Genomic DNA, 57,671 nt, shown 5'->3' with positions numbered 1-57,671 from the left:
GTCCGACTGGCTCGCCGATCCGCGGCTTTACGGGATTCCGCAATATGTGGCCGACATGGTGACGCTGATCGCGCGGCTCGACGTCGAATCGGTCGACTGGTTCGGCACGTCGATGGGCGGCCTCATCGGCATGGCACTCGCCGGGCTGCCCGGTTCGCCGCTGCGCCGGATGATCGTCAACGACGTCGGCCCGCGCATCGAACCCGATTCGCTCACGCGCATCGGCGAATACCTCGGCGTGCAGCCGCGCTTTGCGACCGAGCAGGAAGGCGTCGACTATCTGACGTCGCTGTCGCTGCCGTTCGGCGCGCTGAGCGGCGACGAATGGCGCGAGATCAACGGGCCGCTGCTGCGCGAACTGCCCGAAGGCGGCTGGACGATGCGCTACGATCCGCGCATCGCCGAACCGTTCAAGGCGACGACGCCCGAACTGGCCGCACTCGGCGAGGCTGCGCTGTGGCGCGCGATCGAGGCGACGGATGCGTCGCTGCTCGTCGTGCGCGGCGAGCATTCCGACCTGCTGTCGCGCGATACGGCGGCCGAGATGGTGCGCCGCGGCCGGCACGTGTCGCAGGCCGAGATCCCCGGCACGGGCCACGCGCCGGCGTTCATCGCCGCCGACCAGATTGCGCTTGCGCGCCGGTATTTCATCGAAGGCGGCGCATAAACGCGTCATAATATGCGGTTCGGCGGCATGCGGGTCGCGTGTCGCCGATTCTTCACCCATTCAACCGACCGGAACCATCCATGGCAGTCATTCGTCACCACGTCGGAGCCCGTCTCTCCGAAACCGCGATCCACAACGGTACCGTGTATCTGGCCGGCCAGATCGCCGAAGACACCACCCAGGACATCAGGGGCCAGACGCGCGAAGTGCTCGGCCACATCGACCGCCTGCTCGCCGAAGCGAACAGCGACAAGGCGCATCTGCTGTCGGTGCAGATCTACATTTCCGATCTCGCGAACTTCGAAGGCATGAACGCGGAGTGGGACGCATGGGTCGCGCAGGGCAACACGCCGCCGCGCGCAACCGTCGAGGCGAAGCTCGCGGATCCGGCGCTGCTCGTCGAGATCGTCGTCGTCGCCGCGCAACGGAGCTGAGCGAAGCGTCACGATGACCGCATTACGCCAGACCGTGCGATGACCGAGTCCGTTTCCGCTTCCTCCGTCGCGGCGCCATCGTTCGACGACGTGCTCGCGTTCGTGCGCGAGCGGGCCGGCGACGTGCGCCTGTCGTCGGGCGAACTGCTGGCCGATCACTCGGCGGGCACGGCGTCGATCATGCGCACGCTGAACGTCGATCCGCCCGCGATGCAGGCGGCCGCGCTGTTCGTGCTGACGCCGCACCTGAACGACCCCGAGCGCGAACTCGCCGAACGCTTCGGCGAAGAGGTGGCGCGTCTCGTGGCCGACGTGCGCAAGCTGTTGCGGCTTGGCACCGTCAGCCTGCGCGCGGCGCACAACGCGGTGCCCGACGTCGGGCGCGACGCGGCCGAAGAGCGGCGTACGCAGATCGAGGCGCTGCGCAAGATGCTGCTTGCGTTCGCGCAGGACATCCGCGTGGTGCTGATCCGGCTTGCGTCGCGCCTGCAGTCGCTGCGCTACTATGCGGCCGCGAAGATCGACCCGCCGCCCGACGTCGCGCGCGAGACGCTCGAGATCTACGCGCCGCTCGCGAACCGTCTCGGCATCTGGCAACTGAAGTGGGAGCTCGAGGATCTCGCGTTCCGCTTCGAGGATCCCGTCACCTACAAACGGATCGCGAAGCTGCTCGACGAGAAACGCATCGAGCGCGAAGCGTACGTCAAGCAGGCGATCGACCGGTTGCAGCAGGAGCTGGCGGACGCGCACATCCAGGCTGACGTGAGCGGCCGGCCGAAGCACATCTACAGCATCTGGCGCAAGATGCGCGGCAAGGAGCTCGACTTCTCCGAGCTGTACGACGTGCGCGCGTTTCGCGTGATCGTGCCGGACATCAAGGATTGCTACACGGTGCTCGGTATCGTGCATCACCTGTGGCAGCCGGTGCCGAAGGAATTCGACGACTACATCTCGCGGCCGAAGCCGAACGGCTACAAGTCGCTGCACACGGTCGTGATCGGCGACGACGGCCGCGCGTTCGAAGTGCAGATCCGCACGCAGGAGATGCACCGTTTCGCCGAGTACGGCGTCGCCGCGCACTGGCGCTACAAGGAGGCCGGTGCGCGCGGCTACGGCGGCCAGTTTTCGGCGAGCGACAAGTACGACGAGAAGATCGCGTGGCTGCGCCAGCTGCTCGCGTGGAAGGACGACGTCGAGGACGGCGCGGAAAAGTCGGGCGACAAGGCGTGGGCACAACTGCGCGAAACGTCGCTCGACGACGACCACATCTACGTGCTGACGCCGCAGGCGCGCGTGATCGCGCTGCCGCAGGGCGCGACGCCGGTCGATTTCGCGTACCACCTGCACAGCGAACTCGGCCATCGCTGCCGGGGCGCACGCGTCGACGGCGCGATGGTGCCGCTCAACACACCGCTTTCGAATGGCCAGACGGTCGAGATCATCGCGGTGAAGGAGGGCGGGCCGTCGCGCGACTGGCTGAACCTGCAGTTGGGCTACATGAAGAGCCCGCGCGCGCGTCAGAAGGTGCGTGCGTGGTTCAACTCGATCGAGCAGGAAGAAAATGTCGCGCATGGCCGCGCACTCGTCGAAAAGACGCTGCAACGCGAGGGCAAGACGTCGGTCAACCTCGACAACCTCGCCGCGAAGCTCGGCTTCAAGTCGCCCGAGGAGCTGTTCTCGGTCGTCGGCAAGGAAGAGTTCAGCCTGCGCAACGTCGAGCACGCGCTGTCCGATGCGCCGCCGCCCGAACCGGCGCCCGAAGCGCCTGCCGATTTCGAGAAGCGCGGCAGCGGCGCAAGCGTCGCGCACGGCGCGTCGACCGGTGTGCTGGTCGTGGGCGTCGACGCGCTGCTGACCCAGCTCGCGCGCTGCTGCCGTCCGGCGCCGCCCGACCCGATCAGCGGCTTCGTCACGCGCGGCAAGGGGATGTCGATCCACCGCACCGATTGCCCGACGTTTCGCCGGATGGTCGAGCGCGCGCCGGAGCGCGTGCTCCAGACGACCTGGTCGGCCGACGTGCTCGGCGGCCGCGGGGCGTCCGTCTATCCGGTCGACCTGATGATCGAGGCGAGCGACCGGCAAGGGTTGCTGCGCGACATCTCCGAAGTGTTCGCGCGCGAGAAGATGAACGTGGTGGGCGTGAAGACGCAGAGCCGCCGCAACGCGGCATTCATGCAGTTCACGGTCGAGGTGTCGAACTCGGCGCAGGTGCAGCGCGCATGCACGCTGCTCGGCGAGGTGCAGGGCGTCGTGCGGGCGGGGCGGAAGGCCTGATGTGGGGTTGGAACACCGTTATTTTGCTGCAACTGCATAAAACTCTTGCCAAGCGGGTAGCGGCTCCATATAATCTTAGCTTCACTAGGCTCGTAGCTCAGCTGGTTAGAGCACCACCTTGACATGGTGGGGGTCGTTGGTTCGAGTCCAATCGAGCCTACCAACGAATTGAGAATGTCCGGTCTCCGGGCGTTCGATGCAGTAAATAATTCAACGCGAACAAGGCGAATACGGTTATGACACCGCGAACGTTGACCGAAACCTTTTCGGAGCGACGCTAGTCGAGGAACCCTTTCGCCCTTTCAGTTTGAGTGAAGTATCGAATGCGGCCCCTCGAAAGCGGGGCCGCATTTTTTTTGTCGCGAAATTTTCCCGCGTGATTTTTTGATCGCGTACCTGGTCTGCCGCCCACTGTCGGCATCACGGAGATTGCTATGGTTTCGATACGCTTGCCTGACGGCTCAGTTCGACAATACGAGCATCCGGTGACAGTTGCCGAGGTTGCAGCCTCGATCGGTCCCGGTCTTGCGAAAGCTGCGCTTGGCGGCAAGCTCGACGGCGAGCTCGTCGATACGTCGACTGTGATCGACCGCGACGCGTCGCTTGCGATCGTGACCGACAAGGACGCCGACGGCCTCGACATCATCCGTCACTCGACCGCGCACTTGCTTGCGTACGCGGTGAAGGAGCTGTATCCGGACGCGCAGGTGACGATCGGCCCGGTGATCGACAACGGCTTCTATTACGACTTCTCGTATAACCGGCCGTTCACGCCCGAAGATCTGGAGAAGATCGAAAAGCGCATGCAGGAGCTCGTGAAGAAGGACGAGCCGGTGACGCGTCGTGTCGTGTCGCGCGACGAAGCGGCGGGCTATTTCCGCAGCATCGGCGAGAAGTACAAGGCCGAGATCATCGAATCGATTCCGCAAAGCGACGAAATCAAGCTGTATTCGCACGGCGGCTTCACCGATCTGTGCCGCGGCCCGCACGTGCCGTCCACCGGCAAGCTGAAGGTCTTCAAGCTGATGAAGGTCGCGGGCGCGTACTGGCGCGGCGATTCGAAGAACGAGCAGCTGCAGCGCATCTACGGCACGGCCTGGACCAGGAAGGAAGACCAGGACCAGTACCTGCACATGCTCGAAGAAGCGGAAAAGCGCGATCACCGCAAGCTCGGCAAGCAGCTCGACCTGTTCCACATGCAGGAAGAGTCGCCGGGCATGGTGTTCTGGCATCCGAAGGGCTGGGCGCTGTGGCAGCAGGTCGAGCAGTACATGCGCCGCCGCGTGAACGAAGGCGGCTACCTCGAGATCAAGACGCCGATGATCATGGACCGCTCGCTGTGGGAAGCGTCGGGCCACTGGCAGAACTACCGCGAGAACATGTTCACGACGGAGTCGGAGAAGCGCGACTACGCGATCAAGCCGATGAACTGCCCGGGCCACGTCCAGGTGTTCAAGCACGGGCTGCGTTCGTACCGCGATCTGCCGCTGCGTTACGCGGAATTCGGTTCGTGCCACCGCAACGAGGCGTCGGGCGCGCTGCACGGCCTGATGCGCGTGCGCGGCTTCGTGCAGGACGATGCGCACATCTTCTGTACGGAAGAGCAGTTCATCTCGGAATCGATCGCGTTCAACACGCTGGCCATGAGCGTGTACAAGGACTTCGGCTTCGAGCACATCGACATCAAGCTGTCGCTGCGCCCGGATCAGCGCGCGGGTACGGACGAGACGTGGGATCGTGCCGAGCAGGGCCTGCGCGACGCGTTGACGGCCTGCGGCCTCACCTGGGAGGAATTGCCGGGTGAGGGCGCGTTCTACGGCCCGAAGATTGAGTACCACATCAAGGACGCACTCGGCCGCTCGTGGCAGTGCGGCACGCTGCAGCTCGACATGGTGCTGCCGGAGCGCCTCGGCGCCGAGTACGTGGCGGAGGACAACAGCCGCCGCCGGCCGGTGATGCTGCACCGTGCAATCGTCGGTTCGATGGAGCGTTTCCTCGGCATTTTGATCGAGCACCACGCCGGTGCGATGCCGGCCTGGCTCGCGCCGTTCCAGGCAGTTGTGCTCAATATCGCCGAAAGTCAGGCCGAATATGCGCAATCTCTGGCCCAAACGTTGCAAAAACAAGGGGTTAGAGTGACGGCCGATTTGCGCAACGAGAAGATTAGCTATAAAATACGCGAGCACACGCTGGAAAAGGTGCCTTATCTCCTCGTCGTGGGCGATAAGGAGCGTGATGCGCAAACGGTAGCCGTGCGTGCCCGTGGCGGCGTCGATCTTGGCGTGATGCCGGTCGAAGCCTTCGTTGAGCGTCTGCAGGAAGACCTGCGCTCGTTCAAGTAACCGCCCTGGCAGCGCGGCTCGTTTTTTTAATTTTTAGAGGAAACGTAACATCGCTACTGATAAGTCGTCGCACCGCATCAACGGTGAAATCACTGCGCCGGAAGTGCGCCTGGTCGGGATCGAGAACGAACCGCTCGGTATCGTAAAACTCGCTGATGCTTTCCGTAAATCGGAAGAACTGGATGTTGACCTGGTGGAAATCGCGCCGCAAGCGGTGCCGCCGGTTTGCCGTCTGATGGATTACGGCAAGTTCAAGTACCAGGAATCGAAGAAGCAGCACGAAGCGAAGCTGAAGCAGAAGGTCATCCAGGTCAAGGAAGTCAAGTTCCGCCCGGGTACCGATGACGGTGATTACAACGTCAAGCTGCGCAACCTCGTCCGCTTCCTCGAAGAAGGCGACAAGACGAAGATCACGTTGCGTTTCCGTGGCCGCGAAATGGCTCACCAGGAAATCGGTATGCGGATGCTCGAGCGTCTGCGCACGGATCTCGAGGAAGTCGGCCAGGTCGAGCAGATGCCGAAGATGGAAGGGCGCCAGATGATCATGGTGCTCTCGCCGAAGAAAAAGAAGTAACGGGCCCGCGCGCTTGGCGCGCAGGTTCGCAGTGGTTCGGCGCGTTGCCCGGTCAGGGCGGCGCGCCAACAATGACGGCGGCTGCGCAAGCGGCCCGCCGTACACAAGTGGACTGGGTTTCGAAGGGCGGGTCAAGGGCGCAAGCCAACCGCACACCCATCGCCATCTAATAAACTGGAGTTGTTCGTCATGCCTAAGATGAAGACCAAGAAGAGCGCTGCAAAGCGCTTCGTGGTGCGTCCGGGCGGTACCGTCAAGCGCGGTCAAGCCTTCAAGCGCCACATCCTGACCAAGAAAACCACGAAGAACAAGCGCCATCTGCGCGGCGCCACGGCAGTTCATGATTCCGATCTGAACTCCGTCCGCGCGATGCTCCCGTTCGCGTAACCCCTCAACTGATACTCCAAGGAGAGAAACATGCCTCGAGTCAAACGTGGGGTAACCGCACGGGCCCGCCACAAGAAGATCATCAACCTGGCCAAGGGTTATCGCGGCCGCCGCAATAACGTCTACCGCATCGCCAAGCAGGCGGTGATGCGCGCTGGTCAGTACGCGTACCGCGATCGCCGCAACAAGAAGCGTGTGTTCCGCGCACTGTGGATCACGCGTATCAACGCGGCAGTTCGCCAGCACGACATGACCTACAGCGTGTTCATCAACGGCCTGAAGAAGGCGTCGATCGAACTCGACCGTAAGGTGCTGGCCGACATGGCGGTGTTCGACAAGGCTGCTTTTGCTGCGATCGTCAAGCAGGTGAAAGCCGCCGTTGCAGCCTAATTGCGAAATTAGCACTGCGTGGTTAGTTGCAGCGATGTTCCGGTAATCTCGGCCGCTGCAGCGAAAACGGGGCTCTTCCGAGCCCCTTTTTTGTTTGGTGTGCGATTTCGCTCGCCAAGACCGAATGACGTTGGAAATGATGGGATCTATGGATCTGGACCAGATTGTCGCCGACGCGCAGCAGTCCTTCGAACAGGCTGCCGACATCACCACGCTCGAAAACGAGAAAGCACGATTTCTCGGCAAGTCGGGTGCGCTGACCGAGTTGCTGAAGGGCCTCGGCAAGCTCGATCCCGAAGCACGCAAGACCGAAGGTGCACGCATCAACGTCGCGAAACAGCAGGTTGAAGCCGCGCTGACCGCACGCCGTCAGGCACTGGCCGACGCGCTGCTGAACCAGCGCCTCGCCGCAGAATCGATCGACGTGACGTTGCCGGGCCGCGGCGCCGGTGCAGGCAGCCTGCACCCCGTGATGCGCACGTGGGAGCGTGTCGAACAGATTTTCGGCTCGATCGGTTTCGATGTGGCCGACGGCCCCGAAATCGAGACCGACTGGTACAACTTCACGTCGCTGAACAGCCCGGAGAACCATCCGGCGCGTTCGATGCAGGACACCTTCTACGTCGAAGGCAAGGATGCCGACGGCCGCCAGCTGCTGCTGCGCACGCACACGAGCCCGATGCAGGTGCGTTACGCGCGCATGAACCGTCCGCCGATCAAGGTGATCGCGCCGGGCCGCACGTATCGCGTCGACAGCGATGCGACCCACTCGCCGATGTTCAATCAGGTCGAGGGGCTGTGGATCGACGAAAACATCAGCTTCGCCGATCTCAAGGGCGTCTATACCGACTTCCTGAAAAAATTCTTCGAGCGCGACGACATCCTCGTGCGCTTCCGTCCGTCGTACTTCCCGTTCACGGAACCGTCGGCCGAGATCGACATGATGTTCGAGCAAGGCAAGAACGCCGGCAAGTGGCTCGAGATCTCCGGCTCGGGGCAGGTGCATCCGACCGTGATTCGCAACATGGGCCTCGATCCCGAGCGCTACATCGGCTTCGCGTTCGGCAGCGGCCTCGAGCGCCTGACGATGCTGCGCTACGGCGTCCAGGATCTCCGGCTGTTCTTCGAGAACGACCTGCGTTTCCTGCGCCAGTTCGCGTAACGCCGCGCGCCGACCTGTGCCCGCGCATGCCCCGACGAACGATCCGACGGGGCCCGGGCGTCGATCTAACCTGTTTCGAACGTAGACATCCATGCAATTCCCTGAATCCTGGTTGAGAACCTTTGTCGACCCGCAGCTGACGACGGACGAACTGTCGCACGCGCTGACGATGGCGGGGCTCGAAGTCGAATCGCTGAGCAAGGCTGCGCCGCCGACGTCGAAGATCGTCGTCGGCCGCGTGCTCGAAGTCGTCAAGCATCCGGATGCGGACAAGCTCAATGTCTGTCAGGTCGACGCCGGCACCGGCACGACGCTGAACATCGTCTGCGGCGCGCCGAACGTGGCGCCCGGCATCAAGGTGCCGGTCGCGCTGGTCGGCGCGGAACTCCCGCCGGCGGAAGAGGGCGGCAAGCCGTTCGCGATCAAACTGTCGAAGCTGCGCGGCGTGGAGAGCCAGGGGATGCTGTGCTCGGCGCGCGAGCTGAAGCTGTCGGACGATCACAGCGGCCTGCTGATCCTGCCGGAAGACACGCCGATCGGCCAGGACATCCGCGACACGCTCAATCTCGACGACACGATCTTCGAAATCAAGCTGACGCCGAACAAGGCCGACTGCCTGTCCGTGTTCGGCATCGCACGCGAGACGGCCGCGATCACCGGTGCGTCGTTGACGCCGGTCGACATCCGGCCGGTGCGCGTCGAACTCGACGAAACGCTGCCGGTGCGCATCGCCGCGCCCGATCTGTGCGGCCGCTTCTCGGGTCGCGTGATCCGCGGCGTGAACGCGCATGCAAAGACGCCGCAGTGGATGGTCGAGCGCCTCGAGCGTTCGGGCCAGCGCAGCGTGTCGGCGCTCGTCGACATCTCGAACTACGTGATGTTCGAGCTCGGCCGCCCGTCGCACGTGTTCGATCTGGACAAGATCCACGGCGGCATCGAGGTGCGCTGGGGCAAGCGCGGCGAAACGCTGAAGCTGCTCAACGGCAACACGGTCGAACTCGACGAAACGGTCGGCGTGATTGCGGACGATCGTCAGGTGGAAAGCCTGGCCGGCATCATGGGCGGCGACAGCACGGCCGTCACGCTCGATACGACCAACATCTACCTGGAAGCCGCGTTCTGGTGGCCGGACAGCATCCGCGGCCGTGCACGCAAGTACAACTTCTCGACCGACGCGGCCCATCGCTTCGAGCGCGGCGTCGACTACGCGACGACCGTCGAGCACGTCGAGCGCATCACGCAACTGATTCTCGAGATCTGCGGCGGCAAGGCCGGCCCGGTCGACGATCAGGCCGTGAACCTGCCGCGGCGCGCGCCGGTGAAGATGCGTGTGTCGCGCGCGAACCGCATCATCGGCGTGCAGATCGGCGCCGACGAGATCGCCAGCATCTTCACGCGCCTCGGCCTGCCGTTCGAGCGTGAAGACGACGCATTCCTCGTCACGCCGCCGTCGCATCGCTTCGACATCGAGATCGAGGAAGATCTGATCGAGGAAGTGGCGCGCATCTACGGGTTCGAGAAGATCCCGGCGCGTCCGCCGGTCGCGACGAGCGAAATGCGCGCGACCCACGAGACGCGGCGCTCGATCCACGACATCCGTCACGCGCTCGCCGCGCGCGACTATGCGGAAACCGTCAACTTCAGCTTCGTCGATGCGGAGTGGGAACAGGATTTCGCGGGCAACGACCAGCCGATCCGCCTGCTGAATCCGATCGCGAGCCAGCTGTCGGTGATGCGCACGACGCTGTTCGGCAGCCTGATTTCGGTGCTGCGCCACAACCTGAACCGTCGCGCCGATCGCGTGCGCGTGTTCGAGGCCGGTCGTGTGTTCCTCGCCGATGCGTCGGCGAAGGCCGGCGAGCTGACGGTCGAAGGCTACGTGCAGCCGAAGCGTGTCGGTGCGCTCGCCTATGGTCCGGCGCTCGACGAGCAGTGGGGTGTGGCGACCCGTGCGGTCGATTTCTTCGACGTGAAGGGCGATCTCGAAGCGCTGCTCGCGCCTGCCGCCGCACGCTTCGTGAAGGCGGAGCATCCGGCCCTTCATCCGGGCCGCAGCGCACGCATCGAAGTCGATGGCCGTACGGTCGGCTGGATCGGCGAGCTGCACCCGCGCCTGATGCAAAAGTACGAGCTGCCGCACGCGCCGGTGATGTTCGAAGTCGACGCGGACGCGCTGATCGCGCGTGCGCTGCCGGCGCCGACCGACGTGTCGAAATTCCCGCCGGTCCGTCGCGATATCGCCGTTGTCGTCGATCAGGCGGTCGAGGTTCAGGCACTTTTCGACGAAATGAAGAAGGCGCTTGCCGAAGAGGCCTGCCGATTCGTTCAGAAGGTTGTACTCTTCGACGAATTTCGTGCAAAATCAAATACTTCCGGTGGTCTTGCCGCGCACGAGAAGAGCCTTGCCTTCCGCGTGACGCTGCAGGACGCGGCTGGCACGCTGCAGGACGAGGTCGTCGATCAGGCGATCCAGACGCTGGTCGGACGGATGGCTCGTGCCGGTGCGCGTCTGCGCGGCTAAGGAGAGGGTCCGCCCGTTCGCGGGCGGCTTTTTCCCATCGAAAGTTTTGATTCAACGCGCTGTATGGCAGATATGAACGACATGACCTCGAGTGAATTCGAAGCCCTCCTGACGGCGCAACGCAGCGCCATGAACCGCGACGCTTCGGCGCCGGCGTCCACCGAGGCGCCCACGCTGACGAAGGCGGAACTGGCGGAGCTGCTGTTCGACAGCGTCGGGCTGAACAAGCGTGAAGCGAAGGACATGGTCGAGGCGTTTTTCGAAGTGATCCGCGACGCGCTCGAAAACGGCGAAAGCGTCAAGCTGTCGGGGTTCGGCAATTTCCAGTTGCGCGACAAGCCGCAGCGTCCGGGCCGCAATCCGAAGACGGGCGAGGCGATTCCGATCGCGGCCCGCCGGGTGGTAACCTTCCACGCGAGCCAGAAGCTGAAGGCGCTGGTCGAAAACGGCGCGGAGTAAGCCCCGCGCGCTGACGCCCCCGCGCGGCCGCCGCGCACCCTTACCGACGGTTAACCGACGATGACCACCACGGTTGAGAAAGTCGTTTTGCCTCCGATTCCCGCGAAGCGCTACTTCACGATCGGTGAAGTCAGCGAGCTGTGCGGGGTCAAGCCGCATGTGCTGCGTTATTGGGAACAGGAATTTACTCAACTGCGGCCGGTGAAGCGGCGCGGCAATCGTCGGTACTACCAGCACCACGAAGTGCTGCTGATCCGGCGGATTCGCGAGTTGTTGTACGAGCAGGGGTTCACGATCAACGGCGCGCGCAACCGGCTGGATTCACCGGGTGGCGAGCGCGGTGCTGCGGCGCACGCACTCGTCGAGCATGAGGCGCAGGCCGCCGATGCACGCGCGCCGGGCAAGTCGGGCGCTGCCGTCGACGTCACGGCGTTGCGGCAGGCGCTGCTCGACGTGATCGACGGACTGAAGCGCGACTGAGCGCGACGCGCGAAGGATGAAATGAAAGCCCGGTTGGCGATCCGCCACCGGGCTTTTTTCATGCCTGTCACGCATGCGCGTCAACGCGACGCGAGCGGATTCTTTTGCCCCATGTCGACGACCAGCGTGCCGTCCGGCAGCATCCGCACCGAACCTTGCGCGACCTGGCTGCGGTAGCCGTACAGGTCGAAACGCATCGGGCCGGCCTCGGCCGAATTCTGGATCAACGCACGCACGTTCAGTTCGAGTACGTTGAACATCTTCATGTCGCCGCCTTCCATCCACATGTAGCTCGGCGCATTGATCTGCGGCCGTTGCGGCGCGGGCGTACCGGCCTGACGCCTGAACGTGAGACGCAGCCCGTCGCGTTCGACCGTTGCCTGCCCGAGCTTGCCGTTCAGCACGGGCGGCGGGAACACCGTGTACTGGTCGAGCACGAGCGTATCGCCGCGCAGTTCCGCGCCGCGACGCTGCAACGGCGTCAGCGACGCGAGTTCGATGCCGAGCGAACGCAGCAGCTTCGCCTGCGGAATCCCGAGCACCGACACCTGGGACGGTTTGAACGCGAGATGGCGGTCGTCGAGCACCGACAGCGTGCCCTTCATGTCGGTCGGCAGCCAGACGCCCGGCGGCACGTGGTTCCACAGCTTGATGCCGCCCTGGACGCGCAGGTTCGTGCCGTCCGCGCTCAGTTGCAAGTCGTTGAGCGAACGCGGCGAGTAATCGAGCAGATAGTTGTTGAAGAGCGCGGACATCGCTTTCCACGACTCGACGACCGTGCCGCCGAGTATGCGGATGTCGTACTGGTTCGGGTCGTCGAGATCGACGGGTTCGCCGGGCCGCTTCGATACGAGTTCCACATCGAGATCCTCGACGTGAAAGCCGATATCCCCGGACAGGTTGAAGTCGACGTTGCGCAGATGGATCGTCGGGTTCCGGTTCGACACATGCCGTTCGTTGAACGGTGTAGCCGACGTGCGCCGGATCGCGACCTTCTGCATGCCGGGGTGAGCGGCATTCGCCGCGAGCGCGGCGGCTTCCCAGTGCTGGCGCATGTCGTGCAGCGCGTTCTGCTGCGCGGCAAGGAAGCTGTCGTTCAGGCGCGCGGTTGCGTTGCCGAGCGGCGTGCCGCCGGCGGGGCCCGCGTACGAAGGCATCCGGATCGCCATCGCGCCGCTGTCGTCGAAATTGAAGTAGCCGGCCGATACCTGGTCGCGATAGTGATACAGGTCGAACACGAAAGTCTGGTCGCGCTTCGCGGGATCGACCGGGCCGATCAGGATGTCCGCGTTCATCGGCATCGAGCGCATGAACTTCACGTCGCCGCCGCGAATGTACATGGCCTGCTGCGGCGCATTCGCGGGCATCGCGAAGCCGGCATGCGTACCGTCGTCGAGCGTCAGGTCGAGGCCGCCCGGGCTCACGTGCAGCGCGGTGATCGTGAGTTTCAGGCGCGGCGGCGGCATCAGCTTGTCGACCGACATCACGAGATCGTCGCCGACGAGATGCGCGATCGGCGTCTGGACTTTCAGCAGGTCGGCCATTTTCACGTTGGCCGCGCGCATCACCGGCTGCGCGTTGATGCCCGATACGCGCACGCCGGTCGGATGGAATACCAGTTGGCTGCCGTCGCGGATCGTGAGCGTGCCGGTCAGCGAGAACGGCACCCAGCCGTCGCGCTGCATCTCGCCTTGCAGGTGAATCACGCCGTCGCCGGCCGACACGGCGAGCTTGCGCAGCGGCGCGTTGCGGTAGCCGAAGATGTAGGTGTTGAAGAGGGCGGTCAGCTTCGCGTTGTCGAGCGTGACCGTGCCTTCGTGCACGTCGATCTCGAAACTCGTCGGGTCGTCGAACACGATCGGCGCGCCGGCCTGCGTCGGCACGAGCGTGGCCGACAGCTGATGGATGAAGAAGCCGAGGTTGTTGACGATGCGGAAATCGACGTCGCGCAGGAACGTCATCGCGCCGTTCTGGCCGGAGTCGCGCAGCGTGAACGGGCGCGGTTGCGTGAGGCTGATCGATGCGAGCGACGGCACGGTGCGGGCGAGCTGCTGCTCGCGGGCGAGGCGTTCGGCCTTGGTGCGTTCGATCTTCGTCGACGCGATCGACGTGTTGCCGTCGCGCTGCGCGGACGATTCCGCGCAACCGGCACACAGCAGCGCGAGCGCCAGCGCGCTGCAGCCGAACACGCGGGATGTCCGGCGCGAGAGGGGGCGGCCCGCGCGTGGCAGGCCGAAAATCCAGTAGAAAATTGCCAAAGGCGAGCGATGGCCGCGCCGGACCGCATTCCGCATCGTCTGTCTCCATGTCTTGTCGTGATCGACGGCGGCGCGCGCCACTGCACGGCGCGAGCGTCGATGCCGTGCAGTGTGGCATAGCGCGCTAGAGCGGCGTTACCAAACAACGGGCGCCCGGGCGGGGCGGCCCGACGTGCTGCGGGACAATGGATTCGGGGTGGTCGGGCGGCCGGATCAAACGGTCGTTTGGTTTGCGCGGGCGGTCGTTGGCAGCTTCCGTCGACGCAGGGGAAATCCGCGCGTGCCTTGACCGGCAAGGGTTTCGCCGGATGAGAGGGGCGGCGGCCGCCGCGATCGAAGTGCGGATGCGATCCGGCCCCGCCGCGGCGGCCCAGGGCTCGTCACACCAGCATGTGCTGCCGGATTGCGTCGAGCGCCGCGTGGTCGAGTTGCAGGCCGTTCGCGATATACGACGTCATCGAGCCGTACGACGCGGTGACCTGATCGAATGCCGCCAGCAGATAGTCGGCGTGCGCACCTTGCAGCGCGGTCATCATGGCTGCCGCATTTTGCCCGCCGGCTGTTTGCGCTTGCGCGACCGAGGCGGCGATTTCCGATGCGCTGTAGACGTTGGTCAGCAGGTAGTCGGCGAGTATCGTCTGTTCGGAAACACCCAGGATCGTGTGCAGAACGACTGTCGCCCAGCCGGTACGGTCCTTGCCGGCCGTGCAGTGGAAAACCAGGTTGTCGCCGGAGGCGGCGAAGCCGGTGAAGAGCGTGTGATAGCTGGCATGCGCGGTGTCCGACGTGACGAACGCGCGATACATGCTCGACATGAATGCCGTCGCGGTTGCGCCGGTGGTCGGGATCGGATCGATGCTGGCGGCTCCGAGCACGTTGAGGTTTTGCCAGGTGGCGCCGGTCAGCGGCACATCCGGTTGCGTCTTGATCTCGGCGGGCGTGCGCAGGTCGCAGACCTGCCTGATGCCGAGTGTGTCGACGGCGGCGACGTCTGCGGAGGACAACGCGAGCGCCGATGAGCGATAGATCACGCCTTTCTTCATCTTCGCGCCGCTCGTCGTCACGTAGCCGGTTCCGTCCGGACCGGCCGTGTCGCGAAAATTCGATGCGGAACTCAGCCGCGGCGTCGTGACCGGTGCGACCGACATCGAGTCGCCTCCGCATGCCGACAGCAGCGACGCGCTTCCCAGCGCCACGCCTATCGTGCCGGCGCCCAGCCGGAGAAAATGTCGACGGGAAATTTCGTTTTTCTGATGCATTCAATGCCCTTAGACGGAGACGGTTACGAGACGTCGCGACCGCGGCGGTGACCGGGCCGCCCGCCGTATGACGCGCGACGCGGCAAAGCCGGGCGGGCCGGATCGATCGGCATGCAGTCGGACGGTTCGCCCGCGCGCATCGATTTCGCGCGGGGTAACCGCACGGTAGCGATTCGCGGCGCAGCGGCCATCGTCCTTTTCGACTAGGGGGGAATGCGGGTGGCCGGTGTAGGAGGGGCGGCAGCGGCGAGGCAAGATCGGCGGCAACGGCTGTATCGACCCAAAGCACAGTCGCCATCACGGGGAAGCGTCGTGGCTCTCAAGGGAAGTCGACGTACTGGGTGCGAGCGTGGGCGGCGATCACCCGTCACGCTAAAAAACTTCACAAGAATAGTCACAAAATGCATGCGACCCGTTCTAAATCGGAAAACTGTCTGTTATAATTTTTTTCTTTCGGGGCGTAGCGCAGCCTGGTAGCGTACCTGCATGGGGTGCAGGTGGTCGGAGGTTCAAATCCTCTCGCCCCGACCAGGAATCAAGGCCTGGAAAGCTTGTCAGTAAAGGGTTCCCTTATCTGGCGTAGCTTTCCGGGCCTTTCCTTTTTCCGGGTGTGTCAGTTTGGTGTGTCAATTCCGCCGTGCAACAATGCGGAGATGACTGACTTGGCAACCCTTCCCACTGGCGTCTATTTGCGCCCCGGCTCGTCCGTGTTCCATCTCCGGATCGGCGTGCCCAAAGACCTGCAACAACACTTCCGCAATCCAAAGACGGGCAAACCGAGGGCCGACGCCTATCGGGCGAGCTTGCGTACATCGAACCGCGACGAGGCAATCACCAAGGCCCTCAAGCTGATAGCAGAGTACCGGGATCGATTCGACGCGTTGCGGGCCAAAGCCGCCCCTGCGCCATTTGTTACGCTCACGTCAGCGTTGGTGCGCCAGATTGCAGACGTGCTACGCCACCAGATTTTGCAAGCTGACGACAATGTGACGTTCCTCACACCTGAGCCGGAACTGAAGGCGTTAGGAATGAAGGGCCTGAGACGGTCATACTCTGCAGACTTGGCGGCAATGAAACGCGGCGACCTTCAGTCAGCACGCGCCTACGCCGAGCGTACCGTCGAGGCTTGGGGTATCCGGGTCGATTGGTCATCCCCGGAGGGGATGCGCGGGCTACTCCAGATCGCGCGAGCGTCAATGGCGGCCTGGCAGGACGTGATGGAGCGGAAGGATGGTGCACCTATCGATACCCCGCCTGCACCGGAGCCGCCCGCATTGCACGCGGACGCGCATGAGGCCGCCGAGTCGCAGGAGTCGCCTAAGACGCTCAGGGATGTCGTACCGGCGTGGATCGCTCGAAATGCCCCGAAGGCCAACGCTATAGGGCGCACCAATAAGGCGCTGGCCCTGTTCGAGCAGGCCGTGGGCCGCGTACCACTCACCAAGCTGATCAAGGCAACGGGGGCCACATTTGTCGACTTCTTGCTAGACCCGGCTCGCGGATGGTCTCGGAAGACTGCTGGAAATCATGCTACCTGCATTACGTCTCTAGCAAACGTAGCCGTAAAGATCGACCTACTTGAGCGCAATCCGCTCGACCTTACGTTCGACAAGACAATCGGGGCGAAGTCCCGTGAGCCTTGGACCGACGATGAACTACGGCGCATGTACGGACATCCGCTGTTTTCCGACCGTATGGCCGAAGTGCCCCATTGGCAGGACGTAGCGCCGTCTGATGGTCGCGCCTTACTGCTGTTGCTCCTGCACACTGGGGCTCGCATTGGCGAGATCGCGCAGCTACGGAAGGAGGATTTCCAAACCCGTAGCGGGGTTACGGCGATACGGATCACTGCTGAGGCGGGCACAGTCAAGACCCAGGAGTCCGAGCGGGTCGTACCGCTGGCCGCGCACCTCTTGGCCGATCCTTGGTTCGCTCAGTGGTTCCAGGAAATCCTGGGCAGTACCGGTCCTGCATTCCCGACTGCGTGGGGGCGTGCTCGGGGACCGGGGGACACCATGGGTCAATGGTTCCGCCAGTTCCGTAAGGCTGCTTCATTGCCTGCGGGAGCGCTAGAGGGTGCGCACAAGTTCCGCCATTGGCTCCGATCTACCTTGGCAGAGAAGCACGTGGGCGAAGCCACGATGGATTCGATTACCGGCCATAGCGCCCAGGGTTCCAGCGGACGCAAGGTTTACACCGCTACTACCTCGCTTACGGCTATGAAGGAGGCCCTGGACCGAGTGGCGTATCCCATGACCATCGCGGATCAACCCGACATGTGGTCGGCCGTCGGCCGTGGGACGACTTATGGGACCGGCTGGTAGAGTCTCAGCTACTGCATCATCCGATAATATATGGGGACGGGATAACTACTAGTTGCACGTTTAGTTATTTACTACTGACCGGAATTGAGAGACCACACGATGAATGAGGTAGCAGCAGTAACCGAAACGGCAAAGGCAGTCCAAGAGGTCGCAAAGGCGACTGGGAAAGGCATTGATGCAGCTACGGCAATGGGCGGCTTCATCGCGACCTATGTGCGCGGCTCCATTGAGCAGGGGCTCGGTATCTTTGAAGACAAACTCAGGTATTCGCGATGGGAGCGCCAACAACGGCTAATGCAACGGGCCGCCACGTTTCTAGCGGATCAGGGTTTGGAGGAACCGCCGAACGGGGTGCCCTTGAAGTTTGCCGTCCCGCTCCTTCAAGCCGCCTCGCTGGAGGACGACGATAATTTGCAAGACCTCTGGGCTCACCTATTAGTTAACGCATCGATCGAGCCGGAAACTACAACGCATCGAATGTTTGTCAGCATGCTGGAAAACATGTCTTCCCTTGATGCGCAAGTGCTCCGCCTTCTCCGAGAGAGCAGTGGAGGCCCGCATGACGCGATCATTACCGGGGATTTACCTGAATCGGCTGCGGTATGGCAGCACGGAGCGGAGCAACCGGACGTACAACCACGCGAGGATGTGCTTTTGTCACTAGCCAACTTGGGCCGTCTTGGTGCCATTACTGGATTGGCTACGGCAGGGGGTGGGACGACCTGGGTAGCGGTGCATGTAACCATCCTCGGTAGAAAGCTGATTGACGCCTGCACGGCGGCGGCGGCGCGGTAGGCTTGGATCGCGCAGAGAATATTTGCAGCTTACTGTAGGAGAGGCGCATGGATTGCCGCTAGAGTGGGGAATTTGCCGCGAGGTCTCACACCCTCACAATGCGCTTATTGGATGAGGCGGAACGACAGTTCGAAGAAACACGGCGACTCGCCCGAATGCCGTGGTGGGTGCCGCTTGCGGTAGCTGTTCCGGTAGCGCTCGCGCTCGTTGGCTTCGGGCCAGCGTTTGAGGTTCTCCTGAAGTGGTAAGCCGGGTCAATCCGGCACCTGCCACGCCGAAGCCAAAGAGATCGGATGATCCCGTCGTGGCACGCGGGCAGGACGCTTGGGAGCGACTCCAAGAGGATGCCCCGCGACGCCGCGCCTTGTCACGTGGGCCGGCAGACAAAGCTAAAGCGCGACGCGAACAGTCGCAGACCACGCACCGTCGTTGGTGGTTAGATGTTGGGGAGGCTCTGACGGTCGGGAAGTACACAAGCGTGTCAGACTGGGCCTATTCCGCCTGGATCGCAGCCAACGGTTTTGACAATCTCAACTACAAGACGCGCCAAGATGCCGTGTGGCTGGTCGCTAACATAGAAGAGCTTGGGGAGCTGCCTGACGGCTTGGCAACTCCCTCGACCATACGCCAGTGGGCGAACAGGCGACGGGCTATGGCGTCGCGCCGTACCACTGGTAAGCCCGGTAGCGTCACTGGACCCGTGACCGCCGGTGACGTGGCGGCGCTCGAAAAGGCGGTGTCCTTGCTCCGAGAAGCAGCGCAAGACGCTCGACGTAGCGCAGAGACAATGGACGCTGCGGCACGCCTCATTGCCAAGGTGAACGTTGCGATAAAGAGACGAGGCGGGCCGTAGAAGGCCCGGTAGGACATGGGCGGATCAATTCGCCCGAGGCTGGCGATGCGACGGCCGAGCGTTAGTCCCGGCCAAGCATTGTGGCTGCCAGTCGCTTCTTTGCGGCTGACACGGCCTTCTTTGCCGCCTCTGCCGTCTTCTCCGCCTGGTCTAGCTCAGTCATGCGCGTCTCTAGGTTTGACCCAGGGAGCCAGGACGCGACCACCTGAACCTGATCGACGTTATCACTGACAACACCATTCTTTACTCCGGCAAGGATCGACAAGCGATGCTTGCATGCCGTCCCGGTTTCGCCAGCCGGACACGTGCAAAATGCAGTGACCGCGTTGCCGTCTTTAGAGAACGATAGTTCGTAGGGTGTCGCAGCCGAACCCTGGACCAGAAAGCCGATTGTTTCCATTCCTGCAATATCCCCGAGTAGTTACGTAGGTCTGCGTGTCTGACCGTCTACTTGCTAAGAAATGTCAAAAATACGCCAGCTTGGAATCTCTCCGCGCATAATCATACATTTTGTTAATTTTACGCACAATATCAACGCGCGTTCTATGATGTCGGAGACTGGTAGTCTTTCTCCGTTAATCGTTTCGGTCGATTCGGGGTTGACTCGGCCAGTGTGAACTAGAGTGCTTCGTATTGAATAGGCCTTGTTGATTATCGTCGCGTTAATGCTTCGCTCATCGATCGATCCGCCTAGCATCCTCACCGTTCGAACTTTTACTTTGTGCGTCATTTCATTCTTGTCACCATCGCCTACAAGCGTTTCAAATGCGGTTGCAAGTTCGACAGCTCGATCTCCAACATTTCCGCGTCGTTGTGCCTGATTGATTCTTTCAAGCGCGACATTGATGTGGCGGCGGACATCGGGTGCAAGTTGGAGGTATGCGCCGACGACCTCTTTAGCTTCGTTGGGATCGAGATTTGGATAATCGATTGGGCGGGTAGGTACTATCTCGGTCAATGGAGTCGTGCGAAATGAGCCCAATTCAAAATCAGGGTCGTCAAACGTAAACCACAGCAAAGAGGGCAGCGATGCGCGAGGGCCGATAACTGTGAGAACAAGCGCAATCTCCCTCAGTAAGTCATGGTCTTTGATATAGGATTCGACGTTTAAATGTGTGTTGTCTGCATCATAAATAATTGGCGAAATTGTACGGCTGGTAACGAGGGCAGATTTTGGTGGTACAAAGTCGAGGGCTGATGCGACAATTCCGTTCATGCGGTGAGTGTGTTCGCCAATTATTCTCTTTTGATCGCTGTCGGGAATGTCGTCAAAAGGAACGATTGAGATGCTGTCAGTCAATTGAATTGGCTTTTCGACCGGAACGCCCCAAAGCGCTAAGATTAGCTTGCCAGTTGCGTGGGTGCTATTGAGGACCTTGGCGAGCCAGCGAATTGCCCCATCGGCAGAACCTGTGATGACGGCGCGTCGTATTAAAAGCTGATCCACAAAGTGGGGGTAGAAGCCTGTTGCTCCGCCTAGGCCACTATGCATCATTTTTACTGTGTCGCCGACGAAGCGATCATCATTAACGAGGGCCTCTTTGATCCCTTTCGCTAATTTATGAATATGATTGACTGCACTAAGCCAAACGTCGAGATCGTTACTTTTTATCGCATCGAGGATTGACATCTCGACGTTTGGATATCGAGTCGATTCGATTTGCTCAAGAGCTGCTGTGAGCAGCTGATTAAGTTCCGGTTCTTGAGGCGGGGCGGGGCGCGGGGAATTTGACATAGGATGTCCGTATGAGTGCTGTGCTGCATTCTATGTGTGCTGTAATTGTTCGTGAAGTCCGCATGGGGTTTCGTGGGTTCCATATGTAGAGTCGTCGGACTTCGCGAAAATGGGGAGATGTGAACCACGCGTGCTCATTTTTCTCCCAGAAATGTGTGACAAGGTGTCCCCGGCCGCGCGAGCCAAAATCCCCCCATGGCCTCCCCGGCGTTTCCCAGGCCGGATGAAGCAATCCTGGCGCAGGTCGGGGAGGACGCGGGATCGGCGGAGTTGGCGAGCGCGTTTTTCTTCCGGGCCTGCGCCGCACCCATGGCGCTTCACCCACTGCACGCCACCGCTGCTGCTCGGCGGCGGTAGCTTTGGTGCGGGTCCAGGCGCGGAGGCCTTTAGCCATGTTCTGCCGCTATTTGAATTCGTTCCGTTTGGGTATACCTGTAGCGAACGCGCAACGGCCATTCGCTTCCGTTCCGTTGAAGTTGACAGATTTTCGGAACGCTGGATAATTCGAAACACCACTTCAACGGAACGAGGTTACGTAGCACATGAGACGTATCTACTACGGACGTGTATCCACGCTCGACGGACAGACGGCTGCGAGCCAGTACGCCGACGCAGCCGCCCAGGGCATAGCCGCTGACGATGTGTTCATAGATGAGGGGGGGAGCGGGTATCACGTGCCACCGTCCGAACGTGAACAGTGGCAGCACGTAGAGCGCGACCTTCGCAAAGGCGGAGTCCTGGTGGTTCGCTGGCTCGACCGCATCTCGCGGCGCTACGACGAACTACACGAGACCATGCAACGCCTGATGAAGAAGGGCGTTCGGGTTGAATGCACGCTCAACGGTATGGCGTTCGACGGGCAAGAGACCGACCCATTGAGGCTCGGGATTCGCGATGCGCTATTAGCGTTCATGGCGGCGCAGGGCGCGGCGGACTATCTGAACCGGCGCGAGATGCAGGCGCGAGGGATAGCCGTAGCCAAAGCTGAAGGCAAATACAAGGGGCGGAAGCACGCCGTGGATTACGCAGAAGTGAGGGCGTATCACGCGGAACACGGCGGCTCCGTGCGATCTCTCGCGGAACACTTCGGCGTAGGACTTGCCACCATCTCCCGCGCATTGAATTCCGCTAGTGCCGCCAACCCAGAGGAGGCTGCCAAATGATCGGAGCGCATACACAGCTGATTCGTGCCCGCATCGCGTTCTCTCACGCCGGGTTGAGCGGCGATCATTCGTGGCTCGCGAAATCGGAAAGCGAACGGGCAGCGTCGGGTCTCTCCCTTACCTTTGCTCGCGGGGGTGTTGCCAGCATGCCGTCTGGAGAACTCGCGCTGCATTGGGCTGCGTCGATGGAAGACCAGATGCTGCGGCTCGCTAAGGAACTGGACGCCCTGGAGATGCAGTACGCCGCCCTGGATTCAGCCATGAGCGAGGCGACCGCCGAGCGGCAGTAACGCCCCTATCAACAAGGTGCAGAGACCATGCAGAAAAAGAATGCGCAACAAACTATCCACGCCTACCGCATTCCCGCCGACGTGGAGGCGAAGCTGATTGATGCAGCAGGCCCCGCAGCAGCGGCATTGAGGGGCAAGCGCCAGGCCGCACTACGAGCTACCCCGGCGCATATCGTGCCCGTTCTCAATCGAGCAGCGGACACCGCAGCGCGGCTGCTGAACGCTGACGGCGTCCGCGCGAGTCGTCGGGACCTCCGTGCCGCAGGAGCCGCCGTTGTGGTTCAACAGGAGGCCATTCTGGCAGCCGCAGGCATCGAGAGCCACACGCGTCACCAGGCCTCCGAGGAAATCCTCCATAAGACTCTGGTGGTCGAGATGCTCGCGCCGCTAGACCCGGACTTGGCGCATCAATACGGGTTCGCGGAATAAATCAGCACAGGGTAGAAGACCCTAGACGCGATTAACTCCGCACAAGGTAGTAGGCCCTAACCGGGCAACGACACCCCGCCATCGAGCGGGGTTTTTCTTTTTCAGCGCATTCTCTGTAAGCGCGAGCATTTGCGCACCTCTGCTTTTTGCTGAAACGACATCCCCATGAGATACCTCCCGACCAACCCATCCCTACCGACGCAACGCGTATGCCGCTGTTGCAGGCGGCTCTTGCCAATCACGGCGTTCTATGAGGACAAGAGCGTTAGCCCCAAGCTCCGCTCGCGCTACGCGGCTCGCTGCATTGAATGTGTGACGACTGAGAAGCGCAAGCGATACGCGGCGAACCCGACGGCAGCCGCAGCACTACGCAAGGACCAACGTGAGCGCAAGAAAGCCCGCGACGCCGCCGAGCATCTCCGGGAGCAAGCCATCGCCCGAAGCATTGCTGGACGCAAACAATGATCGAGTCCAAAGGCTGCAACAAATGCGGCGAGACCAAGCCGCGCAGTGAATTCAGCCGGAATGCTGCGAGCCGCGATGGGCTATGCGGCCCGTGCAAGGCTTGCCAGGCCCGCTATTACGTAGCCAACCGCGATAAGCGCCGGGAGTATCAGGCCAGCTATCACCGGGACAATTGGGCGTCCAATGACATACGCGACGCCCGCAGGCGTGGTCCTGTCGTCAACTTGACGCCGGATTTTCTCGACTCCATCCAGACCGGCCAATGCGCATGCTGCGGTAATCGTCCGTCCGATTTCCTGTCGCTGCATCTGGACCGTATCGACACCGCGCTACCGTACAAGCCGGGGAACGTCGCGTATCTCTGCGGGACCTGCAACGTCCGAAAGAATGACCTGAGCGCCACTGACCTACTGGCCCGCTTCGAGCGCGGCATGGCAGCAGGAAAGGATATGGCGGCCCATGATCTCATGCTGCACATGTACATCCGTCGAGAGAAGCTCAAGCATCCGTCTGCGGCTTGCGCACAGCACCCCCTGAGCCGCTGAGACGTCCCGCGCCACTGCTCGTTAACTCCGGACCTAACGAGGCTGCCAGTGCGCCTCTCATCGCCCCCGCCCAAATCCCGACGACATGGGCGGCCCAGTGGCCGAATAAATCAGCACAGGTAGAGAGCACCGGGGCCGTCCCTATGATTAGCTAGGAGGTGGGGCAGCAAGGCTTGCATATGCCGTCGCTAATGTAGCAGCACATAGCCCCCATTAAAGATAGCCTCATTGTTTATCAATGAGTGGCATCGCCTGAGACATCCCATGCTGCCTCGGAAATATATTGGACTACTTAATGCTACCGAATCCATCGGAGCCGCTCAGGGACGCTGTAGTCGCCCCCTGGCTCCATCTTCCAACCCAATCCAACCTACAAGGAACACCAAACCATGCCTTTCCTCATTGACAGCAACGGCAACACGCCCGACATGCTCGACCGTCGCCGCGCTGGCGGCTTCCATAATGCCGGTCCCGTCCGTGTTTATGCCCACACTTACGATGTCCCGCACATCGTTCAACTGGACGACGGCCGATTCGTCGCAGCAGATCACGAAGGGCGGCCGATTGTGGACCGCAACGGAAAGATGCTGCCGTTCAATGATCCAGCGACCCTGAGCCATGCAGATCGTGCAGAGGTCGTCCAGGCAGTTCGCAGCGGCGACCCCAAGAACAGCACCCCGAACGCCAGCGCCTTCGCGCCGAGCCCCGAGGACACCGCAGCTATCCGCGACTACCTGGCCGCGAAGTACGGCGCGAACGTCGCGGGACCCGAAGGCAGCAGCACGCCCCACCTGTAATCAAGTCCCATCCAACTGAATACGACACCATGACCAAACAGACCAACCCCGCGCCCCTGGGGGCCGCCGAGCTCGCGGAGATGCTTGAGGCTGCCCGACGCTCCAAAGCCCCCGTAGCAGAATTGCTGAAGGTCGCTGATGCGATGGCCGCAGTGCCCTCCCAGACGCGCAGAGCCGAGGAAATCCGGTTCGCTGCAAAGCGCCTCGAAGCGAATCCTTGGGATGCCGATGCGGCCCAGACCGTCTCCGTGCGCATTGAGGAGTTCAGGTCTGCCGCGAAGATTTACAGCGCACCCGCTGATAAGTCCGGCGATCCGCTGACCGTATACCCGAAGCCGCTGGTTAAACGGTCGGAGGCAACCTGGGGCGGACTTAGCTGGTCCGAGATCGAATTGCAGAACCCCGGCATCATTGCGCGTCCCGGCGAAGTCATGGTCCGCTACTGACCTCATGACTACCTACGCCGCCGCCGTGCGGCACCTGTTCCTGTCGGACCCGAGAGAACCCGCCGAGCGGCACGAGATGGCCCATGCCGTCCTGATGGCATCCCCCGACGGGCCGGAGCGGCTCAACGCTTACCGGCTCACTCAAGAAGCCTACGACCTGAATCCCGGAGCATTCCGGGACCGCATGCGCAGCATGTGGGCCGCCTTGCCTGCTGAGGCCAAGCCCGAGCTAGTGCCGTTCGTGGTCGCGCCTACGGACCGCCAGAGACGGCCCGAGCGGCCCCGCGATAGCACGGGTCTATCCCGACACCATCCGCGCCGCAAGGCGCTCTAACGATAGAACACATGGATTACCCCTTCATCATTCTGGCCGACGCCGCCAACACGGTAACTGCAATGCTGCTGGTAGACGAGGCCGACATGGGTGTGCGCTCGACTCAACCCGGCGAGACCGCCTACCGGTACCACTCGCCCGTAGTTGTCGGCTCGACGCTTCCGGCTGACGCTGTACCGGCATGACCTTGGCAACTATCAGTTGCGCTGAGACGCGCACGCGTAAGCCGCGCCCCATATTCACTCAAGCCCAGAGGGCGGGCGCCCTAGCAGCATTGGCCGCTGCAGAGAAGCCGATGATGTCCAAGCGACGCACGCGCCGTATCGAGACCATCCCGCAAACCGGAGCCTCCCAAGGGGCACTGGCCGAGGCCGCAATTCAATGTGCTGACGGCAAGGAGCGCAAGCAACGCCCCCTGAGGTTCCGGGACGATCATGTCGAAGTCCCCCTGGTCGACTCGACCCAGAGCGTCCGCGTGGCTCTCTGGGATTTCCACTGGCTCCGCTACGTAATGGGCATTGGCCGCCGCCGATGGACCCGAGGCGAGCACGGCGAAATCCGAGCGCCCATGCATCGCGGGTTTCACCTCCGGGACAGGGAGCACGGCTACGACTACGACGTTGGAGCGCTGCTCCTGGGCCTGAAGCAGGGGGACTGCTACGAGATGGACTATCCGTGCTCCCTCATGCCCGACACCATCCGGCAGGTTCCGCGCACGCGCAGCCGTAAGAAGGCACGGAAGGCGGAGGCGGCCTCCGCCAATTCCATCTAAGGCCCACTCGGGCGTCCCGCGATGCCGTGCCGAAAATAGTCCCGCTCGCATCCTCTGCCCGCAAAGGGCCGTCTGGAGCGCTGTATCCGCTCTCGACTCCATTCCCATTCTTCCTCACCAGTCACTGACAAGGAACCCAAATGTCGGGTCAGCAAAATCAATCGTTTCGCCCCATCAACCTACCGGGTCTCGATGTAACAGCGGCACCTGGCGTCACCACGACGCGAGCGCAGGCAACAGCGGCCCGTGTGGACGCCTCGGGCCAAGTGTCCGCGATCCAGTCACTCGCTAACTCGTTCGGCGGGTTCTTCGGGAACCTCCAGGGCGATCTCCAGCGAGTCAACGCCGCTACGGAGCAGGCCCGCGTAGCCGACATCCACAAGGAGAACGAGGCGCTCGCGAAGCAGGCGCAGGCTGACCAAGCAGCAGGCCGCGCCCCCGACGAGGCCCACGCCAACCGTGAGTCCTACTGGAATGCGTATCAGCAATCGTTCGCCCAGAACCAGGCGTTCGAGATGCAGCAGGAGCTAAGTGCGCGACTGCGCGAGATGCCGAAGGATGGCTCGGTGTCCCCCGAGGATGTCGCCAAGGGAGTCTGGAAGGACTTCTATGGCGCGGGCACTGGAGACACCGACTTCGATTCCGCGCTCGTGGGCCGCTTCGCTCCCGCCGCGCAGACGATGGTGGCGCAGGCGTCGGAGCAAGTCGCACAGACGCAGGAGCAGAATCACGCGCTGGAGATTCAGAACAGCGCAAACGCCCAGATCAACTCGCCGCAGGGCCTCTCGGAGGCGGGCTTCGCCACATTGGAACAGCGCGTGTTGGCGCTGACCCGTGGGGACCAGACGCTCGCGGACAAGATGATCGGCGGCTTCATGGGTAGCGTCCGCAACAAGACACAAGCCCTGGGACTTCTCAACGCCCTGGAGCAATCCGGATGGGCGGACCGCAACCCGGTCGCCTACGACAAGATGTCCCACGATGCCGTGCAGCAGATTCAGACCGTCAAGTCGATCCAGGCAGCGCAGGAGGTCGATGGGGTTCGCCTCGCGGCCATCGCGCTCAAGGCCAACCCGAGCGCCACGCCCGAAGACTGGGCGCACCTGGTGTATCAGGCGAATCGCGTGGATGCCAATCACGGCGTCGGCATGGACAAGTTCGGTGCCGTATATCAAGGGCTGCTGGAGGCGTCGAAGCAGCAGGCAACGATCAACTACATGTCGCTGGCCGAGCGTGGCTACAACGGTTCACACAACATCCATACCGTTGCAGCGTTGTGGGGTGTAGATCCGGCGGAGGCTGTGAAGAAGTCTTTCGACAAATACATGGTCCAGAAGCTTCAAAGCAGCGGCCACTATCCGGCGCTCGCCGCGTCGATGCAGGGCAATGCAGGTCTCCCGGACCCGCTCGCGTCGGACCAGGCTGGCTCGGAGTTCGTGGGGTGGGTAACTGCTCCCGGCATCCGGGACATCTCGGACGGCACAATGCCTCCGCGCATCCAGAAGGACCTGACCTCGGCAATCAAGTCGGGCGACCCGGACCGCGCCTCGCGGGCCTGGCGCGTCATGGACCGCATCCACGACATCGTGGGCGATCACGCGTTCGGTCAGTATCTCGGGAAGGACGACGAGGCGTCCGGGATGTACTGGGGCGTCAAGGCGCTCGCCCCGACGAACGGCGACGTGTCCCAGGCCTACAAGGCCATCCGCGATGGCGGCATGGACTCGAAGGTCCTGGAGAAGGTCGGTAACGGCGGCAGCATCAACTGGGAGCCGCTGCTTCCCGGTAAGAAGCAGGCCGACGTGGACGTGGCCGTCAACAAGGCGATGGGGAAGGCGATGCTGGAAGACGTGGGCCGCAAGGGCCTCATCTGGAACCCGGCGACCTCGATGTCCTCGGACCTCCGCCAACAGTTTCAGGGCATCGTCATTCAGCAGCTTATAGCTCAACGGGCCAATGGGAAGGTGGACCTCGACACCGCAGTCGAGAACGCGGCCACGGTGTTCAAGGGCACGCGTATGGCGACGGTCGGTATGAACGGCGCGGTGAAGATCATTGCGGACCCATTCAAAGGTAAAGGCCGCGCTGCGGACTCCCCAATCAACGCGGACCCCAATCACCCGTACTCGATCACCAAAGGCTACACGGCGATTTACTCCTCATTCCCGATGATGAACAAGGCCGACCAGAAAGAGGACCCGTTCAAGACGGCGCAGGACGACCTGGGCAATCTCAGCAAGGCGCTTCCAGGTATCGTCCCCAACTCCGCTGGCCTCTCGCTGAAGCGCCCGGACCGCACGGGTTTGTCCGAGATTCACGACTCGATGGACAGTCCCTTGATTATCCATGGAGGGCAGAATTTGGCCATCCGTAACAGGACTGCTCCGCGACCCATCGCGACCGACGCAGCGGCCCCGGATGCCACGGGCGGTGCAGGCGCTGTCGGGAAAGGGCCTGCCGTGGGCGATCTCGTGCAGGTTCAAGTCCCTTCGGACCCGAAGGCGGCGGCGAAGCTACTGCAGGAAAATCTGCCGTCAGGAGTGGTCGCCGTGTACGACCGGAACAACAACCAGTACACGCTTCACTACGGGTTTCGTCTTCAGATCGATGACGCCAAGGCCGCCGAGATTCGCGCGGAGAGAGCCAGGGCATTCCGTGAATCAGAGGCGGAACGTTTGGCTGTCAGGGCTCACAACGCTAACCCGCTGTTCGTTCGATGAGGGAGAGCCTACACGGAACGAGCTATCGCCAGTCATGACAACGAGCTCCGGTAGCTTGGGTACCGATGTGCTTTTAGCGGGGCAGGTGGATTAAGCAGCGGACTGCACTGACTCGGCAGCCGCAATGCCCTCATGCATGAGCTAGGACATTGTGGCGCTGCCTTTTTTGCGCGGCCCCAGTCCCGTCCGCTGCTCCGAACTCTATGTGTTGCAAACAAGTTCCCCGGCGGGCATCCTAACCGCATTCGAACATTCGACGGGGACCACATGACTGCAACAACGGAAGCCGCACCTGTAAAACCTATCAAAGACCCACAGCCGTCCGTCGATCGTATCGACGACCTTGCTCGACGAATTCTGACTGGCGACATTTACTTGCCGAAGTTTCAGCGGGAGTTCGTTTGGGAGCGCTCGCAAGTAATTGAGCTGCTTGATTCCGTCGCACGAAACTATCCGATCGGTAGTGTGTTGCTGTGGCAAAGTAAGCAAGAGCTTCGAAGCGAAAACAAGATTGCTGACCTGGAGATAGCGCAGCCTAAACCTGATTATCCCGTTAACTATTTATTGGATGGTCAGCAGCGTCTTTCTTCAATATGTGGTGCTTTATATTGGAAAGGAGGTGAGCCGAGCAGTCCATGGAACGTTGTATACGATCTACGTAATAAGACCTTCCATCATTTAGATGCGCTTGATCAGCCGCCGCCGCATCTGATGCGTTTGAATAAGATTCCTGATCCGGCGGCGTTTTTTCAACTGGTGGGTTTGCTTGAGTCATCCGGTGAAAAGGTGCTCGCGGAAAATGCGAAAGAGCTATTCAATCGGTTCAAGGACTATAAGGTTGCAACGGTGACATTGGGTGATATGCCCCTTGCCGATGTTGCACCAATATTCGAACGAATAAATAGCACGGGCACCCGTCTCACCATCGTTGACCTTATGCGTGCAGCCACGTGGAGCCCGGACTTCGATCTGGTTGATTCAATCGATGCTGTGCGGGAGTCGCTTGCCGCGAAGGCGTTCGACGGCGTAGAGCGGAAGGTCATCTTGCGAAATGTATCTGCGGCCGCTGGCGGTTCATTCACCGTTGAAAGCATAGATGATCTCCGCAAGCTAACTCCTGAAGTGCTTAAAAAAGCTGTTTCTGCTACCGCCGAAGGGTATAAGCGAGCTATCGATTTCTTGTCTACGCATATTAAGGCTCCTTCTGTTGGGATCGTGCCATATACTAATCAAATCGTGGTGCTGGCCGAAATATTACGGCACGTACCGACGCCCAATGCGCAGCAGTGGAAGGCCATAGAGCGGTGGTTTTGGCGGGGTTCGATCAGTGGCTATTTTAGCGGATGGAATTCAGGGATGATGACGACTGATCTCACCAATGTTGCACTGTTTGCGAGTGGGAATCTTGATGCGTTAGATTCCGACCTGATCGAGCCCAATGTTGCGATCTGGAGGACTCGCTCATTTAGAGGCAATAATTCTCATTCGAAGGTCCTTGCGCTTATGATGGCATATCAGCATCCCAGGGACTTTTTGACGGGGCAGGTAATTGATGTTGATAAATCGCTGGCATGGCAAAATGGAAAGGAGTTTCACCATTTCTTTCCCCAGGCATTTTTGAAGGGGAAGGGGGTTGGTTCTGCGAAAATCTCCGCGCTTGCCAACATGGTTTATCTAACATCGGCTAGCAATAAACTAATCAGTGACGACGCGCCATCAAGCTATCTGAAGCGACTCCTGAACGAGCATGGTGAACACGCAAAGACGTGGCTCGCTAGCAATTTGGTGGATGAGCCGGCAATAGAGGCGGCGTTGAAGGATGACTATGACGGTTTCCTCGTTGCGAGGGCAAACGCGATACATCGGCAAGCCAAGGAGCTAGCAGGCTGGTAGTTCCGTCGATTGAGGCGACGACCCCATTGGACAGGGGCGCGAGGAGGTGATAGTCTGGCGAGACTGTGTCAACCAGCATGGCGGTTTTGACCGACACACTTCCCGGAGAGCCTTATTCCACCGTGGGTTCGTAGAGGTTCAAATCCTCTCGCCCCGACCAGACAAGAACCCGCGTCAGCATCAGGCTGACGCGGGTTTTTTCTTGCCCGTCGCTTTTTTGCACATCGCGGCGCGGCCCCGGTAAAATGCAAGGTTGATCCACGGAAAGCGCCGTGATTTAGCGGAAGAGGATTCCCCGAACATGACTGATCTTCGTCTTACCATGCGGTTCGCTGCAGTGCTCGCCACCGGCGCGCTCGTTGCCGGTTGCGGTACGTCGTCGCCCACGAAAGTGGACTACAAGAGCGATTCGAAATCGAAGGAAGCGTCGCTCGCAGTGCCGCCCAACATGCTGGACGAGACGGCCGATCAGCGTTCGCTGCCGCCCCAGGGCGGCGCGACATCCCTGTCCGCGCTTCAGCAGGTCCAGCAGGCGGCGCCCGCGCTGGACACGGTCGCTCCGGCCGTGGCCGGCATGCATATCCAGCGCGACGGTACCGAGAGCTGGCTCGTGATCGACGGCAAGCAACCGGCCGACGTCTGGCCGCAGGTTCGGCGTTTCTGGCAGGAGCAGGGCTTCCTGCTCGTCGTCGACCAGCGCGACAAGGGCGTGATGGAAACCGACTGGAACGAAACCCATCCGCAGATCAACGATGGCCTGATCCGCAGCGTGATCTCGAAGGCGATGGGCAACTCGTACGTGACGGCCGAGCGTAACAAGTACCGTACGCGCCTCGATTCGGCGCCGAACGGCGGCACCTATGTGTTCATCAGCCAGAAGGGGATGCGCGAGGCGATCACGGGCGCGAACAACGATTCGAGCAAGTGGGAGCCGAAGCCGAACGATCCGGCGCTCGAGACCGAATACCTGAAGCGGTTGATGGCCGTCCTCGCCCAGAACGAGCAGCGCGCGAAGAACGGCGAGCCGCCGATCGCGAACATCAAGGACAACACGGTACCGAAGGACAAGAAGGCCGACACCGACGCATCGTCGAAGGCAGCGGCTGCGATTGCCGCGCAGAACGTCAGCCGCACGTCGGCGCAAGGCAACGATATGGCCGACGCCGCCGTGCCGTCGGAAGTCACGCTTGGCGAGCCGTACGACCGGTCCTGGCTACATGTCGGTCTCGCGCTCGATCGCGCGAACTTCACGGTCGACGATCGCGATCGCTCGAAGGGCCTGTATTTCGTGCGCTATGTCGATCCGAAGGATCTGAGTTCAGCCGAGCAGGGCTTCTGGAGCCAGCTGTTCCACGGCAAGAAGGAAAAGCAGGCGAAGCAGTACCGTGTCAACGTGAAGGCGCTTACCGCAGACCAGACGCGTGTCGCGGTCGTCGACGATGCGGGTGCGATCGACACGTCGTCGCCCGCTCGCCAGATCATGGGGCTGCTCGTGAATCAGCTCCGCTGATTTTCGACGGTTCTCCGCACCAAGAAAAAGCCCGCCACATGGCGGGCTTTTTCTTGGTCGCTCGCCGTCCCGCGTGTGTGGGTCGGCGATTCGTCCCTCCTCGTGACGTTACGTAACATCCGCGCGTTACGGCGGCAGATCACGTGTCACATTGTCGATGATCAAAAAATTGTCGTTATAAATCAAAGGGGTGGATGGATATCCATGGCTGGCACGCAACCTGCTTTATATGTTGGAATGGTTGATGCAGGGAGGATGGCGTCAGATACCGGGGGAGCGCCGCAAGCGCTCGATCAACGGTATCGACGTATTCGAATGCCGACGCGACAAGCGTCGGCGTAACTGATGATGATCCGCGCGCCGGCGTGCGGATCCCGATGGCCCCGTCGCCTATCCTCGTAGGGCGACGGTTTCGCCCGCGCTTCTCTGAAGCGCGGGCTATTTTTTTGGGGCCTCCGGCGGTGCCGTGCCGACGCAGCCGACGGGTGATGCGCGTATTCTCGTACTTTTCGAGATGAGGGGGCGGGAATGGCGGAAATCGCAGTCGTGGCGCTGATCGTGGCGAAGCCGGGCGCGGAGGAGCAGTTGCGTGCCCAGCTCGAAGGAATCGTCGAGCCGACCCGCAACGAGGCAGGGGCATTGCAGTACGACCTGCATCGGGACTTGAAGGAGCCTGCGCGGTTCGTATTCGTCGAGCGGTGGGAGAGCGAGGAAGCGCTGGCTGCGCATGCGCGTTCCGCGCATATTCTCGCTTATCGCGAAGCGGCCGCGGACTGGATCGAGCGCTCCGAAATCCGCGTGCTGTCGAAGCTCGTCTGAGCGGGGCGAGGCGACCGGACGTGCCGGTCGCGGGGTGCGTCAGTGCGACGTATTGGGGACGTCGAGTATCAGGATGATCGTCCAGTCGGCGTCGCCGTCGTGATGGTACTGGCGCTCGGCGACGATGAACGGTTGCTGCTTGCCCTGCGGGCCGAGGAACAGCACGTCGCCCTCCATCGGCAGGCACTCGATCGGCGGCAGCGCGAGGAACGCGTCGGCCGAGCCGCGGGGCATCAGTTGCTTGATCTGGCGAGTGGCGGCTTCGGTCCACTCGATGTCGAGTTGAATGTTGCTCATGCTGTCCTCCGCACCGGGGTGCGCACGGGTGGAAAATTTCGGTGCGCGACTTTAGCACAGCGCGCGGGCGCCGCAACCAAAAAAGCCGAACCCGGTTGCCCGGATTCGGCTCTTCGCTTGTGCGGTGCCGCCGAACTTACTGGCTGGCGGCGTCTGCGGCCTTGGCAGCCTTCTTGCCGGCCTTCTTCGCGGCAGCCTTGTGGTGAGCAGCCTTCTTGCCGTGGTGATGCTCTTCCTGCATCGCCGGCTGGGCGGCTTCGGCCGCTTGCTGCTGCTGCAGCGCCTGTGCGCGTTGCTCGATCTCGGAGATCTTCGCCGGATCGGTAATCGTCTTGATTTCCGTGCTCTCTTGCGCATACGCTGCGCCAGTCAGCGCCGACATCGCTACCAGGATAGCCAGGGACGTCTTCTTCATTGCTTTACCTCCGCTAAGTGGTGATGAACCCGAGTGTTGCCGTTTTGTCTGGCGACTGAAATCGAGTGCGTGTCGAGTGTAACAAAAGTGACGGATCAATGTGCATCGGATCGTGGCGCGACGCAAGGCCCCGTTGAAGTCGCGCAACACTTCGCATACTGCGTCACGCGCGTGCCATCGTCGTCGCCGCCGTCATTTCCGCCCCGGTTTTACGCGGCCATCAAAACCACCCGAGGCGTCGATAGACATGAAACTGCGCGATGCCGACCAGTTCGTGCAGCGCCTGCTCTGCGTCGGCCAGATTGCGCCAGCGCGGCAACCAGCCCGTCTGCGCGCGACGGCGATTCGCATAAACGGGCTGCGGGTCGATCCCGAAACGGCGGAAATCGAGCAGCGCGCGACGCATCTGATACGACGAAGTAACGAGAATGCGCGCGTCGTCATACTGTGAGCGTAGTATAGACGCAGTGAATTTCGCATTTTCGTAGGTTGTGCGGCTGGCCGGTTCCAGCACGAGGTCGGCGGGAGCGACACCTTCGGCGACGAGTTGGCGCCCGTAGACAGCCGCCTCGGTGTCGCCGTGATGCTGCGGGTCGCCGCCCGACATCACCACGGTGCACCGCTCGGCCTGCTGGCGGCAGACGCGGTAGAGCGCCGCGACTTTGTGGATGCGGGCGGCGCCGTCGGGTGGCGGCCGCAGCCCGGTGTCGGTGCGCCGCGTTCCGGCGCCGATGAGAATCAGCGTGGTGCGCCCGTGCATGTCCGGGTGTTCGACGGGTATGACGCCGGCCTCGGTCCAGGCGATCAGCGGCGCGGCGAGCCAGCCTGTCGCGAGCAGCCAGAACAGCGCAACGGCGGCGATCAGGATGATTCGCCGCAGCTTGCGACAGAGCATGAAACAGATGAAGAGAAGTACAAATGAATCGAACAGAATCAATTTGATTGGGGTATGGTGTCTTTTTATGGACGGCTGACGATCCGGCCCTGACGCGATGCCGAACGTCGGCCTCCAGAATCGGTGGCGGTAGCGGCGGGCGGAGACCCCGCCCGGCACACCGCTTCGCATTGTCGCTGCACTTTAAGAAAGAATCGAGATGGCCACGTATTCCAACGAAGCGGTGCTCGACGCATTGAGACGAGTGCAGTACCGCCAGGTACCGTGGGCACGCCGCCCGGGTGTGTTCGAGTATCTCCGTTCGCTCGGGCTGATGGACACGGTCAGGCAGAAAACCGTCGCCCCCGCGCCCGGTTTTCATGCGCCGGTCGACATTGCCGTGCTGACCGAAACCGGTCGAGCCGAATTCTCGCGCCTCGAGCGCGACGAGAAATTACTTTCCTGGACTGATCGCCGCATGGCCGACTACGCATTGAGCGAAGCGAGTGCCGTGGCGATTCTCGAAAGCCGCCTGTAGCAGCCGGTCATCCCGCCGCCCGCATGGTACGCATGCGGGCGGCGACGTTCAAAAAAAAGCCCGTATCGCGAAGATACGGGCGTACCGGATACTTATGCTGTTGCCACGCTGTGCTCATGGCAACGTTGTGACTCGTCGCATCCGGCGCAGTTCCCTGTCGCCGGCATTTTCTTTGGCGAATCCTGAAACCGGCACGACTACGGATGGCGCGGTCCGTCCGACGGCTGCGAGCCGATGCGCGCTCGCGCGTTGCTGGCGATGTCGCCGCGCAGGTCGCCGCGCGGCACGGTCTGCTGGTTGGACGAATTGGCGGGCGGTGGCTGGCGGAGCGTGTTCCGGTGATCCTGCTGACGATGGGGCGGCTTCGCGCGATCGTCGGCATGGGCGGGAGCGGACAACGCCACGGAAATGACAATGCCGCATGCGACGAGCAGTGACATTGGTTTCATGGCGGGGGCTCCCTTCAAGCCGTCGCTGCGGCCTGTTGATATGTCGCTAAGGTAAGCGCGGGAGTGCAGGCTTGCTGTAAATATTAGTAAATAGATGTATCGCGGCACGACAACGGTAATCGTCGGCTACGCAGGCGCCGCGAACAAACCGCGTCGCGAAAAGAAACCGGGCGGCCGAAGCCGCCCGATCGAGCATTCGTTACGCCATCTTGACGGGCGCGCGCCAGGATTCCGGATTGGTCCAGAAGGCGCCGCGCAGCCGGTCGCGGCTCGGCGGGGCAGGCGGCTTCGCCGCGCTTGCGCCGATGCGTCCGCGCAGGGAGATCTGCCGGCCGCTCGTGCCGAGTCGCTTCACGATTTCGGCGAGCGTGCCGTCGGCCTGCCATTCGTCGAAGCGACGGCGGCAAGTCGGCGGCGACGGATAGCGGCCCGGCAGCTTCGACCAGCCTTCACCTGTCGACAGCACCCACAGCACGGCATTCACCACCGAGCGGGCTTCCACGCGGGGGCGGCCGCGCCGCTCACTCCGTGCGGGTTCCGAGCAAAACAGACCTTCGACCAGCGCCCACTCGTTATCTCTCAAATCGTCGAACAGCATCATGTCCTCACCTCAGCGAAGCTAACTCCGGTGCGCTGCCCTGCGCCGCGCACTCTTCAAGCACTCGATCGTCGAGTGCCGGGTGGGGGCGTCCGGTTGGCCGGCAGCGGCGTTTCTGCTCTTCCGTCCGACGAAACCTGCGCCCTGTGCGCAAGGTAATGCACGAAGCGTGCCATGTCAGAGGTCATTCCCTCGAGAGCCGCTTGGCAGCGAGCTAACGGCTAAGTCAGCTAGGGGCGTATAAGACGCCAAAATAACCCGCCAGCAAATCGGGACAATCACCAATCTTGTGCAATTCGCCCGCGCTACGTGCGTTTGCGCACGTATTGCACCGCAGCGAAACATGTGGAACCGGTGCCTGATTCGCACATCGAGGCCGGATTCACGCATTAGAATCGCGCATCGATATCGACGATTGATGAGGTCGGGAAATGAACGTCACGCTGCGCCAGCTTCGCGTGTTCATCGAGGTCGCGCGGCTCAAGAGCTTCAGTCGCGCGGGCGACGAGATCGGGCTCACGCAGTCCGCAGTCAGCCGCTGCGTGCGCGAGCTCGAGGCCGAGCTCGGGTTGAAGCTGATCGACCGCACGACGCGCGACGTGCAACTGACCGACGTCGGCGCGAACCTGATCGCGAGCGTGTCGCGCCTGCTCGACGATCTCGACGACACGTTGCGCGAGATTCGCGAGATTGGCGAGCAGCGCCGCGGGCGCGTGATCGTCGCGGCCAGCCCGACGATCGCATGCCGGCTGATGCCGCGCGTGGTGGCGTCGTGCGAGCGCCAGTTTCCGTTCGTGACGCTGGGCCTGCGCGACGACGTGCAGAGCGACGTGCTGCGCAAGGTGAAATCGAGCGAGGTCGATTTCGGCGTCGTGATCGGGCCGCTCGCGGTTGCCGATCTCGTCTGCGAATCGCTGATGACCGATTCGTTCTGCCTGGTCGCGCGCGCCGACCATCCGCTCGCGGCGCGTGCCGAGGTGCCCTGGACGGCACTGGACGGCGAGCGTCTCGTCCTCCTCGATCACGCGTCGGGAAGCCGGCCGCTGATCGATGCCGCGCTGGCCGCCCATCACGTCAATGCGACGGTCATGCAGGAGCTCGGGCATTCTGCGACCGTATTTGGACTCGTCGAGGCCGGTGTCGGCGTAAGCGTGCAGCCGTGGCTGTCGCTGCCGCTGCCTGCCGGTTCGACGCTCGTCGCGCGGCCGCTCACGCCGCGCACCGAGCGTACGGTCGAGCTGGTGCGCCGCCGCGACCGGTCGCTGTCCCCCGCGGCGCAGGCGATCTGGGAGCTCGTGCGGCAGATGCCGGCGAGGGCGGAGGATCTCGACTGACGCGCGCCAGCGCGCATCGGCGCGTGCCGGTGCGGCTCGCGGGCCGGTACACTACGCGGATCGTGTTCCTCGATGGCGGTACTCGATGGTGCATTCCGCAGATTCTCATCCGGTAGCCGGTGCGCCGGCATCGCACGACGCGGTGCACGCGTTGCGTCCGTCGCTGATCCGGGAAGTGGCCAACGCCGGCTTCGGCGTACCCGACATGCTGCCGTTCTGGTTCGGCGAATCCGATCGCGTGACGCCGGATTTCATCCGCGACGCGGCGGCCGCCGCGCTGCGCGATGGCGCGACCTTCTATACGCACAACCTCGGGACCGCACCGCTGCGCGACGCGATCGCGACTTACGTCAGCGCGCGTCATGGTACAACGGCGGCCGATGCCGTGGCCGTGACGAGTTCGGGCGTGAGCGCGCTGATGCTGGCCGCGCAAATGCTGGTCGGTCCGGGCGAGCGCGTCGTCGCGGTCACGCCGCTGTGGCCGAATCTCGTCGAAATTCCGAAGATCCTCGGCGCGCAGGTCGAATGCGTGCCGCTCGGCTATGGCGATGCGGGCTGGCAGCTCGATGTCGGGCGCCTGCTCGCGGCGCTGACGCCCGATACGCGGATGCTGCTGATCAACTCCCCGAACAATCCGACCGGTTGGACGATGTCGCGCGACGACCAGCAAGCCGTGCTTGCCCATTGCCGCCGCCACGGCATCTGGCTGGTTGCCGACGAAGTGTACGAGCGGCTCGCGTTCGGCGCGGGCGGCGCGCCGTCGTTCCTCGATATCGCGTCGCGCGACGAGCGCGTCGTGGTCGTGAATTCGTTCTCGAAAGCATGGGCGATGACGGGCTGGCGCCTGGGGTGGCTCGTTGCGCCGGCAGCGGTGATGGACGACCTGTCGAAACTCGTCGAATACAACACGTCGTGCGCGCCGGGCTTCGTGCAGGCCGCGGGTGAAGTCGCGTTGCGCGACGGCGAACCGTTCGTCCAGTCGTTCGTCGCGGCACTGCGCGATGCGCGCGATCACCTGGTGGCCGCGCTGCGCACGCTGCCGGGCGTCGAGGTGCCGCCTCCGCCGGGCGCGATGTACCTGTTCGTGCGTCTGCCGGGCGCGGCCGACAGCCTGGCGTTCTGCAAGACATTGGTGCGCGACGCGGGGCTCGGTCTTGCGCCCGGGCGCGCTTTCGGCCCGGAGGGGGAAGGGTTCGTGCGCTGGTGCTATGCCTGCGATCCGGCGCGGCTCGATGCGGGCGTCGAGCGGCTGCGCCGCTTCCTCGCGCGCGGAGCGACCGCCCGCTGAAGCGGGGCCGGAGCGGAGTCGGCGGCCCGGCGGCGGCGCGCTCCGCTCATCTTTACGCACCGGGCAATTTTGCGTAATATGGCGCTCAGTCACGCGGTTCCGTCGTTGAGCCGCGCTGTTCCGTCCGGTTTGGGCCTGGCCTGAAGTTGGTTCGCCGCCCCCGGTTCGTGCTCCCATCAATATGACCGATCAGAATCGGGCGAGCGCGTCTTCCGTTCCTTTCGTCTGTTTGTTGATCCGGTTCGTTTGACCACAGGGTCTGGCCTAGCTGCATGAATACCCAAGAGGCGAAGATCGTCCTCGAGACTGCTTTGATCTGCGCGCAGGAACCGCTGAAACTCGGCGATTTGCGCAAGCTCTTTGCCGACGGCGTGTCGGCTGACACGGTCCGCACGTTGCTCGAAGATCTGAAACAGGATTGGTCCGGCCGCGGCGTCGAATTGGTGGCGCTGGCGACCGGATGGCGCTTCCAGAGCAAGCCGGCGATGCGTCACTATCTGGATCGCCTGCATCCCGAGAAGCCGCCGAAATATTCGCGTGCGGTGCTCGAAACGCTCGCGATCATCGCGTACCGGCAACCCGTCACGCGCGGCGATATCGAAGAGATTCGCGGTGTCACGGTCAATACGCAGGTGGTCAAGCAACTCGAGGATCGCGGCTGGATCGAGGTGATCGGTCATCGCGACGTGCCGGGGCGCCCGGCGCTGTATGCGACGACCAAGCAGTTCCTCGACGACCTCGGCCTGAAGGCCCTCGACGACCTGCCGGCGCTCGAAGAGCCGGCGGCGAACATCGAGGCGGCGCTGCTGGCGCAGCAGGCGATGGATTTCGACGAGGGCGTGCCGGTTGCCGGCGACGCAGCGGGCGATACGCCGCAAGCGGATGAGGCGGCCGCCGGTCAATCGGCGGAATGGCCGGATGATCCCGCGGCGGACGTCGCGTCGACGCAGGAAATCGCGAGTCGCGATACGCTCGAGGCTGATCGCGGGCAAACGGAACCATTGGAACAGGCTGGCGCCGAAGTAGTGCCGGCAGGCGTGCAGCCCGAGTCGCTGCGCGCGGATTGGAGCGAGGAAGATCGCAAGCCGGCTGCCGAAGCGGTTGCCGGAGACGGAGCGGAAGCGGCCGGCGACATGCCCGGCGAGGCTAGCCAGGCCGACGCCTCCCGTTCCCGTCCCGCGGACGGCGAGATGCTGGACGACACGTCCGACAGTCTTGCCGATGCCGTACGAAGCGCCAGTGCACCCATCGGTGCCGACGCGCTGCCGGACGACGAAGCAGAACCCGAACAGCGTCGCGCCTGATCGCGGCCAACTTCTTGCCGCGCCCGCGCCGGGCGCGAGACCTGACATTTTGAGGTTGTTTTGACAGATATCCACGATATTGAATCGTCCGCGCCTGCCGTGCAGGCAGCGCGTGCCGACGAGACACCGGAGCAGGGCGCTTCGGCCGAGGGTGGCGACGAGCGTCCCCGCCGCGGTCTGCGGCGAGGCCCGCGCAGCCTGATCGCGCGGCGGCGCGCGGCGGCCAAATCGAAGGGCGCCGAAGGCGAGCCGCAAGGCGGCGAAGGTGCCGACGTGCAGCCGGCCGAATCCGCTGACGCACAGCAACCGGCGCGTGCGCCGCGCAAGGAAGGTGCGGCCAAGGGCGGTCGCAAGCCGGCCGGCAAGCGTGAAGGCGCGGCAAAAGCCCAGGGCGCCTCCGGCGGCCAGGGTCGTCGCGGCGGCGCGTCGAAGGCTGAAGGCGGTGCGGCGAAGCCGGAAGGCGATGCGTCCCAGGACGAATTGTTCGCCTACGTGACGTCGCCGGCATTCGACGCGGACAATTCCGCGGGCGGCAGCGGCGTGCGTGCGCCGATGCTGCGTCGCGGCCGCAACCAGCCGGCGAACAAGCGCGTGCTGTCGCCGGACGACGATGCGCCGAAGCTCCACAAGGTGCTGGCGGAAGCGGGCATGGGCTCGCGCCGCGAAATGGAAGAGCTGATCGTCGCCGGCCGCGTGTCGGTGAACGGCGAGCCCGCCCATATCGGCCAGCGCATCATGCCGACCGACCAGGTGCGGATCAACGGCAAGCCGGTCAAGCGCAAGCTGCCGAACAAGCCGCCGCGCGTGCTGCTGTATCACAAGCCGACGGGCGAGATCGTCAGCCACGCGGATCCGGAAGGCCGTCCGTCGGTGTTCGACCGCCTGCCGCCGATGAAGACGGCGAAATGGCTTGCGGTGGGCCGCCTCGACTTCAATACCGAAGGTCTGCTGATGCTGACGACGTCGGGCGACCTCGCGAACCGCTTCATGCATCCGCGCTACAGCGTCGAGCGCGAGTACGCGGTGCGTGTCGTCGGCGAACTGGCCGAAGGCATGCGGCAGAAGCTGCTGCGCGGCGTCGAGCTCGACGACGGCCCGGCGAACTTCCTGCGCATCCGCGACGGCGGCGGCGAGGGCACGAACCACTGGTATCACGTCGCGCTGGCCGAAGGCCGCAACCGCGAAGTGCGCCGGATGTTCGAGGCGGTCGGCCTGATGGTGAGCCGGCTGATTCGTACGCGTCACGGCCCGATTCCGCTGCCGCGCGGCTTGAAGCGCGGCCGCTGGGAGGAGCTCGACGACGCACAGGTGCGCAAGCTGATGGCGACCGTCGGCCTGAAGGCGCCGTCCGAGGAAAAGGGTAAGCGCGGCGGTGCCGGCCAGGCCGAGCGTCGCCAGCCCGATCCGATGCAGACGTCGATGGGCTTCATCAGCCGTGAGCCGGTGCTGACGACGCACGGGCAGCTGGATCAGCCGCGTCGTGGCGGCGGTCGGCGCGGCGGCCCGGGCCTGCCGGGTCTGAGCGGCTACGGCAGCCTGCCGGTTGCGCCGTCGGGCTACGGCAATCGTGCCGGCGGCGGCCGTGACGGCAACCGTATGGGTGGTGGTCGCGACGGCAATCGCGTGGGGGGTGGCCGCGGCGACGTCGATGGCAATCGCGCGTCGTACGGAGCCGGTCCCAAGCGCGACAGCGCAGGCCCCAAGCGCGGCGGCGGCAAGGGCGGCAATCGCAACCCGAACGGCAATCGTGTAGACGGCGCCGGGAGCGGCGGCGGTCCGCGCGGCGGCCAGCGTCCGCAGCGCAGCCGCACGCGTAGCCGCTGAGCGTCGGGCATGCGGCGGCGCGATGTAGTCGCCTGCATGCCGATGGAATCGGCACCCGGCCGGCCTCGTCGGCGTAACGCCTTGCGTTCGTCGATTTCGACTGTCCATATGTCGCGCGGCTGCATCGCAGCCGGCGCGCCATGACGGCGCCGGTCGATCCGGCGCAGCCCGATTTCGCATTTTCGGGTTCGTAAAGGCGGACAACACGCTGCTTTTACCGTCTGGCTTGGCGTTTGCGCCAAAAATCGCTATAATCGCGGAGTCGCTGGGCGTACGGATTCAATGTGCGGCTCAGGTGCGACCACCAGTAATAGAAGATGGGCGTTCCGCCCATTTTTTTTTGCTGAAACGGTTAGGCATCTCGGGTAGCGCTTCCTGCGCCGGCTAAGGCGCGCGCCCGCGGGTGAATCGCGAGCGGCGGGCGCGAACACCTGAGAGGACACAGTGCAACTGACGGAACTGATAGAAACCACGGTCACCGGGCTCGGCTACGAGCTGGTGGATCTCGAGCGCACCGGGCGCGGCATGCTTTGCATCTATATCGATCAGCCTGCCGGCATCTCGCTCGAAGATTGCGAAAAGGTCACGCGTCAGCTCCAGCACGTCTTGACGGTCGAAAACATCGATTACGAACGGCTCGAAGTCTCGTCTCCGGGGCTCGACCGCCCGTTGAAGAAGCTGGCCGACTTCGAGCGCTTCGCCGGCAGCGAAGTCTCCGTGACCTTGAAAAAGCCGCTGGACGGGCGCAAGACGTACCGGGGCATTCTGCACGCGCCGAATGGCGAAACGATCGGTTTGGAATTTGAGAGGAAGAAGGGCGAGGCAGCCATGCTGGATTTCACGCTGGCCGATATCGACAAAGCCCGCCTGATTCCGCAAGTTGACTTTAGGAGCCGCAAATAATGAGTCGCGAAGTGTTGATGCTGGTGGATGCGCTGGCGCGCGAGAAAAACGTCGACAAGGATGTGGTGCTGGGCGCCCTCGAGGCTGCGCTCGCGTCCGCTTCCAAGAAGCTGTTCGACGAAGGCGCCGAAATCCGCGTCCATATCGATCGCGAAAGCGGCGAGCACGAAACCTTCCGTCGCTGGCTCGTCGTACCCGACGAGGCAGGCTTGCAGGAGCCGGATCGCGAGATCCTGCTGTTCGAAGCACGTGAGCAGAAGCCCGACGTCGAAGTCGGCGAGTATGTCGAGGAGCCGGTTCCGTCGATCGAGTTCGGTCGCATCGGTGCGCAGGCCGCCAAGCAGGTGATTCTGCAGAAGGTGCGCGACGCCGAACGCGAGCAGATCCTGAACGATTACCTCGAGCGCGGCGAAAAGATCATGACGGGTACGGTGAAGCGCCTGGACAAAGGCAACTTCATCGTCGAATCGGGCCGTGTCGAGGCGCTGCTGCGCCGCGATCAGCTGATCCCGAAGGAAAACCTGCGCGTGGGCGACCGCGTGCGTGCTTACATCGCGAAGGTCGACCGCACCGCGCGCGGCCCGCAGATCGAGCTGTCGCGTACCGCGCCCGAGTTCCTGATGAAGCTGTTCGAGATGGAAGTGCCGGAAATCGAGCAGGGTCTGCTCGAGATCAAGGCGGCTGCCCGTGACCCGGGCGTGCGCGCGAAGATCGGCGTCATCGCATACGACAAGCGGATCGATCCGATCGGCACCTGCGTCGGCATCCGCGGTTCCCGCGTGCAGGCCGTTCGCAACGAGCTCGGTGGCGAAAACATCGACATCGTGCTATGGTCGGAGGATCCCGCCCAGTTCGTGATCGGCGCGCTCGCGCCGGCAGCTGTCCAGTCGATTGTCGTCGATGAAGAAAAGCACTCGATGGACGTCGTCGTCGACGAGAACGAGCTGGCTGTCGCGATCGGCCGCAGTGGTCAGAACGTTCGCCTCGCAGGCGAACTGACCGGCTGGCAGATCAACATCATGACGCCGGACGAATCCGCCCTGAAGCAGGGTGAAGAGCGCGACCGGCTGCGTGCGCTGTTCATGGCGCGTCTCGACGTCGACGAAGAAGTTGCCGACATCCTGATCGACGAAGGCTTCACGAGCCTGGAAGAGATCGCGTACGTGCCGCTCAACGAAATGCTCGAAATCGAGGCGTTCGACGAGGACACCGTGCACGAACTGCGCAACCGCGCACGCGACGCGCTGTTGACGATGGCCATCGCGAACGAAGAAAAGGTCGAGAACGCAGCGCTGGATCTCAAGAGCCTCGACGGCATCACGCCGGAGCTGCTCGCGAAGCTGGCCGAACACGGCGTGCAGACGCGCGACGATCTCGCCGAACTGGCTGTAGATGAACTGGTCGACATGACCGGAATGGAAGAGGATGCCGCTAAGGCGTTGATCATGAAAGCACGTGAACATTGGTTCCAGTGAGAAATGACCATGGCGCACTGATTTGATGGCGGCCGTATGGCCTGACCCGATGCTAACCGCAAGGAATCGGTCCTTGCACTAAGAGGAATGAATGGCGAGTAACAACGTAGCCCAATTTGCCGCGGAACTGAAAATGCCTGCTGGTGTGCTGCTCGAACAGCTGCAGGCAGCGGGCGTCCAGAAAGCGAGTGAAGACGATGCGCTGTCCGAAACGGACAAGGCGCGTCTGCTCGATCATTTGCGCAAGTCGCATGGCGCAACCGACGGCGACAAGCGCAAGATCACGCTGACCCGCAAGCATACGTCGGAGATCAAGCAATCTGACGCGACGGGCAAGGCTCGCACCATTCAGGTCGAGGTCCGCAAGAAGCGTACGTTCGTCAAGCGCGACGACGTGAGCGAGGGTGCGGAACAGGGTCAGGCGCAGGTCGCCGAAGCGGACGACGATGCAGAACTGAAGCGTCGCGAGGAAGAGGCGCGCCGCGAGGCCGAGCTGCTCGAGAAGCAGGCGCAGGAACTTCGCGAGCGTCAGGAACGCCTCGAGCGCGAGGAAGCGGAACGCCGTGCCCGCGAGGAAGCAGCCGAAGCCGAGCGCCGTCGCGCCGAGCAAGAGGCGGCGGCGAAGCGTGCCGCGGCCGAAGCTGCGGCGGCACAGCAGCAGGCGGTCGCGCAGCAGGCCGCTGCAGCCGAGCAGGAAGCGGCGCCTACGCAGTCCGCGCAGGACGAAGCACGCGCAGCCGCCGAACGTGCGGCACAGCGCGAAGCGGCGAAGAAGGCCGAAGACGCTGCCCGCGAGGCGGCGGACAAGGCGCGCGCCGAGCAGGAAGAGATCAGCAAGCGTCGTGCGGCGGCAGAAGCCGAGGCGCGTGCGATTCGCGAAATGATGAACACGCCGCGCAAGGCCGTGGTCAAGGCAGTCGAGCCGCCGAAGCCGGTCGAGCCGCCGAAGCCGGCCGAAGCGAAGGGCACGCTGCACAAGCCGGCCAAGCCGGAAGGTGCGCAGGCGCGTCCGGCCGTGAAGAAGCCGGCCGGTGCGGCACCGGCCACGACGCAGGCGCCGGCCGGTGCGGGCGATCGCAACAAGAAGCCGGGCGCAGGCAAGGGCGGCTGGCAGGACGACGCGTCGAAGCGTCGCGGCATCAAGACGCGCGGCGATTCGAGCGGCGGCGTCGACCGCGGCTGGCGCGGCGGCCCGAAGGGTCGCGGCCGTCATCAGGACAGCGCATCGTCGTTCCAGGCGCCGACCGAGCCGATCGTCCGTGAAGTGCACGTGCCGGAAACCGTGTCGGTTGCCGATCTCGCGCACAAGATGTCGATCAAGGCCTCCGAAGTCATCAAGGTGATGATGAAGATGGGCCAGATGGTCACGATCAACCAGGTGCTGGACCAGGAAACGGCGATGATCGTCGTCGAGGAACTGGGTCACCGCGCGGTTGCCGCGAAGCTGGACGATCCGGAAGCGCTGCTCGTCGAAGGCGAAACCAGCACCGATGCGGAGCAACTGCCGCGTCCGCCGGTCGTCACGGTGATGGGTCACGTCGACCACGGCAAGACCTCGTTGCTCGACCACATCCGCCGCGCGAAGGTTGCCGCGGGCGAAGCGGGCGGCATTACGCAGCATATCGGCGCTTATCACGTCGACACGCCGCGTGGCGTCATCACGTTCCTCGATACGCCGGGTCACGAAGCGTTCACGGCAATGCGTGCACGCGGTGCGAAGGCGACCGACATCGTGGTGCTGGTGGTGGCAGCCGACGACGGCGTGATGCCGCAGACGAAGGAAGCCATCGCCCACGCGAAGGCGGGTGGCGTGCCGATCGTCGTCGCGATCAACAAGATCGACAAGCCGGAAGCGAACCCCGATCGCGTCAAGCAGGAGCTGGTCGCGGAAGGCGTCGTGCCGGAAGAATACGGTGGCGATTCGCCGTTCGTGCCGGTTTCGGCAAAGACGGGCGCAGGCATCGACGATCTGCTCGAGAACGTGCTGCTGCAAGCCGAAGTGCTGGAACTGAAGGCACCGGTCGAAGCGCCGGCCAAGGGCATCGTGATCGAAGCGAAGCTCGACAAGGGCAAGGGCCCGGTCGCGACGATCCTCGTGCAGTCCGGTACGCTGAACCGCGGCGACATCGTGCTGGCGGGTACGGCCTACGGCCGCGTACGTGCGATGCTCGACGAAAACGGCAAGCCGACGAAGGAAGCCGGCCCGTCGATCCCGGTCGAAATCCAGGGTCTGTCGGAAGTGCCGGGCGCGGGCGAGGAAGTGATCGTGCTGCCGGACGAGCGCAAGGCGCGTGAAATCGCGTTGTTCCGCCAGGGCAAGTTCCGCGACGTCAAGCTTGCGAAGCAGCAGGCCGCGAAGCTGGAAAGCATGCTCGAGCAGATGGGCGAAGGCGAAGTGCAGAACCTGCCGCTCATCATCAAGGCGGACGTGCAGGGTTCGCAGGAAGCACTCGTGCAGTCGCTGCTCAAGCTGTCGACCGACGAAGTGCGCGTGCAGATCGTGCACAGCGCGGTGGGCGGCATCAGCGAAAACGACGTCAACCTCGCAACGGCATCGAAGGCCGTCATCATCGGCTTCAACACGCGTGCGGATGCACAGGCACGCAAGCTGGCCGAAGCGAACGGCATCGATATCCGCTACTACAACATCATCTACGACGCAGTGGATGAGGTGAAGGCGGCGATGTCGGGCATGCTGGCGCCGGAGAAGCGCGAAGTCATCACCGGCATGGTCGAAGTGCGCCAGGTCTTCAAGGTACCGAAGGTCGGCACGGTCGCAGGCTGTATGGTCACGGACGGCATCGTCAAGCGCTCGTCGTCGGTACGCGTGCTGCGCAACAACGTCGTGATCTTCACGGGCGAACTCGAATCGCTGAAGCGCTTCAAGGACGACGTGAAGGAAGTGAAGCAAGGCTTCGAGTGCGGTATGTCGGTGAAGAACTTCAACGACGTCATCGAAGGCGACCAGTTCGAAGTCTTCGAAGTGACCGAAGTCGCGCGTACGCTGTAACCCTCGCGCATCGGCTCATGGGCGGGGCAGGCTTGGGCCTGTCCCGCCCATTTTCATGGTGGCGTGCCTACATTGGCCGCCGCTTCATCCTGATAAACGGATCACGGATCGATCATGTCCAGGAAACGCACTTCCCCCAATCGCAACGTGCAGATCGCTGACCAGATTCAGCGCGATCTGTCGGAGCTCATCATGCGCGAGGTCAAGGATCCGCGCATCGGCATCGTGACCATCCAGAGCGTGGAACTCACGCCGGATTACGCACACGCGAAGGTCTACTTCACCGCGTTGACCGGCGATCCGGCCAAGACGCAGGAAGCGCTGAACCACGCGTCGGGTCACTTGCACAACCTGTTGTTCAAGCGTCTGCACATCCATACGGTGCCGACGCTGCATTTCCACTACGACCAGACGATCGAGAAGGCCGTGGAGATGTCGCGTCTGATCAAGGAAGCGAACTCGACACGCGCGAAGGACGACGACGAGGCCGACGCGGCCGCCAAGGACGACTGAGCTCGACCGGCCTATGACGAATGCAGCACCCCAACGTCCGCGCGTACCCCGGCGCGTGCTGGACGGTGTCCTCCTGCTCGACAAGCCGGTAGGCCTGTCGAGCAACGATGCGCTGATTCGCGCCAAGCGCCTGCTGCTCGCGAAGAAAGCCGGCCACACCGGCACGCTCGATCCGCTGGCTTCCGGCCTGCTGCCGCTGTGCTTCGGCGAGGCGACGAAGTTCTCGCAGGATCTGCTCGACGCGGACAAGACCTACGAGGCGACGATGCGTCTCGGCCAACGCACGGCCACCGGCGACGCGGAAGGCGACGTGATCGACACGCGGCCCGTCGAATGCGATCGCACGGCGGTGGAAGCCGCGCTTGCGCGCTTCACCGGCGAGATCGTGCAGGTGCCGCCGATGTATTCGGCGCTCAAGCGCGACGGCAAGCCACTGTACGAATATGCGCGCGCCGGGCAAACCGTCGAGCGCGAGGGGCGCAACGTGACCATCCTCGCACTCGACCTGCTCGCGTGCGACCTGCCTGACGTGACGTTCCGCGTGACCTGCAGTAAAGGCACTTACGTTCGCACGCTGGCGGAGGATATCGGCGAGGCACTCGGTTGCGGCGCGCATCTGACGATGCTGCGTCGCACGGGTGTCGGCGCGCTGACGCTCGAGCATGCGGTGACGCTCGATGCGCTGTCGGATGCGGCCGAGTCGGCTCGCGATGCATGGCTTCAACCGGTCGATGCATTGCTGTCGACGTTTCCGGCCGTTCGTCTCGATGAAGCGTCCGCGAAGCGGTTTCTGCACGGCCAGCGTCTGCCGCTGTCGGAACTCGCACCAGTCGCGGCGGCCGATGGCGAGCGCGTGCGCGTGTACGACGCAACGCGGTTGCTCGGCGTCGCACGCAAGGCGAATGGCGTGCTCGCGCCGGAACGGCTCGTCGTGACGGCAGCGTGACGCAATGGCGCACGCGCGTGCGCGGTGTCCGAATGGAAAAAGCCCGGTCGAACGACCGGGCTTTTTGTTTGATGCGCTGGCGGGTCTTGCTCAGTGAGCGGCCGATGCGGCCGCACCGGCGTCGCCGCCGCCCGCGCGTTCGGGCTTGGTGATCCAGATCAGTCCGATCAGCAGCACGAAGATCACCGCGGAGATGTAGAACAGGTCGTTCACGCCGAGCTGCGCGGCCTGTTGCGTGGCCAGATTGTTGATCAGCCCGTGCGCCTGGTTCTGTGTCAGCCCGAGGTTGCCCATCTGCGTGACGGCCTGGTTGAACGTCGGGTTGTACACGTTCGCCTGCTCGACCAGCTGCGCATGATGGAAATTGTTGCGGTGATCCCACGCGGTCTGGAAGATCGACGTGCCGATGCCGCCGCACATGATCCGCACGAAGTTCGACAGGCCCGATGCCGCGGGAATGCGGTGGCCGGGCAGGCCGGACAACGTGATCGACACGAGCGGGATGAAGAAGCCCGCCATCGCGATACCCTGCACGAGTGTCGGCAACGTCAGCGACCATTCGTCGACGCCCGTCGTGTACTGCGAACGCATCCAGAAACACAGTGCGAAGATCAGGAACGCGGCGGTCGCGATGTAGCGCGGATCGGTGCGCGGCAGGAACTTGCCGGTCAGCGGCGACAGCAGGATCGCGAACAGCCCGACCGGCGCCATCACGAGACCGGCGTCGGTTGCCGTGTAGCCGATCTGGGTCTGCAGCCACAGCGGCAGCAGCACGAGGTTGCCGAAGTAGAGTCCGTAGCCGACGGCCAGCGCGATCGTGCCGCCCGTGAAATTCCGCATGCGGAACAGCGACAGGTCGACGACGGGGTGTTCGGCGGTCAGTTCCCAGATCACGAAGAACGCGAACGCGATGACCGCGATCAGCGCCAGTGCGACGATCGTCGTCGATGCGAACCAGTCGAGATCCTTGCCCTTGTCGAGCATGATCTGCAGCGAGCCGACCCACAGCACGAGCAGCGCCAGCCCCACGCCGTCGATCGGCGCGCGGCGCACCGTCGATTCGCGGGTGCGGTAGATCGACCACGTGGCGAGCGCGGCGGCAATGCCGACCGGAATGTTCACGTAGAAGATCCACGGCCACGAATAGTTGTCCGAGATCCAGCCGCCGAGGATCGGGCCCGCGACGGGTGCGATCAGCGTCGTCATCGACCATAGCGCGAGCGCCATCGGCGCCTTCGCGCGCGGATAACTCGACAGCAGCAGCGATTGCGACAGCGGAATCATCGGGCCGGCGACCGCGCCCTGGAGCACGCGCGACCCGAGCAGGAACGGCAGGTTCGGCGACAGCCCGCACATCCACGACGAGATGACGAACAGGATGATCGACGCGAGGAACAGGCGGACCTGTCCGAAGCGGTCGGTCAGCCAGCCCGTCAGCGGCACCGAGATCGCGTTCGCGACCGCGAACGACGTGATGACCCATGTGCCCTGGTCGGACGACACGCCGAGGTCGCCCGAGATGGTCGGGATCGCGACGTTCGCGATGGACGTGTCGAGCACGTTCATGAACACCGCGAGCGATACCGCGATCGTCCCGAGTACGAGTTGCCCGCCCTGCAAGGGCGGGTAGGAGACGGGAGCCTGTGCCATGTCGGTTGTCTTTCCGGAGTCGGAACGGTTACATCATTTTCGCGGCGCTGCTCTGCTTCGCCGCGACCGGTGCCGTCGCGTTGCCGCCGGCGTTCTCGGCGATGATGCGCGCGATTTCGGCGTCGGCTTCGTCACCGTACTTCGCGAACACGTTGGTCTCATAGACGGTGTTCGGCGCGTTGACGAGCTGGTCGCCGCGTTCGTCCTTGATGTCCACGTCGACCTGCATCGACAGGCCGATGCGCAGCGGATGCTTGTCGAGATCCTTCGGGTCGAGTTCGATCCGCACCGGCAGGCGCTGCACGACCTTGATCCAGTTGCCGGTCGCGTTCTGTGCCGGCAGCAGCGAGAATGCCGAGCCCGTGCCCGCCGAGAAACCGACGACCTTCCCGTGATACGTGACCGACGAGCCGTAGATGTCGGCCGTCATTTCGACCGGCTGGCCGATGCGCATGTGCTTCAGCTGGACTTCCTTGAAGTTCGCGTCGACCCAGACGGCATTCAGCGGCACCACGGACATCAGCGGGTTGCCCGGCGACACGCGCTGGCCGACCTGCACCGAGCGCTTCGCAACGTAGCCGGTGACCGGCGCCGGCAGCACGTTACGCGCGTTCGCGAGGTAGGCGTCGCGAACCTTCGCGGCCGCGGCCAATACGTTGGGGTGCGATGCGATCGTCGTGTTCGCGGTCAGCGCGCGGTTCGATGCGAGCTGCTGCTGCGCGGCGTCGACCGACGCCTGCGCGGCCTTCACCGCGTCGCGTGCGTGCGAGATTTCTTCCTGCGACACGGCGCCCGTCTGCGCGACGGCCATGCGGCGGCGGAGGTCGTCCTGGGCCTTCGACAGATCGGACTGGCGCAGCGCGACTTGCGCGCGGTACTGGTCGTCGTTGACGAACAGGCCGCGCACCTGGCGCACCGTCTGCGCCAGGTTGGCTTCCGCCTGCTGCAGCGCGACCTGCGAGTCGGCCGGGTCGAGCACGACGAGCGGATCGCCGGCCTTGACCGTCTGCGTATCGTCCGCCTTCACCGCGATCACGGTGCCCGTCACCTGCGGCGTGATCTGCACGACGTTGCCGTTCACGTAGGCGTCGTCGGTGTCTTCATGGAAGCGGGCGACGAGGAAGTAGTACAGGCCGTATGCGATGGCCGCGATCACGATGACCGCGACGAGCAGCGTCATCATTCGTTTGCGCTTGCCGTTGTTCTGCGGCTGCGCGCTGGCGGCGTTTTGTTGGTCGCTCATGGCGATTTTCTCCGTCCGTTATTTCGAGTGTCTGCGTAGTGGTGGCGCCGGATCAGTTGGCGGCCTGTTTTGTCGGCTTGCCGGTATCGGGCGCGGCGAGCGGCGTGCCGGTTGCATCGAATCCGCCGCCGAGCGCCTTGATCAGCGCGAGCTGCATGTCGCGTCGGCGCATCTTCAGGTTGGTCACCGTCTGCTCCGACGCGAGGCGGTTACTGTCCGCGGTCAGCACCTGCAGTTGCGGCGACAGGCCCGCCTTGTAGCGGATGACCGCGAGGTCGTACGCGCGCGTCGAGGCGTCGAGCGCGCGTTGCGCATCGCCCATCTGGCGATCGATCGCGCGGATCGACGCGACCTGCGTCGCGACGTCGTTCAGTGCGCTGATCAGCGTCTGGTTGTAGTTCGCGACCGACAGGTCGAAGTCCGCGTAGCGGCCCTTGAGCTGCGCGCGCAGCGCGCCGGCGTCGAAAATCGGCAGATGGATCGCCGGGCCGAACTGTGCCTGACGGCTCGCGAAGTTCAGGAATTTGCCCCAGCCGAACGCATCGAAGCCGAAGCCGGCCGCAAGGTTCACGTCCGGATAGAACTCGGCCTTCGCTTCCTTCACGTCGTGCATCGCGGCTTCGACCTGCCAGCGCGCGGCGACGATGTCGGGGCGGCGCGACACGAGATCGGCCGGCAGGTTGCCGGGCAGCGCGACTTCGCCGGTCGGGTTCATCACGGGTACGGCGATCTGCAGCCCGCGATCCGGACCCTTGCCGAGCAGCGCGGCGAGCTGGTAGCGCACCGACGTGATCTGGCCGTCGAGGTCCGACAGCGAAGCTTGGGTCGTCGCGATGTTGCCGCGAGCCGTCTGGCGTTCGACGTTGGTGTCGAGGCCGGCCGACACGCGGCCGTCGGTAATCTTGCCGACCGTCTCGCGATTGGTGATCTCGCGCTGGGCGATATCGCGCAGCGCGTAGAGCTGCGCGAGCGAGTTATAGGTGCGCGCGACCGACGATGCGAGCGTGATGTGCGCCTGCTGCATGTCGGCTTCGGCCGCCTTTTCCTGCGATACGGCGGTGTGCAGGCGTTCGCGGTTCTTGCCCCACAGGTCGAGTTCCCATGACGCGCTTGCGAGCGCGTTGTTTTCGCTGTACCACTGGCCGCCGTACGGGGGCGGGAACAGTGCGTTCGACGAATACAGTTCGCGCGTCCACGAATAGCTGGCTTCCGCCTTCGGCATCAGGTTCGAGCGCGACGATTCGATGTACGACGACGCCTTGGCGATGCGTGCCTGCGCCTGCGCGATCGACGGATTGCCCTGCAGGGCTTCGTCGATCAGCTTCGGCAGCTGCGGATCGCCGAACTGGCCGGCCCAGTCGAGCGCCGGCCACTGGCCGCCCTGGGCCGGCAGGCTCTGCGCGGATTCGAATTGCGACGCGGGGGCGATCTGCTTGTCGCTCTTGATGCCGATGTAGTTCGCGCAGCCCGCCAGCGCCAGTGCGGCGACCGCAGCGGCGACGGCGGCGCGGCACGACCCGGCGCGCACGGACAACGGGGAGGATTTCATCGCGCTGATCCCTGACTCGGAATGAATGATGGACACTGCAAGGATTTCCTTACATTAATCTGTCAAAAGTAATTGTTATGGCAATTATTACGTGATGCTGGCGCCAGCGGTTTCGCAGTAATTGCTGAGAATGCGGCGCAACATGCTCTTCAGGAACCCGACTTCCTCCGGCGTAAACCCGTCCAGCACCTGGTCGAGCACGCTGCGGAAAATCGGCGGCAGGCGTTCGGCGAGCGCACGGCCTTCGTCGGTCAGCTCGAGGCGGACGACGCGCCGGTCCTCGACGCTGCGCACGCGGGACAGCAGGCCGCGTTTCTCGACCCGGTCGAGCAGGCGCGTGACCGCACTTGCATCGATCCCGTATTCGCGGGCGAGCTCGGCGGCCGTCGAGCACTTGCCGACCGCGATCATGAACAGCATGCTCGCCTGCGTGCCCGTGATGCCGAGCTCTTCCTGCGTGCGTTGCGTGACCAGGTTGGTCATCACCGACTTCACGCGCGACATCAGATAACCGACGCTGTCGTTCATCTGATACGAGGACAGCGGCGAAACGGGCGGTTGGGTAGAAGAATCCGACATAAAACGCTGAAGCTGCAATAGTTGACTAGGCAGCAGTATAGGCACAGTTGCTTGCCGCGGCAAATGTTAATCGAACGGCAAAGGGCGCGCTTCGTGCGCCGAAAATCCCTTATCCCAATAAGGTTTTGGCGCGGGCCGGCCGCGCGGGCCACGACCGATCGGCGCGTTCGAGGGGGAGGGCGAGCCGGCCGGCTTGTTGCGTTGCAGCGTGTTCATCGGCTGCCGACATTCTGACGTGCTATAATTTACGGCTTTCCAAGCTGCAATGCGCGCGCCCGTGAAAAACGAGCGGGCGCTTTTGCGCGTTCAAACGATTTCCAGGTTTCTATGACCCGCGCCCTTCGCAATATCGCCATCATCGCCCACGTCGACCACGGCAAGACTACGCTCGTCGACCAACTGCTTCGCCAGTCCGGCACCTTCCGCGAGAACCAGCAGATTGCGGAGCGGGTGATGGACTCGAACGACATCGAAAAAGAGCGCGGGATCACGATTCTCGCGAAGAACTGCGCGGTCGAGTACGAAGGCACGCACATCAACATCGTCGACACGCCGGGGCACGCGGACTTCGGCGGCGAGGTGGAGCGCGTGCTGTCGATGGTCGACTCGGTGCTGCTGCTCGTCGACGCGGTCGAGGGCCCGATGCCGCAGACGCGCTTCGTCACGAAGAAGGCGCTCGCGCTCGGCCTGAAGCCGATCGTCATCATCAACAAGATCGACCGTCCGGGCGCGCGGATCGACTGGGTGATCAACCAGACCTTCGACCTGTTCGACAAGCTCGGCGCAACCGAAGAGCAGCTCGACTTCCCGATCGTCTACGCATCGGGCCTGAACGGCTATGCGTCGCTCGACCCGGCCGCGCGCGAAGGCGACATGCGCCCGCTGTTCGAGGCGATCCTCGAGCACGTGCCGGTCCGTCCGGCGGATCCGGACGCGCCGCTGCAGCTCCAGATCACGTCGCTCGACTATTCGACGTACGTCGGCCGGATCGGCGTCGGCCGCATCACGCGCGGCCGCATCAAGCCGGGCCAGCCGGTCGCGATGCGCTTCGGGCCGGAAGGCGAGGTGCTGAACCGCAAGATCAACCAGGTGCTGTCGTTCACGGGCCTCGAGCGCGTGCAGGTCGAATCGGCCGAAGCGGGCGACATCGTGCTGATCAACGGTATCGAAGACGTCGGCATCGGCGCGACGATCTGCGCGGTGGACACGCCGGAAGCGCTGCCGATGATCACCGTCGACGAGCCGACGCTGACGATGAACTTCCTCGTCAACTCGTCGCCGCTCGCCGGCCGTGAAGGCAAGTTCGTCACGAGCCGCCAGATCCGCGACCGTCTGATGAAGGAACTGAACCACAACGTCGCGCTGCGCGTGAAGGACACCGGCGACGAAACGGTGTTCGAAGTGTCGGGCCGCGGCGAACTGCACCTGACGATTCTCGTCGAGAACATGCGTCGTGAAGGCTATGAGCTGGCCGTGTCGCGTCCGCGCGTCGTGATGCAGGAAATCGACGGCGTGCGCCACGAGCCGTACGAGCTGCTGACGGTCGACGTCGAAGACGAGCACCAGGGCGGCGTGATGGAAGAGCTCGGTCGCCGCAAGGGCGAGATGCTCGACATGGCGTCGGACGGCCGCGGCCGCACGCGTCTGGAATACCGGATCTCGGCCCGCGGCCTGATCGGCTTCCAGAGCGAATTCCTGACGCTCACGCGCGGCACGGGCCTGATGAGCCACATCTTCGACTCGTACGCACCAGTCAAAGACGGCTCGGTCTTCGAGCGCCGCAACGGCGTGCTGATCTCGCAGGACGACGGCGCTGCCGTGGCCTACGCACTGTGGAAGCTGCAGGATCGCGGCCGCATGTTCGTGAAGCCGGGCGACGCGCTCTATGAGGGCATGATCATCGGCATCCACAGCCGTGACAACGACCTCGTCGTGAACCCGATCAAGGGCAAGCAGCTGACCAACGTGCGTGCGTCGGGTACCGACGAAGCCGTGCGCCTCGTGCCGCCGGTCCAGATGTCGCTCGAATACGCGGTCGAATTCATCGACGACGACGAGCTCGTCGAAGTGACGCCGCAGTCGATCCGCCTGCGCAAGCGCTTCCTGAAGGAGCACGAGCGTCGCCGCGCGAGCCGCGAAGGCGCGGTCGACTAAGTTCGGCTGTTCCCGCGCATGACGAAAAAGGCTGCCCCCGGGCAGCCTTTTTTGCATCCGTGCGACGGGCAATCGGGTTATCTGCAAGACACTGTTCCCGCGGGTCGTGGCAATCCGGCGAAACCCCGCTGCGCGGCGCTTTCGGGCACATCTCGCCGTGAACTCCGGTATTGGTTCTGTGATATGCTGCGCGCACGCAAGTTTTAGGTCCTTCCAAGCAAGACTTGATTCGCAATCCGCTAAACGGTCAGGCCGTGTCGCGGAAGGTTGAGTAACCCGCTATTTCTCGAGAAGCTCGAAGAAAGGTGAGCGTAAAATGTCAGATGTAATGAAGCAGTTTCAGCTGAACTCCTATCTGTTCGGCGGCAATGCTTCGTACGTTGAAGAACTGTACGATGCATACCTCAACAATCCGGCATCGGTGCCGGAGAACTGGCGAGAGTATTTCGACGCGCTGCAGAACGTTCCTGCAACCGACGGTTCGAACGCCAATGACGTCGCTCACTTCCCGATCGTCGAATCGTTCGCCGAGCGCGCGAAGGCCAATGCCTTCATCCCGCGCGAAAGCACCACCAATCTGGCTGCGGCGCGCAAGCAAGTGCACGTGCAGTCCCTCATCAGCGCGTATCGCTTCCTCGGCTCGCAATGGGCCAACCTGGATCCCCTGAAGCGTCGCGAACGCCCCGCCATTCCCGAGCTCGAACCCGCGTTCTACGATTTCTCCGAAGGCGACCTCGACCAGACGTACAGCGCAAGCAACCTGTACTTCGGTTTCGACCAGGCTTCGCTGCGTGACATCGTCAAGGGCCTGCGCGACACGTACTGCGGCACGATCGGCGCCGAATACATGTACATCAGCGATCCGGAGCAGAAGCGCTGGTGGCAGGAGCGCCTGGAGTCGATCCGCGCGACGCCGAACTTCTCGGCGGACGAGAAGAAGCACATCCTCAATCGCCTGACGGCCGCCGAAGGCCTCGAGCGCTACCTGCATACCAAGTACGTCGGCCAGAAGCGCTTCTCGCTCGAAGGCGGCGAAAGCTTCATCGCGGCGATGGACGAAGTCGTCCAGCACGCGGGCAAGCGCGGCGTGCAGGAAATCATCATCGGCATGGCCCACCGCGGCCGTCTGAACGTGCTGGTCAATACGCTGGGCAAGATGCCGGCCGACCTGTTCGCCGAATTCGAAGGCAAGCACGTCGACGACCTGCCGGCCGGCGACGTGAAGTACCACAAGGGCTTCTCGTCGGACGTGTCGACGGAAGGCGGCCCGGTCCACCTGTCGCTCGCGTTCAACCCGTCGCACCTCGAAATCGTGAACCCGGTGGTCGAAGGTTCGGCGAAGGCGCGGATGGACCGTCGCGGCGACGAAGACGGCCTGCAGGTGCTGCCGGTGCAGATCCACGGCGACGCGGCCTTCGCGGGCCAGGGCGTCGTGATGGAAACGCTGAACCTCGCGCAGACGCGCGGTTACGGCACGCACGGCACGCTGCACATCGTCATCAACAACCAGATCGGCTTCACGACGTCCGACCCGCGCGATGCGCGCTCGACGCTGTACTGTACCGACGTCGTCAAGATGATCGAAGCGCCGGTGCTGCACGTGAACGGCGACGATCCGGAAGCCGTCGTGC

General features: G+C 63.3%; 50 protein-coding genes, 2 tRNA genes and 1 pseudogene (2 of these 53 cut by a window edge). 40 read left to right on the top strand and 13 right to left on the bottom strand.

Annotation, left to right across the window (positions count from 1 at the left end; all coding sequences use genetic code 11):
* The 12 genes from HWX08_RS21565 to HWX08_RS21510 all read left to right on the top strand — a co-directional run.
* Window positions 1-667: the 3' portion of an alpha/beta fold hydrolase gene (locus HWX08_RS21565; RefSeq protein WP_174921092.1), read on the top strand. It extends 230 nt beyond the left edge of the window; the window shows 667 of its 897 coding nt (coding positions 231-897); the start codon falls outside the window, past its left edge; it ends in the stop codon at window positions 665-667.
* Between the two features lie 80 nt (window positions 668-747).
* A complete protein-coding gene (locus HWX08_RS21560) occupies window positions 748-1,101 on the top strand; it encodes a RidA family protein (RefSeq protein WP_027784253.1) in 354 nt (117 codons plus the stop codon).
* Window positions 1,102-1,140: 39 nt separating this feature from the next.
* Window positions 1,141-3,375 (top strand): RelA/SpoT family protein, encoded by a 2,235-nt coding sequence (locus tag HWX08_RS21555; RefSeq protein ID WP_069256460.1) that lies wholly within the window; start codon window positions 1,141-1,143, stop codon window positions 3,373-3,375.
* Between the two features lie 86 nt (window positions 3,376-3,461).
* Window positions 3,462-3,538, top strand: a tRNA-Val gene (locus tag HWX08_RS21550).
* 271 nt (window positions 3,539-3,809) lie between these two features.
* A complete protein-coding gene (gene thrS / locus HWX08_RS21545; protein WP_174921093.1) occupies window positions 3,810-5,717 on the top strand; it encodes a threonine--tRNA ligase in 1,908 nt (635 codons plus the stop codon).
* A gap of 49 nt (window positions 5,718-5,766) precedes the next feature.
* Window positions 5,767-6,291: a translation initiation factor IF-3 gene (gene infC / locus HWX08_RS21540; RefSeq protein WP_071734130.1), complete on the top strand. Its 525-nt coding sequence runs from the start codon at window positions 5,767-5,769 to the stop codon at window positions 6,289-6,291.
* A gap of 189 nt (window positions 6,292-6,480) precedes the next feature.
* Window positions 6,481-6,678: a 50S ribosomal protein L35 gene (gene rpmI / locus HWX08_RS21535; RefSeq protein ID WP_004191477.1), complete on the top strand. Its 198-nt coding sequence runs from the start codon at window positions 6,481-6,483 to the stop codon at window positions 6,676-6,678.
* A gap of 30 nt (window positions 6,679-6,708) precedes the next feature.
* Complete coding sequence (gene rplT / locus HWX08_RS21530) at window positions 6,709-7,068, top strand: 50S ribosomal protein L20 (RefSeq protein WP_004192938.1); 360 nt, start codon at window positions 6,709-6,711, stop codon at window positions 7,066-7,068.
* 148 nt (window positions 7,069-7,216) lie between these two features.
* Complete coding sequence (gene pheS, locus HWX08_RS21525) at window positions 7,217-8,230, top strand: phenylalanine--tRNA ligase subunit alpha (protein ID WP_021162419.1); 1,014 nt, start codon at window positions 7,217-7,219, stop codon at window positions 8,228-8,230.
* 91 nt (window positions 8,231-8,321) lie between these two features.
* Complete coding sequence (gene pheT / locus HWX08_RS21520) at window positions 8,322-10,751, top strand: phenylalanine--tRNA ligase subunit beta (protein ID WP_174921094.1); 2,430 nt, start codon at window positions 8,322-8,324, stop codon at window positions 10,749-10,751.
* Between the two features lie 72 nt (window positions 10,752-10,823).
* Entirely contained in the window at window positions 10,824-11,210 is a 387-nt protein-coding gene (locus HWX08_RS21515; protein WP_069256463.1) for an integration host factor subunit alpha, read from the top strand.
* 60 nt (window positions 11,211-11,270) lie between these two features.
* On the top strand, window positions 11,271-11,690 hold the full coding sequence (locus HWX08_RS21510; protein ID WP_069256464.1) for a MerR family transcriptional regulator: 420 nt from the start codon (window positions 11,271-11,273) through the stop codon (window positions 11,688-11,690).
* A gap of 80 nt (window positions 11,691-11,770) precedes the next feature.
* Here the strand turns inward: HWX08_RS21510 and HWX08_RS21505 are convergent, their stop codons facing one another.
* Together HWX08_RS21505 and HWX08_RS21500 are read right to left on the bottom strand one after the other, a co-directional pair.
* Window positions 11,771-13,984: a hypothetical protein gene (locus tag HWX08_RS21505; RefSeq protein ID WP_174921095.1), complete on the bottom strand. Its 2,214-nt coding sequence runs from the start codon at window positions 13,982-13,984 to the stop codon at window positions 11,771-11,773.
* 344 nt (window positions 13,985-14,328) lie between these two features.
* A complete protein-coding gene (locus tag HWX08_RS21500) occupies window positions 14,329-15,144 on the bottom strand; it encodes a tyrosine-protein phosphatase (protein WP_244122747.1) in 816 nt (271 codons plus the stop codon).
* Between the two features lie 517 nt (window positions 15,145-15,661).
* Here HWX08_RS21500 and HWX08_RS21495 point away from each other — a divergent pair.
* From HWX08_RS21495 to HWX08_RS21485, 3 genes are all read left to right on the top strand, one after another.
* Window positions 15,662-15,738 (top strand) — tRNA-Pro (locus HWX08_RS21495).
* A gap of 122 nt (window positions 15,739-15,860) precedes the next feature.
* Window positions 15,861-17,531 carry a DUF6538 domain-containing protein gene (locus tag HWX08_RS21490; RefSeq protein WP_174921097.1) on the top strand — a complete coding sequence of 557 codons (1,671 nt, stop codon included), beginning with the start codon at window positions 15,861-15,863 and terminating at the stop codon, window positions 17,529-17,531.
* Window positions 17,532-17,630: 99 nt separating this feature from the next.
* Window positions 17,631-18,326, top strand: coding sequence for an Abi-alpha family protein (locus HWX08_RS21485; RefSeq protein WP_174921098.1), 696 nt, complete (start codon window positions 17,631-17,633; stop codon window positions 18,324-18,326).
* A gap of 914 nt (window positions 18,327-19,240) precedes the next feature.
* On the opposite strand, the gene HWX08_RS21480 is transcribed toward HWX08_RS21485, so the two are convergent.
* Both HWX08_RS21480 and HWX08_RS21475 read right to left on the bottom strand, forming a co-directional pair.
* On the bottom strand, window positions 19,241-19,579 hold the full coding sequence (locus tag HWX08_RS21480; protein WP_174921099.1) for an SWIM zinc finger family protein: 339 nt from the start codon (window positions 19,577-19,579) through the stop codon (window positions 19,241-19,243).
* A 54-nt stretch (window positions 19,580-19,633) separates the two neighbouring features.
* On the bottom strand, window positions 19,634-20,914 hold the full coding sequence (locus tag HWX08_RS21475; RefSeq protein ID WP_174921100.1) for a HEPN domain-containing protein: 1,281 nt from the start codon (window positions 20,912-20,914) through the stop codon (window positions 19,634-19,636).
* A 542-nt stretch (window positions 20,915-21,456) separates the two neighbouring features.
* Between HWX08_RS21475 and HWX08_RS21470 the strand changes: the two genes are divergently transcribed.
* The 13 genes from HWX08_RS21470 (at window position 21,457) to HWX08_RS21410 (ending at window position 33,097) form a co-directional block, all read left to right on the top strand.
* A complete protein-coding gene (locus HWX08_RS21470; protein WP_174921101.1) occupies window positions 21,457-22,077 on the top strand; it encodes a recombinase family protein in 621 nt (206 codons plus the stop codon).
* The gene (locus HWX08_RS21465; protein ID WP_174921102.1) at window positions 22,074-22,367 is read left to right on the top strand and encodes a hypothetical protein; all 294 of its coding nucleotides are present in this window, start codon (window positions 22,074-22,076) and stop codon (window positions 22,365-22,367) included. The genes HWX08_RS21470 and HWX08_RS21465 overlap by 4 nt, the downstream gene beginning before the upstream one ends.
* A 27-nt stretch (window positions 22,368-22,394) precedes the next feature.
* Window positions 22,395-22,796, top strand: a complete 402-nt coding sequence (locus HWX08_RS21460) for a hypothetical protein (protein WP_174921103.1) — start codon at window positions 22,395-22,397, stop codon at window positions 22,794-22,796.
* 461 nt (window positions 22,797-23,257) lie between these two features.
* Window positions 23,258-23,806, top strand: coding sequence for a hypothetical protein (locus HWX08_RS21455; protein WP_174921104.1), 549 nt, complete (start codon window positions 23,258-23,260; stop codon window positions 23,804-23,806).
* A gap of 389 nt (window positions 23,807-24,195) precedes the next feature.
* Window positions 24,196-24,603 carry a hypothetical protein gene (locus HWX08_RS21450; protein WP_174921105.1) on the top strand — a complete coding sequence of 136 codons (408 nt, stop codon included), beginning with the start codon at window positions 24,196-24,198 and terminating at the stop codon, window positions 24,601-24,603.
* A 29-nt stretch (window positions 24,604-24,632) separates the two neighbouring features.
* Complete coding sequence (locus tag HWX08_RS21445; RefSeq protein WP_174921106.1) at window positions 24,633-25,049, top strand: hypothetical protein; 417 nt, start codon at window positions 24,633-24,635, stop codon at window positions 25,047-25,049.
* 4 nt (window positions 25,050-25,053) lie between these two features.
* Window positions 25,054-25,383, top strand: a complete 330-nt coding sequence (locus tag HWX08_RS21440; protein ID WP_174921107.1) for a hypothetical protein — start codon at window positions 25,054-25,056, stop codon at window positions 25,381-25,383.
* Window positions 25,384-25,394: 11 nt separating this feature from the next.
* On the top strand, window positions 25,395-25,568 hold the full coding sequence (locus HWX08_RS21435) for a hypothetical protein (RefSeq protein ID WP_174921108.1): 174 nt from the start codon (window positions 25,395-25,397) through the stop codon (window positions 25,566-25,568).
* A 110-nt stretch (window positions 25,569-25,678) separates the two neighbouring features.
* Entirely contained in the window at window positions 25,679-26,155 is a 477-nt protein-coding gene (locus tag HWX08_RS21430; protein ID WP_174921109.1) for a hypothetical protein, read from the top strand.
* Window positions 26,156-26,295: 140 nt separating this feature from the next.
* Complete coding sequence (locus HWX08_RS21425; RefSeq protein ID WP_174921110.1) at window positions 26,296-28,875, top strand: hypothetical protein; 2,580 nt, start codon at window positions 26,296-26,298, stop codon at window positions 28,873-28,875.
* 267 nt (window positions 28,876-29,142) lie between these two features.
* Window positions 29,143-30,768, top strand: a complete 1,626-nt coding sequence (locus tag HWX08_RS21420; RefSeq protein ID WP_174921111.1) for a DUF262 domain-containing protein — start codon at window positions 29,143-29,145, stop codon at window positions 30,766-30,768.
* A gap of 301 nt (window positions 30,769-31,069) precedes the next feature.
* Window positions 31,070-32,278: an outer membrane protein assembly factor BamC gene (bamC, locus tag HWX08_RS21415; protein ID WP_069256466.1), complete on the top strand. Its 1,209-nt coding sequence runs from the start codon at window positions 31,070-31,072 to the stop codon at window positions 32,276-32,278.
* Window positions 32,279-32,806: 528 nt separating this feature from the next.
* The gene (locus tag HWX08_RS21410) at window positions 32,807-33,097 is read left to right on the top strand and encodes a putative quinol monooxygenase (RefSeq protein WP_069256467.1); all 291 of its coding nucleotides are present in this window, start codon (window positions 32,807-32,809) and stop codon (window positions 33,095-33,097) included.
* Window positions 33,098-33,136: 39 nt separating this feature from the next.
* On the opposite strand, the gene HWX08_RS21405 is transcribed toward HWX08_RS21410, so the two are convergent.
* The 3 genes from HWX08_RS21405 to HWX08_RS21395 all read right to left on the bottom strand — a co-directional run bounded on the left by HWX08_RS21405 (window position 33,137) and on the right by HWX08_RS21395 (window position 34,746).
* The gene (locus tag HWX08_RS21405; RefSeq protein ID WP_021162409.1) at window positions 33,137-33,394 is read right to left on the bottom strand and encodes a hypothetical protein; all 258 of its coding nucleotides are present in this window, start codon (window positions 33,392-33,394) and stop codon (window positions 33,137-33,139) included.
* Between the two features lie 136 nt (window positions 33,395-33,530).
* Window positions 33,531-33,809, bottom strand: a complete 279-nt coding sequence (locus HWX08_RS21400) for a hypothetical protein (protein WP_011351789.1) — start codon at window positions 33,807-33,809, stop codon at window positions 33,531-33,533.
* Between the two features lie 220 nt (window positions 33,810-34,029).
* Window positions 34,030-34,746, bottom strand: coding sequence for a YdcF family protein (locus HWX08_RS21395; RefSeq protein WP_069256468.1), 717 nt, complete (start codon window positions 34,744-34,746; stop codon window positions 34,030-34,032).
* A gap of 157 nt (window positions 34,747-34,903) precedes the next feature.
* Here HWX08_RS21395 and HWX08_RS21390 point away from each other — a divergent pair, with 157 nt between their 5' ends.
* Window positions 34,904-35,221, top strand: a complete 318-nt coding sequence (locus HWX08_RS21390) for a hypothetical protein (RefSeq protein ID WP_048020764.1) — start codon at window positions 34,904-34,906, stop codon at window positions 35,219-35,221.
* Between the two features lie 197 nt (window positions 35,222-35,418).
* Here the strand turns inward: HWX08_RS21390 and HWX08_RS21385 are convergent, their stop codons facing one another.
* Together HWX08_RS21385 and HWX08_RS21380 are read right to left on the bottom strand one after the other, a co-directional pair.
* Complete coding sequence (locus HWX08_RS21385; protein WP_174921112.1) at window positions 35,419-35,670, bottom strand: hypothetical protein; 252 nt, start codon at window positions 35,668-35,670, stop codon at window positions 35,419-35,421.
* A 202-nt stretch (window positions 35,671-35,872) separates the two neighbouring features.
* Window positions 35,873-36,268: pseudogene (locus tag HWX08_RS21380) on the bottom strand (transposase); the annotation flags it as partial.
* A gap of 431 nt (window positions 36,269-36,699) precedes the next feature.
* On the opposite strand from HWX08_RS21380, the gene HWX08_RS21375 reads away from it, so the two are divergent.
* The 9 genes from HWX08_RS21375 to truB all read left to right on the top strand — a co-directional run bounded on the left by HWX08_RS21375 (window position 36,700) and on the right by truB (window position 48,865).
* Complete coding sequence (locus tag HWX08_RS21375) at window positions 36,700-37,602, top strand: LysR family transcriptional regulator (protein ID WP_069256470.1); 903 nt, start codon at window positions 36,700-36,702, stop codon at window positions 37,600-37,602.
* Between the two features lie 85 nt (window positions 37,603-37,687).
* Window positions 37,688-38,890 carry a pyridoxal phosphate-dependent aminotransferase gene (locus HWX08_RS21370; protein ID WP_174921113.1) on the top strand — a complete coding sequence of 401 codons (1,203 nt, stop codon included), beginning with the start codon at window positions 37,688-37,690 and terminating at the stop codon, window positions 38,888-38,890.
* 272 nt (window positions 38,891-39,162) lie between these two features.
* Window positions 39,163-40,194, top strand: a complete 1,032-nt coding sequence (gene scpB / locus HWX08_RS21365) for an SMC-Scp complex subunit ScpB (protein WP_069256472.1) — start codon at window positions 39,163-39,165, stop codon at window positions 40,192-40,194.
* Between the two features lie 60 nt (window positions 40,195-40,254).
* Window positions 40,255-42,018, top strand: coding sequence for a 23S rRNA pseudouridine(2605) synthase RluB (gene rluB / locus HWX08_RS21360; RefSeq protein WP_174921114.1), 1,764 nt, complete (start codon window positions 40,255-40,257; stop codon window positions 42,016-42,018).
* Between the two features lie 444 nt (window positions 42,019-42,462).
* The gene (gene rimP, locus HWX08_RS21355) at window positions 42,463-42,921 is read left to right on the top strand and encodes a ribosome maturation factor RimP (protein WP_014897219.1); all 459 of its coding nucleotides are present in this window, start codon (window positions 42,463-42,465) and stop codon (window positions 42,919-42,921) included.
* On the top strand, window positions 42,921-44,396 hold the full coding sequence (gene nusA / locus HWX08_RS21350; RefSeq protein WP_006476166.1) for a transcription termination factor NusA: 1,476 nt from the start codon (window positions 42,921-42,923) through the stop codon (window positions 44,394-44,396). The genes rimP and nusA overlap by 1 nt, the downstream gene beginning before the upstream one ends.
* A 91-nt stretch (window positions 44,397-44,487) precedes the next feature.
* Window positions 44,488-47,406, top strand: a complete 2,919-nt coding sequence (gene infB / locus HWX08_RS21345) for a translation initiation factor IF-2 (protein WP_174921115.1) — start codon at window positions 44,488-44,490, stop codon at window positions 47,404-47,406.
* A gap of 114 nt (window positions 47,407-47,520) precedes the next feature.
* Window positions 47,521-47,919 (top strand): 30S ribosome-binding factor RbfA, encoded by a 399-nt coding sequence (rbfA, locus tag HWX08_RS21340; protein WP_011351799.1) that lies wholly within the window; start codon window positions 47,521-47,523, stop codon window positions 47,917-47,919.
* 13 nt (window positions 47,920-47,932) lie between these two features.
* Window positions 47,933-48,865, top strand: coding sequence for a tRNA pseudouridine(55) synthase TruB (truB, locus tag HWX08_RS21335; RefSeq protein ID WP_069256476.1), 933 nt, complete (start codon window positions 47,933-47,935; stop codon window positions 48,863-48,865).
* A 90-nt stretch (window positions 48,866-48,955) separates the two neighbouring features.
* On the opposite strand, the gene HWX08_RS21330 is transcribed toward truB, so the two are convergent.
* From HWX08_RS21330 to HWX08_RS21315, 4 genes are all read right to left on the bottom strand, one after another.
* On the bottom strand, window positions 48,956-50,515 hold the full coding sequence (locus HWX08_RS21330) for a DHA2 family efflux MFS transporter permease subunit (protein WP_069256477.1): 1,560 nt from the start codon (window positions 50,513-50,515) through the stop codon (window positions 48,956-48,958).
* Between the two features lie 28 nt (window positions 50,516-50,543).
* On the bottom strand, window positions 50,544-51,758 hold the full coding sequence (locus HWX08_RS21325) for an HlyD/EmrA/EmrK family protein (RefSeq protein WP_069256478.1): 1,215 nt from the start codon (window positions 51,756-51,758) through the stop codon (window positions 50,544-50,546).
* Window positions 51,759-51,810: 52 nt separating this feature from the next.
* Window positions 51,811-53,307, bottom strand: a complete 1,497-nt coding sequence (locus HWX08_RS21320; RefSeq protein WP_174921116.1) for an efflux transporter outer membrane subunit — start codon at window positions 53,305-53,307, stop codon at window positions 51,811-51,813.
* Window positions 53,308-53,394: 87 nt separating this feature from the next.
* Window positions 53,395-53,886 (bottom strand): MarR family winged helix-turn-helix transcriptional regulator, encoded by a 492-nt coding sequence (locus HWX08_RS21315; RefSeq protein ID WP_069256480.1) that lies wholly within the window; start codon window positions 53,884-53,886, stop codon window positions 53,395-53,397.
* A 327-nt stretch (window positions 53,887-54,213) separates the two neighbouring features.
* On the opposite strand from HWX08_RS21315, the gene typA reads away from it, so the two are divergent.
* Both typA and HWX08_RS21305 read left to right on the top strand, forming a co-directional pair.
* A complete protein-coding gene (typA, locus tag HWX08_RS21310; protein ID WP_069256481.1) occupies window positions 54,214-56,040 on the top strand; it encodes a translational GTPase TypA in 1,827 nt (608 codons plus the stop codon).
* 316 nt (window positions 56,041-56,356) lie between these two features.
* Window positions 56,357-57,671: the start of a 2-oxoglutarate dehydrogenase E1 component gene (locus HWX08_RS21305; RefSeq protein ID WP_069256482.1), read on the top strand. It continues 1,550 nt past the right edge of the window; 1,315 of the gene's 2,865 nt are visible here — the first part of the coding sequence; it begins with the start codon at window positions 56,357-56,359; its stop codon lies beyond the right edge, outside the window.

The sequence above is a fragment of the Burkholderia metallica genome, from assembly GCF_902832845.1.
In the GTDB taxonomy this organism is placed as follows: Bacteria; Pseudomonadota; Gammaproteobacteria; order Burkholderiales; family Burkholderiaceae; genus Burkholderia; species Burkholderia metallica.
The sequence above is the reverse complement of the archived record's forward strand: the minus strand, read 5'-3'. Positions and strand labels throughout refer to the sequence as shown.

Coding starts and splice junctions, on each gene's coding strand:
- HWX08_RS21560 (WP_027784253.1), top strand. CDS start 748: ATGGCAGTCATTCGTCACCACGTCGGAGCCCGTCTCTCCGAAACCGCG.
- HWX08_RS21555 (WP_069256460.1), top strand. CDS start 1,141: ATGACCGAGTCCGTTTCCGCTTCCTCCGTCGCGGCGCCATCGTTCGAC.
- thrS (WP_174921093.1), top strand. CDS start 3,810: ATGGTTTCGATACGCTTGCCTGACGGCTCAGTTCGACAATACGAGCAT.
- rpmI (WP_004191477.1), top strand. CDS start 6,481: ATGCCTAAGATGAAGACCAAGAAGAGCGCTGCAAAGCGCTTCGTGGTG.
- rplT (WP_004192938.1), top strand. CDS start 6,709: ATGCCTCGAGTCAAACGTGGGGTAACCGCACGGGCCCGCCACAAGAAG.
- pheS (WP_021162419.1), top strand. CDS start 7,217: ATGGATCTGGACCAGATTGTCGCCGACGCGCAGCAGTCCTTCGAACAG.
- pheT (WP_174921094.1), top strand. CDS start 8,322: ATGCAATTCCCTGAATCCTGGTTGAGAACCTTTGTCGACCCGCAGCTG.
- HWX08_RS21515 (WP_069256463.1), top strand. CDS start 10,824: ATGAACGACATGACCTCGAGTGAATTCGAAGCCCTCCTGACGGCGCAA.
- HWX08_RS21510 (WP_069256464.1), top strand. CDS start 11,271: ATGACCACCACGGTTGAGAAAGTCGTTTTGCCTCCGATTCCCGCGAAG.
- HWX08_RS21505 (WP_174921095.1), bottom strand. CDS start 13,984: ATGCGGAATGCGGTCCGGCGCGGCCATCGCTCGCCTTTGGCAATTTTC.
- HWX08_RS21490 (WP_174921097.1), top strand. CDS start 15,861: ATGACTGACTTGGCAACCCTTCCCACTGGCGTCTATTTGCGCCCCGGC.
- HWX08_RS21485 (WP_174921098.1), top strand. CDS start 17,631: ATGAATGAGGTAGCAGCAGTAACCGAAACGGCAAAGGCAGTCCAAGAG.
- HWX08_RS21480 (WP_174921099.1), bottom strand. CDS start 19,579: ATGGAAACAATCGGCTTTCTGGTCCAGGGTTCGGCTGCGACACCCTAC.
- HWX08_RS21475 (WP_174921100.1), bottom strand. CDS start 20,914: ATGTCAAATTCCCCGCGCCCCGCCCCGCCTCAAGAACCGGAACTTAAT.
- HWX08_RS21470 (WP_174921101.1), top strand. CDS start 21,457: ATGAGACGTATCTACTACGGACGTGTATCCACGCTCGACGGACAGACG.
- HWX08_RS21465 (WP_174921102.1), top strand. CDS start 22,074: ATGATCGGAGCGCATACACAGCTGATTCGTGCCCGCATCGCGTTCTCT.
- HWX08_RS21460 (WP_174921103.1), top strand. CDS start 22,395: ATGCAGAAAAAGAATGCGCAACAAACTATCCACGCCTACCGCATTCCC.
- HWX08_RS21455 (WP_174921104.1), top strand. CDS start 23,258: ATGATCGAGTCCAAAGGCTGCAACAAATGCGGCGAGACCAAGCCGCGC.
- HWX08_RS21450 (WP_174921105.1), top strand. CDS start 24,196: ATGCCTTTCCTCATTGACAGCAACGGCAACACGCCCGACATGCTCGAC.
- HWX08_RS21445 (WP_174921106.1), top strand. CDS start 24,633: ATGACCAAACAGACCAACCCCGCGCCCCTGGGGGCCGCCGAGCTCGCG.
- HWX08_RS21440 (WP_174921107.1), top strand. CDS start 25,054: ATGACTACCTACGCCGCCGCCGTGCGGCACCTGTTCCTGTCGGACCCG.
- HWX08_RS21435 (WP_174921108.1), top strand. CDS start 25,395: ATGGATTACCCCTTCATCATTCTGGCCGACGCCGCCAACACGGTAACT.
- HWX08_RS21430 (WP_174921109.1), top strand. CDS start 25,679: ATGATGTCCAAGCGACGCACGCGCCGTATCGAGACCATCCCGCAAACC.
- HWX08_RS21425 (WP_174921110.1), top strand. CDS start 26,296: ATGTCGGGTCAGCAAAATCAATCGTTTCGCCCCATCAACCTACCGGGT.
- HWX08_RS21420 (WP_174921111.1), top strand. CDS start 29,143: ATGACTGCAACAACGGAAGCCGCACCTGTAAAACCTATCAAAGACCCA.
- bamC (WP_069256466.1), top strand. CDS start 31,070: ATGACTGATCTTCGTCTTACCATGCGGTTCGCTGCAGTGCTCGCCACC.
- HWX08_RS21410 (WP_069256467.1), top strand. CDS start 32,807: ATGGCGGAAATCGCAGTCGTGGCGCTGATCGTGGCGAAGCCGGGCGCG.
- HWX08_RS21405 (WP_021162409.1), bottom strand. CDS start 33,394: ATGAGCAACATTCAACTCGACATCGAGTGGACCGAAGCCGCCACTCGC.
- HWX08_RS21400 (WP_011351789.1), bottom strand. CDS start 33,809: ATGAAGAAGACGTCCCTGGCTATCCTGGTAGCGATGTCGGCGCTGACT.
- HWX08_RS21390 (WP_048020764.1), top strand. CDS start 34,904: ATGGCCACGTATTCCAACGAAGCGGTGCTCGACGCATTGAGACGAGTG.
- HWX08_RS21385 (WP_174921112.1), bottom strand. CDS start 35,670: ATGAAACCAATGTCACTGCTCGTCGCATGCGGCATTGTCATTTCCGTG.
- HWX08_RS21375 (WP_069256470.1), top strand. CDS start 36,700: ATGAACGTCACGCTGCGCCAGCTTCGCGTGTTCATCGAGGTCGCGCGG.
- HWX08_RS21370 (WP_174921113.1), top strand. CDS start 37,688: ATGGTGCATTCCGCAGATTCTCATCCGGTAGCCGGTGCGCCGGCATCG.
- scpB (WP_069256472.1), top strand. CDS start 39,163: ATGAATACCCAAGAGGCGAAGATCGTCCTCGAGACTGCTTTGATCTGC.
- nusA (WP_006476166.1), top strand. CDS start 42,921: ATGAGTCGCGAAGTGTTGATGCTGGTGGATGCGCTGGCGCGCGAGAAA.
- infB (WP_174921115.1), top strand. CDS start 44,488: ATGGCGAGTAACAACGTAGCCCAATTTGCCGCGGAACTGAAAATGCCT.
- rbfA (WP_011351799.1), top strand. CDS start 47,521: ATGTCCAGGAAACGCACTTCCCCCAATCGCAACGTGCAGATCGCTGAC.
- truB (WP_069256476.1), top strand. CDS start 47,933: ATGACGAATGCAGCACCCCAACGTCCGCGCGTACCCCGGCGCGTGCTG.
- HWX08_RS21330 (WP_069256477.1), bottom strand. CDS start 50,515: ATGGCACAGGCTCCCGTCTCCTACCCGCCCTTGCAGGGCGGGCAACTC.
- HWX08_RS21325 (WP_069256478.1), bottom strand. CDS start 51,758: ATGAGCGACCAACAAAACGCCGCCAGCGCGCAGCCGCAGAACAACGGC.
- HWX08_RS21320 (WP_174921116.1), bottom strand. CDS start 53,307: ATGAAATCCTCCCCGTTGTCCGTGCGCGCCGGGTCGTGCCGCGCCGCC.
- HWX08_RS21315 (WP_069256480.1), bottom strand. CDS start 53,886: ATGTCGGATTCTTCTACCCAACCGCCCGTTTCGCCGCTGTCCTCGTAT.
- typA (WP_069256481.1), top strand. CDS start 54,214: ATGACCCGCGCCCTTCGCAATATCGCCATCATCGCCCACGTCGACCAC.